This is a genomic window from Stenotrophomonas maltophilia group sp. Smal17 (assembly GCF_030237045.1).
GTDB classification, from domain to species: domain Bacteria; phylum Pseudomonadota; class Gammaproteobacteria; order Xanthomonadales; family Xanthomonadaceae; genus Stenotrophomonas; species Stenotrophomonas forensis.
In genome coordinates, this window is record NZ_JASJSU010000012.1 from 1 (window position 1) to 57,068 (window position 57,068).

General features: G+C 66.4%; 50 protein-coding genes, 1 tRNA gene and 1 pseudogene (1 of these 52 running past the window's edge). 27 read left to right on the forward strand and 25 right to left on the reverse strand.

From position 1 onward, the window contains the following. From QRO93_RS05425 to QRO93_RS05465, 9 genes are all read left to right on the forward strand, one after another. Positions 1-2,553, forward strand: a 2,553-nt coding sequence (locus tag QRO93_RS05425; protein WP_285303990.1) for a TonB-dependent receptor, incomplete at its 5' end; no start/stop codon positions are given. 87 nt (positions 2,554-2,640) lie between these two features. Then, entirely contained in the window at positions 2,641-3,222 is a 582-nt protein-coding gene (msuE, locus tag QRO93_RS05430) for an FMN reductase (protein WP_180878179.1), read from the forward strand. Between the two features lie 156 nt (positions 3,223-3,378). Further along, a complete protein-coding gene (locus tag QRO93_RS05435; protein WP_049457245.1) occupies positions 3,379-3,741 on the forward strand; it encodes a DUF3088 family protein in 363 nt (120 codons plus the stop codon). A 14-nt stretch (positions 3,742-3,755) separates the two neighbouring features. Beyond that, entirely contained in the window at positions 3,756-4,733 is a 978-nt protein-coding gene (locus tag QRO93_RS05440; RefSeq protein WP_180878178.1) for an LLM class flavin-dependent oxidoreductase, read from the forward strand. 18 nt (positions 4,734-4,751) lie between these two features. After that, a complete protein-coding gene (locus QRO93_RS05445; RefSeq protein ID WP_180878177.1) occupies positions 4,752-6,095 on the forward strand; it encodes an LLM class flavin-dependent oxidoreductase in 1,344 nt (447 codons plus the stop codon). Positions 6,096-6,099: 4 nt separating this feature from the next. Further along, positions 6,100-7,320, forward strand: coding sequence for a M20 aminoacylase family protein (locus QRO93_RS05450; RefSeq protein ID WP_180878176.1), 1,221 nt, complete (start codon positions 6,100-6,102; stop codon positions 7,318-7,320). Continuing rightward, complete coding sequence (locus QRO93_RS05455) at positions 7,317-7,868, forward strand: GNAT family N-acetyltransferase (protein WP_180878175.1); 552 nt, start codon at positions 7,317-7,319, stop codon at positions 7,866-7,868. Before QRO93_RS05450 ends, QRO93_RS05455 begins: the two co-directional genes overlap by 4 nt. Continuing rightward, a complete protein-coding gene (locus QRO93_RS05460) occupies positions 7,865-9,616 on the forward strand; it encodes an amino acid ABC transporter permease/ATP-binding protein (protein WP_180878174.1) in 1,752 nt (583 codons plus the stop codon). The genes QRO93_RS05455 and QRO93_RS05460 overlap by 4 nt, the downstream gene beginning before the upstream one ends. A 16-nt stretch (positions 9,617-9,632) precedes the next feature. Next, entirely contained in the window at positions 9,633-10,607 is a 975-nt protein-coding gene (locus QRO93_RS05465) for an ABC transporter substrate-binding protein (protein WP_180878173.1), read from the forward strand. Between the two features lie 88 nt (positions 10,608-10,695). Here the strand turns inward: QRO93_RS05465 and QRO93_RS05470 are convergent, their stop codons facing one another. Further along, positions 10,696-13,812: a discoidin domain-containing protein gene (locus tag QRO93_RS05470; protein WP_180878172.1), complete on the reverse strand. Its 3,117-nt coding sequence runs from the start codon at positions 13,810-13,812 to the stop codon at positions 10,696-10,698. A gap of 221 nt (positions 13,813-14,033) precedes the next feature. Between QRO93_RS05470 and QRO93_RS05475 the strand changes: the two genes are divergently transcribed. Next, positions 14,034-14,276 (forward strand): hypothetical protein, encoded by a 243-nt coding sequence (locus QRO93_RS05475; RefSeq protein ID WP_006435629.1) that lies wholly within the window; start codon positions 14,034-14,036, stop codon positions 14,274-14,276. A gap of 33 nt (positions 14,277-14,309) precedes the next feature. Continuing rightward, on the forward strand, positions 14,310-14,807 hold the full coding sequence (locus tag QRO93_RS05480) for an AlpA family transcriptional regulator (RefSeq protein WP_180878171.1): 498 nt from the start codon (positions 14,310-14,312) through the stop codon (positions 14,805-14,807). A gap of 94 nt (positions 14,808-14,901) precedes the next feature. Here QRO93_RS05480 and QRO93_RS05485 read toward each other — a convergent pair whose 3' ends face one another. The 4 genes from QRO93_RS05485 to QRO93_RS05500 form a co-directional block, all read right to left on the reverse strand. Continuing rightward, positions 14,902-15,795: an SDR family oxidoreductase gene (locus tag QRO93_RS05485; RefSeq protein WP_180878170.1), complete on the reverse strand. Its 894-nt coding sequence runs from the start codon at positions 15,793-15,795 to the stop codon at positions 14,902-14,904. Positions 15,796-15,818: 23 nt separating this feature from the next. Next, positions 15,819-16,316 carry a DUF1097 domain-containing protein gene (locus QRO93_RS05490; RefSeq protein WP_049457237.1) on the reverse strand — a complete coding sequence of 166 codons (498 nt, stop codon included), beginning with the start codon at positions 16,314-16,316 and terminating at the stop codon, positions 15,819-15,821. 16 nt (positions 16,317-16,332) lie between these two features. After that, positions 16,333-17,076, reverse strand: a complete 744-nt coding sequence (locus tag QRO93_RS05495) for an SDR family oxidoreductase (protein ID WP_053449557.1) — start codon at positions 17,074-17,076, stop codon at positions 16,333-16,335. Between the two features lie 223 nt (positions 17,077-17,299). After that, on the reverse strand, positions 17,300-18,376 hold the full coding sequence (locus QRO93_RS05500; RefSeq protein WP_164086034.1) for an MBL fold metallo-hydrolase: 1,077 nt from the start codon (positions 18,374-18,376) through the stop codon (positions 17,300-17,302). Positions 18,377-18,480: 104 nt separating this feature from the next. Here QRO93_RS05500 and QRO93_RS05505 point away from each other — a divergent pair, with 104 nt between their 5' ends. Continuing rightward, positions 18,481-19,092 (forward strand): TetR/AcrR family transcriptional regulator, encoded by a 612-nt coding sequence (locus tag QRO93_RS05505; protein WP_053449559.1) that lies wholly within the window; start codon positions 18,481-18,483, stop codon positions 19,090-19,092. Here QRO93_RS05505 and QRO93_RS05510 read toward each other — a convergent pair. From QRO93_RS05510 to QRO93_RS05525, 4 genes are all read right to left on the reverse strand, one after another. Next, on the reverse strand, positions 19,089-21,035 hold the full coding sequence (locus QRO93_RS05510; protein ID WP_180878169.1) for an EAL domain-containing protein: 1,947 nt from the start codon (positions 21,033-21,035) through the stop codon (positions 19,089-19,091). The two genes, QRO93_RS05505 and QRO93_RS05510, sit on opposite strands and share 4 nt — an antisense overlap. A 96-nt stretch (positions 21,036-21,131) precedes the next feature. After that, positions 21,132-21,848 (reverse strand): SDR family oxidoreductase, encoded by a 717-nt coding sequence (locus tag QRO93_RS05515; protein ID WP_164086033.1) that lies wholly within the window; start codon positions 21,846-21,848, stop codon positions 21,132-21,134. A gap of 29 nt (positions 21,849-21,877) precedes the next feature. Next, complete coding sequence (locus tag QRO93_RS05520; protein ID WP_164086032.1) at positions 21,878-22,606, reverse strand: GNAT family N-acetyltransferase; 729 nt, start codon at positions 22,604-22,606, stop codon at positions 21,878-21,880. A 14-nt stretch (positions 22,607-22,620) separates the two neighbouring features. Next, the gene (locus QRO93_RS05525) at positions 22,621-22,797 is read right to left on the reverse strand and encodes a hypothetical protein (RefSeq protein ID WP_239510792.1); all 177 of its coding nucleotides are present in this window, start codon (positions 22,795-22,797) and stop codon (positions 22,621-22,623) included. A 128-nt stretch (positions 22,798-22,925) separates the two neighbouring features. On the opposite strand from QRO93_RS05525, the gene QRO93_RS05530 reads away from it, so the two are divergent. The 4 genes from QRO93_RS05530 to QRO93_RS05545 all read left to right on the forward strand — a co-directional run bounded on the left by QRO93_RS05530 (position 22,926) and on the right by QRO93_RS05545 (position 26,551). Next, complete coding sequence (locus QRO93_RS05530; RefSeq protein ID WP_164086031.1) at positions 22,926-23,729, forward strand: APH(3')-II family aminoglycoside O-phosphotransferase; 804 nt, start codon at positions 22,926-22,928, stop codon at positions 23,727-23,729. A gap of 97 nt (positions 23,730-23,826) precedes the next feature. Then, positions 23,827-24,417 carry a TetR/AcrR family transcriptional regulator gene (locus QRO93_RS05535; protein ID WP_180878168.1) on the forward strand — a complete coding sequence of 197 codons (591 nt, stop codon included), beginning with the start codon at positions 23,827-23,829 and terminating at the stop codon, positions 24,415-24,417. Continuing rightward, a complete protein-coding gene (locus QRO93_RS05540; protein ID WP_180878167.1) occupies positions 24,414-25,448 on the forward strand; it encodes a DUF418 domain-containing protein in 1,035 nt (344 codons plus the stop codon). The genes QRO93_RS05535 and QRO93_RS05540 overlap by 4 nt, the downstream gene beginning before the upstream one ends. 98 nt (positions 25,449-25,546) lie before the next feature. Then, positions 25,547-26,551: an aminoglycoside phosphotransferase family protein gene (locus QRO93_RS05545; RefSeq protein WP_180878166.1), complete on the forward strand. Its 1,005-nt coding sequence runs from the start codon at positions 25,547-25,549 to the stop codon at positions 26,549-26,551. A 76-nt stretch (positions 26,552-26,627) separates the two neighbouring features. Here QRO93_RS05545 and QRO93_RS05550 read toward each other — a convergent pair whose 3' ends face one another. From QRO93_RS05550 to QRO93_RS05580, 7 genes are all read right to left on the reverse strand, one after another. Then, positions 26,628-27,515, reverse strand: a complete 888-nt coding sequence (locus QRO93_RS05550; protein ID WP_053449565.1) for a DMT family transporter — start codon at positions 27,513-27,515, stop codon at positions 26,628-26,630. Between the two features lie 32 nt (positions 27,516-27,547). Beyond that, positions 27,548-28,609, reverse strand: coding sequence for a UDP-N-acetylmuramate dehydrogenase (gene murB / locus QRO93_RS05555; RefSeq protein WP_180878165.1), 1,062 nt, complete (start codon positions 28,607-28,609; stop codon positions 27,548-27,550). Between the two features lie 8 nt (positions 28,610-28,617). After that, on the reverse strand, positions 28,618-29,673 hold the full coding sequence (locus QRO93_RS05560; protein WP_180878164.1) for a quinone-dependent dihydroorotate dehydrogenase: 1,056 nt from the start codon (positions 29,671-29,673) through the stop codon (positions 28,618-28,620). A gap of 8 nt (positions 29,674-29,681) precedes the next feature. Beyond that, complete coding sequence (locus tag QRO93_RS05565) at positions 29,682-30,452, reverse strand: class I SAM-dependent methyltransferase (RefSeq protein WP_180878163.1); 771 nt, start codon at positions 30,450-30,452, stop codon at positions 29,682-29,684. A gap of 5 nt (positions 30,453-30,457) precedes the next feature. Continuing rightward, complete coding sequence (locus QRO93_RS05570) at positions 30,458-30,742, reverse strand: DUF4190 domain-containing protein (RefSeq protein WP_006435840.1); 285 nt, start codon at positions 30,740-30,742, stop codon at positions 30,458-30,460. A 203-nt stretch (positions 30,743-30,945) separates the two neighbouring features. Continuing rightward, positions 30,946-31,749, reverse strand: a complete 804-nt coding sequence (locus QRO93_RS05575; protein WP_180878162.1) for an SDR family NAD(P)-dependent oxidoreductase — start codon at positions 31,747-31,749, stop codon at positions 30,946-30,948. After that, positions 31,749-33,281: an aldehyde dehydrogenase family protein gene (locus tag QRO93_RS05580; protein WP_180878161.1), complete on the reverse strand. Its 1,533-nt coding sequence runs from the start codon at positions 33,279-33,281 to the stop codon at positions 31,749-31,751. The genes QRO93_RS05575 and QRO93_RS05580 overlap by 1 nt, the downstream gene beginning before the upstream one ends. A 183-nt stretch (positions 33,282-33,464) precedes the next feature. On the opposite strand from QRO93_RS05580, the gene QRO93_RS05585 reads away from it, so the two are divergent. After that, positions 33,465-33,541 (forward strand) — tRNA-Arg (locus QRO93_RS05585). Positions 33,542-33,634: 93 nt separating this feature from the next. On the opposite strand, the gene QRO93_RS05590 is transcribed toward QRO93_RS05585, so the two are convergent. Further along, a complete protein-coding gene (locus tag QRO93_RS05590; protein ID WP_285303993.1) occupies positions 33,635-33,874 on the reverse strand; it encodes a tyrosine-type recombinase/integrase in 240 nt (79 codons plus the stop codon). Positions 33,875-33,966: 92 nt separating this feature from the next. Here QRO93_RS05590 and QRO93_RS05595 point away from each other — a divergent pair, with 92 nt between their 5' ends. After that, positions 33,967-34,194, forward strand: coding sequence for a hypothetical protein (locus tag QRO93_RS05595; RefSeq protein ID WP_180878160.1), 228 nt, complete (start codon positions 33,967-33,969; stop codon positions 34,192-34,194). Between the two features lie 103 nt (positions 34,195-34,297). Continuing rightward, a complete protein-coding gene (locus QRO93_RS05600) occupies positions 34,298-34,459 on the forward strand; it encodes a hypothetical protein (RefSeq protein ID WP_180878159.1) in 162 nt (53 codons plus the stop codon). A 717-nt stretch (positions 34,460-35,176) separates the two neighbouring features. Here the strand turns inward: QRO93_RS05600 and QRO93_RS05605 are convergent. Next, positions 35,177-36,085, reverse strand: coding sequence for a sel1 repeat family protein (locus QRO93_RS05605; protein WP_180878158.1), 909 nt, complete (start codon positions 36,083-36,085; stop codon positions 35,177-35,179). Between the two features lie 297 nt (positions 36,086-36,382). Between QRO93_RS05605 and QRO93_RS21610 the strand changes: the two are divergent. Further along, a pseudogene (locus tag QRO93_RS21610) lies at positions 36,383-36,689 on the forward strand (hypothetical protein); the annotation flags it as partial. Between the two features lie 74 nt (positions 36,690-36,763). On the opposite strand, the gene QRO93_RS05610 reads toward QRO93_RS21610, so the two are convergent. Then, entirely contained in the window at positions 36,764-37,129 is a 366-nt protein-coding gene (locus QRO93_RS05610) for a DUF6713 family protein (RefSeq protein WP_180878157.1), read from the reverse strand. A 596-nt stretch (positions 37,130-37,725) separates the two neighbouring features. Here QRO93_RS05610 and QRO93_RS05615 point away from each other — a divergent pair. Further along, entirely contained in the window at positions 37,726-38,241 is a 516-nt protein-coding gene (locus tag QRO93_RS05615; protein WP_180878156.1) for a hypothetical protein, read from the forward strand. Positions 38,242-38,350: 109 nt separating this feature from the next. Here the strand turns inward: QRO93_RS05615 and QRO93_RS05620 are convergent, their stop codons facing one another. The 3 genes from QRO93_RS05620 to QRO93_RS05630 all read right to left on the reverse strand — a co-directional run bounded on the left by QRO93_RS05620 (position 38,351) and on the right by QRO93_RS05630 (position 41,389). Further along, positions 38,351-38,851, reverse strand: a complete 501-nt coding sequence (locus tag QRO93_RS05620) for a hypothetical protein (protein WP_180878155.1) — start codon at positions 38,849-38,851, stop codon at positions 38,351-38,353. A 401-nt stretch (positions 38,852-39,252) separates the two neighbouring features. Then, positions 39,253-40,281 (reverse strand): acyltransferase, encoded by a 1,029-nt coding sequence (locus tag QRO93_RS05625; protein WP_180878154.1) that lies wholly within the window; start codon positions 40,279-40,281, stop codon positions 39,253-39,255. Positions 40,282-40,498: 217 nt separating this feature from the next. Next, entirely contained in the window at positions 40,499-41,389 is an 891-nt protein-coding gene (locus QRO93_RS05630; RefSeq protein ID WP_180878153.1) for a dihydrodipicolinate synthase family protein, read from the reverse strand. 163 nt (positions 41,390-41,552) lie between these two features. On the opposite strand from QRO93_RS05630, the gene QRO93_RS05635 reads away from it, so the two are divergent. Further along, the gene (locus QRO93_RS05635) at positions 41,553-42,017 is read left to right on the forward strand and encodes a GNAT family N-acetyltransferase (RefSeq protein ID WP_180878152.1); all 465 of its coding nucleotides are present in this window, start codon (positions 41,553-41,555) and stop codon (positions 42,015-42,017) included. Between the two features lie 97 nt (positions 42,018-42,114). Then, a complete protein-coding gene (locus QRO93_RS05640; RefSeq protein WP_180878151.1) occupies positions 42,115-43,008 on the forward strand; it encodes an AraC family transcriptional regulator in 894 nt (297 codons plus the stop codon). Here QRO93_RS05640 and QRO93_RS05645 read toward each other — a convergent pair. After that, the gene (locus QRO93_RS05645; protein ID WP_180878150.1) at positions 42,956-43,786 is read right to left on the reverse strand and encodes a universal stress protein; all 831 of its coding nucleotides are present in this window, start codon (positions 43,784-43,786) and stop codon (positions 42,956-42,958) included. The genes QRO93_RS05640 and QRO93_RS05645 overlap by 53 nt on opposite strands. Before the next feature lie 167 nt (positions 43,787-43,953). Here QRO93_RS05645 and QRO93_RS05650 point away from each other — a divergent pair, with 167 nt between their 5' ends. From QRO93_RS05650 to QRO93_RS05660, 3 genes are all read left to right on the forward strand, one after another. Next, positions 43,954-44,517, forward strand: a complete 564-nt coding sequence (locus QRO93_RS05650) for a TetR/AcrR family transcriptional regulator (RefSeq protein WP_180878149.1) — start codon at positions 43,954-43,956, stop codon at positions 44,515-44,517. A gap of 453 nt (positions 44,518-44,970) precedes the next feature. Beyond that, positions 44,971-51,030 (forward strand): CshA/CshB family fibrillar adhesin-related protein, encoded by a 6,060-nt coding sequence (locus QRO93_RS05655; RefSeq protein ID WP_258010833.1) that lies wholly within the window; start codon positions 44,971-44,973, stop codon positions 51,028-51,030. Further along, complete coding sequence (locus QRO93_RS05660) at positions 51,027-54,716, forward strand: hypothetical protein (protein WP_180878148.1); 3,690 nt, start codon at positions 51,027-51,029, stop codon at positions 54,714-54,716. Before QRO93_RS05655 ends, QRO93_RS05660 begins: the two co-directional genes overlap by 4 nt. Before the next feature lie 66 nt (positions 54,717-54,782). On the opposite strand, the gene QRO93_RS05665 is transcribed toward QRO93_RS05660, so the two are convergent. Both QRO93_RS05665 and QRO93_RS05670 read right to left on the reverse strand, forming a co-directional pair. Further along, positions 54,783-55,142 carry a response regulator gene (locus QRO93_RS05665; RefSeq protein WP_053449578.1) on the reverse strand — a complete coding sequence of 120 codons (360 nt, stop codon included), beginning with the start codon at positions 55,140-55,142 and terminating at the stop codon, positions 54,783-54,785. Next, a complete protein-coding gene (locus tag QRO93_RS05670) occupies positions 55,132-56,295 on the reverse strand; it encodes a nitrogen regulation protein NR(II) (RefSeq protein ID WP_164087095.1) in 1,164 nt (387 codons plus the stop codon). The genes QRO93_RS05665 and QRO93_RS05670 overlap by 11 nt, the downstream gene beginning before the upstream one ends. Positions 56,296-56,446: 151 nt before the next feature. On the opposite strand from QRO93_RS05670, the gene QRO93_RS05675 reads away from it, so the two are divergent. Beyond that, positions 56,447-57,068: the 5' portion of a response regulator gene (locus QRO93_RS05675; RefSeq protein WP_180878147.1), read on the forward strand. The gene runs 2,492 nt beyond the window's last position; only the first 622 of its 3,114 coding nucleotides appear in the window; its start codon is at positions 56,447-56,449; the stop codon falls past the right edge of the window.

Sequence of the window (57,068 nt, forward strand, 5' to 3'; positions counted from 1 at the left end):
CTGAGCACGCTTGCTGTCCTGATCGCCGCGGCCCTGGCGGTCTCGCCCAGCCACGCCGCTGAAGCCGATGCCGAGCCCGCCACCACCGCAGCGACCGCCAATGTGGCCGCGTCCACGCTGGATGCCGTGGTGGTGACCGGTTCGCGTACCAGCACGCGCACGGTGAAGAACAGTTCCACGCCGATCGATGTGATCTCCGCCGAAGACCTCACCGCCACCGGCCAGGGCAACCTGCTGGAAGCGTTGCAGCGTGCGCTGCCGTCGCTGAGCCAGATCGGTGGTTACCAGAGCGATCAGGAGAGCCTGATCCGCGGCTACCAGCTGCGCAACCTGTCGCCGGGCTACACGCTGGTGCTGGTGAATGGAAAACGCCGCAATGCCAGTGCCTATGTGAGCGGGGCCAACGGTGGTGGGTTTCCCGGGCATGCCTGGGCCGATCTGGCGTTGATTCCGGTATCGGCCATCGACCATGTGGAAGTGCTGCGTGATGGCGCCTCGGCAATCTACGGCTCGGACGCGATCACCGGTGTGGTCAACGTGATCCTGAAATCGCAGGCGCACGGTGGCGATCTGTCGGTGGAAAGCGGGCAGAGCATCGATGGCGATGGCTCGCGTACCAGCGTGCGTGCCAACGTGGGCCTGCCGTGGGGCGCCGATGGCTTCGTCAACCTGTCCGGCGAGAGCACGCGCCAGCATCATGCAATCCGTACCCGCCGCTACATTGATGGCTACCTGAGCTACCCGGCGGTAGACGCGAACGGCAACCTGGTGGCACTGCGCCCCAATAACCGGCTGCCGGCGGGAGCCTCGCCGAACCCGGCCGAGGCGGGCCGCAATGCCGAGGCCAACACCATCCTCAGTTCGCCGTCGTATGCGTTGAAGGCGTTCGCGGTGAATGTGGGCCATGGCCTGGGCGAGCATGCGCAGTTCTATGCCAACGCGACCGCCAGCGACCGCACCGCGCAGGCGATCCAGAATTTCCGCCTGCCCGCGACCATCTTCACCACCTACAAGGCGCCGGGCGTGCTGGGCGTGTTTCCGGACGGCTTCCTGCCGGTGCTGGAAACCAAGGAGAAGCAGTACACCGGTACGGCGGGCGTGAAAGGCCAGCTCGCAGGCTGGGACTACGACGCCAGCCTGACCAGCAACCGCAGCACCGTGCGCACCTACACGCGCAACTCGGTGAACTACTCACTGCCGTACCCGGGCTCGCCCACCGATTTCTATGACGGCAAGCTGGACTACCAGCAGGGCATCGCCAATCTCGATCTGCGCCGTGGCTTCGAGGTGGCGGCGTTCGCATCGCCGCTGGAAGTGAGTGCGGGCGCCGAGTACCAGCACGAGCAGTACGAGCGTGGGGCTGGGCAGTGGGAGTCGTATACCGGCTTCGGTGCCGCCGCGTTCGTCGGCTATTCCACGGCCGATGCGGTGAAGGCCACGCGCAACAGCAAGGCGGTGTATGTGGGCGCGGCGACCAACATCACTTCGCGCTGGTACCTGGATGCGGCCGCGCGCTGGGAAGACCATTCGGATTTCGGCAGTGTCTCGACCGGGCGCCTGACCACGCGCTTTGATTTCACCGATGCACTGGGCCTGCGCGCGACGGTCAGCAACGGCTTCCATGCCCCCAGCCTGGGCGCGCAGTTCTACCAGGCCACCGGCAGCTGCCCGTGCGGCACCACGCTGGTGGCGCAGGTGTCCTCGCCGGCAGCGATCGCGCTGGGCGCAACGCCGCTGAAGCCGGAGAAGGCCACCAACTACAGCCTGGGCGTGACCTGGGACCCGAGCCCGGCGTTCCATCTGGCAGTGGATGCGTACCAGATCGACATCCGCGGCCAGCTCGGCCAGTCCAGCCAGATCGGCTACAACGCGCAGGACCCGGCGCGGGTGACCGACAACAGCGGCACGGTGCTGAGCGCGGCGCAGAAGAACACCATCGATGCGCTGCTGGGCTCGGCCGGCATCAGCATCCTGCCCGGTGATGCGTTCTACGCCAGTTACTTCACCAACGTGGGCAACACCCGCACGCGCGGCGTCGAGCTGACCCTGGAAGCCAACCAGGAAACGGCGTGGGGCAAGCTGCGCTGGAGCTATGCGGCCAACGTCGGCCGCACCACCATCCAGAAGGTCAGCGACATTCCGGCGGCACTGCAGGGTCTGCCGAACATCAACCTGCTGACCAGGACCAGCGAGTACGCGCTGCGCTTCCGCACGCCCAGCTACACGCAGGTGGCAGGGCTGGGCTGGCAGAACGGGCGTTGGCGCTCGAACGTGGACTTCACCTACTACGGCCCGATCAAGCGGCTGAACAACGGCGTGGAATACAAGCAGCCGCCGGTGCTGGTGACCAACCTGTCCGGTGGCGTGGAGCTGGGGGCGGGCTGGAGCGCGGCGATGGGCATCAACAACGTGTTCGACAAGCGCACCCGCAAGGTGCCCGAGTACGCGCGCAGCGCCACCGATGTGGCCAGCATCGAGACCACGTGGGATAGCGGCGATGTGCTGGGCAATGTCGGCGCGTATTGGTACGGGCGGATCAATTACCGGTTCTGAGGTTCAGGCCAACGGCAGTCGAGCATGGCTCGACTCTACAACGGCGAAAGCAGCCGGGCAGGGCTCGGCTCTACATGGGAGCGTTTCATGTCTTCTGCATTGAAGGTGGTTGCCTTGGTCGGGTCGCCGACCAGTTCCGCGACGTCGCGTACGTTGCTGCTGGTGCGGCACCTGCTGGAATCGCTGCAGCAGCGGGTGCACGCCAACGTGGACCTGGTGGAGCTGGCGCCGATCGCGCGTTCGCTAGGCCAGGCGCTGTCGCGCGCCGAGGCGCAGCCGGAAGTGGAACAGGCACTGCAGGCGATCGAGGGCGCCGAACTGCTGGTGGTGGCCGCGCCGGTGTATCGCGGCTCGTATCCCGGCCTGTTCAAGCACCTGGTGGATTTCATCGAACTGGAGGCATTGGTGGATACGCCGGTACTACTGGCGGCAACCGGTGGCAGCGAGCGCCATGCACTGGTGATCGACCACCAGCTGCGGCCGTTGTTCAGCTTCCTGCAGGCGCACACGCTGCCGATCGGGGTGTATGCCACGCCGGCCGACTTCGACGCTGAGCGCATCCACAGCGCCGCCTTGCAGGCCCGCATTGCACTGGCGGCTGAGCGTGCGGTCGGGCATCTGGCCACGCAGGCTCGCGTGCTGCCGGTGCCGCTTCGGCGCATTGCCTGATGCCATAACCGCCGGCGCTTTGCTTATGGCCAAGGCGCATCTGCGTGGCCGGATCTGACCGCCGATTGTCGCCTGGCATCGCTGTTGCCGGCGCTGGCTTCTCTAGCATCGAAATCGAATCGGCATTGCATTGCCGGCCCTGATGAGGACGACTCCGTGAGTCTGCACGCAACCGACAAACCCATCCTGTTCCTGCTCGACCGTGAGTTCGAGGACGGCCAGATTCCCGGGCAGCGCTTCTTCTGCCGGCACAGCCTGTTGCTGGAAGGTGCGCTGTCGAGCATCGACGGCCTGGACGCGCAATTGGACGTGCGCCGCATCGGCTTCGCGCGGCCGCGCCGCGAGGTGATCGCCGAGATCGGTGAACAGGATCAGTCGTTGCCGAAGCTGGTATTGCCGCAGGGCGTGCGCAGTGAGCTTGCCAGCGGTGCGCACCAGGACCGCCAGTACATCTCCGGTGCCGAACCGATCCTGGCGGCGCTGAACGGGTTGCTTGGCATTCCCGTGGCCCACCCCTGAGCGAGGACGCGACGATGAGCTACCTGATCAGCGTGTTGGACAAGAGCCCGGTGGCCGAAGGTGCGTCGCCCGAGCAGGCGCTTCGCTACAGCCTGCAGCTGGCGCAGCGCGCCGAGCAGCTGGGTTACCACCGCTACTGGTTTGCCGAGCACCATGCCGCACCCACGCTGGCCAGCCCTGCTCCGGAAGTGCTGGCGGCGTGGGTACTGGCGCAGACCCGGCGCATCCGCATCGGCAGTGGTGGCGTGATGCTGCGCCATTACGCACCGTACAAGGTGGCCGAGAACTTCAACCTGCTGTCGGCGCTGGCGCCGGGGCGGGTGGATCTGGGCGTGGGCAAGGCGCCCGGTGGGTTGCCCGCGTCGACCGCCGCGCTGGCGGCAGGACGACCGGCCTTCGCCGATTTCGACCAGCAGCTGCGCGATCTGGAAGGCTATCTGTCCGGCGCCGAGGCTGATGCACTGGCCCGGCCGCTTCCGCAGCAGGCACCCGAACGCTTCCTGCTGGGGGCCAGCCCGCAGAGTGCGAAGCAGGCGGCCGAACTCGGGTGGCGTTTTGTCTACGCCGCGCACTTCGACGGTGATCCAAAGCATATCGAGGCGGCCTTTGAGGCTTACCGAAGTGCGTCGACGCAACCACCGCTGCTGGCCACGGTGGCTTTCGCTGCGCCGACCACCGAGGCTGCCACGCGCCATATCGGTGCGCTACGGGTCTACAAGCTGCACCTCGGTCCCGGGCAGACGGTGAATCTGCCCAGTCCGGAAGCCGCCGCTGAGTACGCGCGCCAGGTAGGCGTGGCCGACTTCCGCATCGAAGAAACCCGCCCGAGCGTGCTGTCCGGCGATGCGCAGCATGTGCGAGACGAACTGGACGCGCTGCACCGGCGTTTCGGCGTGGGCGAGTTCATCCTCGACGCGCCGGTGGCCGACCTCGACGCACGCCTGACTTCCCTTGAGCTGCTGTCGCCCGCGCCACGCGCGGCGGTAGCCTGACCTGCAGGAGCGATTCCCATGAGCACGACCCCGCGCCACATTCCGTTCGGCATCATGCTGCAGGGCCCCGGCAGCCACATGCATGCCTGGAAGCATCCGTCCAATCCGGCCGACGCCAGCGTCAACCTGCAGTTCTACATCGACATCGCGCGTACCGCCGAGGACAACGGCATCGCCTTCGGCTTCGTCGCCGACGGGCTGTACATCAACGAGAAGTCGATCCCGCACTTCCTCAACCGCTTCGAGCCGATCTCGCTGCTGTCGGCGCTGGCCACGGCAACGAAGAAGATCGGGCTTGCCGGCACACTGTCGACCTCCTACAGCGATCCGTTCACCGTGGCGCGCCAGTTTGCTTCGCTGGACCTGCTCAGCGGCGGTCGCGCCGGCTGGAATGTGGTGACCTCGCCGCTGGAAGGTTCGGGGCGCAACTACGGGCGGCCACACCCCGAACATGCGCTGCGCTACCAGATTGCCGACGAGTACCTGGAGGTGGTGCAGGGGCTGTGGGATTCGTGGGATGACGGTGCCTTCGTGCGCGAGCGCGACACTGGCACGTTCTTCGCGCCGGACACGTTCCGTCGGCTCGACCACAAGGGCCGCTTCTTCCAGGTGGAAGGGCCGCTCAACATCCAGCGTTCGCCGCAGGGCCAGCCGGTGATCTTCCAGGCTGGCTCGTCCGATGATGGCATCGCGCTGGCCGGCAAGTATGCCGATGCGGTGTTCACCCATTCGCCGTCGCTGGAAGAAACCCGGGCATTCACCCAGAAGGTGAAAAATTCGGCGATCGCCCACGGCCGCAGCGGCAATGACGTGAAGATCTTCCCGGGCATCGGCCCGATCGTCGGCCATACTGCCGAGGAGGCCGAAGCCAAGTACCAGGCGATTGCCGCGCTGGCCACGCTTGAGGACGCGCTGGCTTATCTCGGCCGCTTCTTCGACCACCATGATTTCAGCCAGTACGACCCGGATGCGCCGTTCCCGGAACTGGGCGGGATCGGCAGCAATTCGTTCCGTTCCACCACCGACCGCATCAAGCAGGACGCGCGCGAAAAGGGCCTGAGCCTGCGCCAGGTGGCATTGGAAGCCGTGAGCCCGCGGCCAAACTTCATCGGCACGCCGGAGCATGTGGCCGATGAACTGATCCGCTGGTTCGATGCCGGTGCCAGTGACGGCTTCATTCTCGGTTTCGCTGCACAGCGCGAAGGCCTGGACGATTTCGTGACCCAGGTGCTGCCGATCCTGCAGGCGCGCGGCTATCACCAGCGCGAGCTGGAGGGGCAGACCCTACGTGAACATCTGGGCCTGCCATACAAGGCCAGCCGCCATACAAGCGATACCGAACCGGCGCGGAAGGCAGGGTAGGGCGATGAGCGGAGAAAACGCGGTAGCGCCGGGGCATGCCCGGCGGAGTTCCCCAACGACTGGCGTACTGCCTGAAATCGCGGCACGCGCCGACGCGGCCATCGCGATCCGCCACGACCTGCACCGGCACCCGGAGCTGGCCTTCGAGGAACACCGCACCAGTGCCCGCGTAGCCGAGCTGCTGCAGCAGTGGGGCTATGAGGTCACCACCGGCCTGGGCGGCACCGGCGTGGTCGGCACGCTGCAGCGCGGGCAGGGCAGCCGTCGCCTCGGCCTGCGCGCCGACATCGATGCACTGCCGATCCACGAGGATTCCGGACTGGCCTATGCCAGCCAGACCGACGGCCTGATGCATGCCTGCGGCCACGATGGCCACACCGCCATCCTGCTGTCGGCCGCGCATTACCTGGCTCACCATGGCCGTATCGACGGCACCCTGCAGCTGGTATTCCAGCCGGCCGAGGAAACCGGCTCGGGCGCGTCGAAGATGATTGCCGACGGCCTGTTCGAGCGCTTCCCGGTGGATGCAATCTATGGGCTGCACAACTGGCCGGGCGTACCCGTGGGCCACTTCGGCTTCGTCGACGGTCCGGCGATGGCGTCGGTGGACTGGGCGCGGCTGAAGGTGATCGGCAAGGGCGGCCATGGTGCCGAGCCGCAGGGCAGTGTCGATCCGATCCTGGTGGCGGCGCACATCATCACCGCGCTGCAGAGCGTGGTATCGCGCAATGTCGATCCACGGCAGATGGGCGTGGTCACGGTCGGCTCGATCCATGGCGGGCAGGCCGCCAATGTGATTCCGGACGTGGTCGAACTGACGTTGACCGTACGCGCCTATCTGCCCGAGGTGCGCGACACCCTGCGCCGCCGGACCATCGAGATTGCCGAGCAGACCGCCGCCGCCTTCGGTGCGCGGGCCGAGATTGCGTTCCCGCGTGGCTTCCCCAGCGTGATCAACCATCCGCAGCAGACCGCCTATATCCGTGGCGTGGCGGAAGCGGGCTTCGGCGCCGAACAGGTGGTGCCCGGCTTCGCGCCGCGCACGGCCAGCGAGGACTTCGCCTTCCTGCTGCAGGCGCGCCCCGGAAGTTTCGTGTTCGTCGGCAACGGCGACAGCGCACCGCTGCACAGCCCGCGCTATGTGTTCAACGACGCCGCCATCGCGCCGGCCGCCAGCCTGTGGGCGCGGTTGGCCGAAGACTACCTGGTGAAGGACGTGGCATGAGCAGCAACGAACGCTTCTTCTATACCTCGGTGGATGATCCGCTGGCGCGGCCCCTGTTCGATGGCCTGGAACAGGAGTACGACAGCCGCTATGCGGATGTTCGCCGACGCATCGGCGGCAGTGCCCGCGAGGAGCTGCAGCGCTACCCCGCGCAGGCATTCGCCGCACCGATAGGCGCGTTCGTACTGTTGCTGCGCGACGGCGTTGCGATCTCCGGGGGGGCCTTCATGCCGCACCGCGATCCAGACACCGCCGAATTCAAGCGGATCTGGACGCTGCCGGGATTACGCCGCCAGGGCATCGCGCGGCGCGTGCTGCAGGAACTGGAAGAGCAGGCCGCGCGCCAGGGTTATCGGCGGGTGTTCCTGACCACCGGCTTCCGCCAGCCCGAAGCGGTCGGGCTGTACCTCAGCCACGGCTACACCGCGCTGTTCGACCTGCAGGCGGATCCGGAAACCATCGCGCATCTGCCGTTCGAGAAATATCTGCAGGCGCCTGCGTCGCGGGTCGCGCAGACGCAGGCTGTGCTGCATGGAGCCCACGCATGAGCACGCCGTCGACTGCACTGGATGGAATCGCCGCACGCCCCGCACAGGCACCGGCACCCGCGCTGAAGATCGTGCCGGCCCGGCATCCACTGCAGGTGTTCGGAACGGTGCTGGCGCTGGCGTTGATCCTGATTGCCCTGCAATCGGTGCTGGGCAATCCGCGCTGGGGCTGGGGCACTTTCGCTGAGTGGTTCTTCGCGCGCCCGGTGCTGGAAGGCCTGGGCCGTACGCTGCTGCTGACCGCACTGGGTACCGGCCTTGGCTTCGCGCTGGGCACCCTGCTTGCGCTGGCGCGCGTCTCCGGCTCGCCACTGCTGTCGGCGGTGTCGTGGGGCTACGTCTGGCTGTTCCGCTCGATCCCGCTGCTGGTGCTGTTGTTGCTGCTGAACAACCTGGGCTACCTGTACAGCACCATCGAACTGGGTGTGCCGTTCACCGGCATCAGCCTGTTCTCGTACCCGACCACCCAGCTGATCGGTGTGTTCACGGCGGCGGTGCTGGGCCTTACGTTGAACCAGGCCGCATTCTCGGCCGAAGTGATCCGCGGTGGCATCCTGTCGGTGGACCATGGCCAGTACGAGGCGGCAGCCGCACTTGGCCTGCCGCGTGGCCGCCAAGTGCGCCGCATCATCCTGCCGCAGGCGATGCGCTCGATCCTGCCGGCGGCGTTCAACGATGTGATCGGCCTGGCCAAGAGCACCTCGGTGGTCTACGTGCTGGCGCTGCCGGAGCTGTTCTACACCGTGCAGGTGATCTACCGGCGCAACCTGGAAGTGGTGCCGTTGCTGATGGTGGCCACGGTCTGGTACCTGGTGATCCTGACAGTGCTGTCGCTGCTGCAGCGACGGGTGGAGCAGCGCTTTGCGCGCGGCCAACTGCAGCGCGAGCGCTCGGTATCACGTGTCTCGTCGCCGACGCGTGCACAGCACGATGGCACGCCGCGTGCCATCAACCGCCCGCGCATCGCAGCACAGGTCGAGGCGGGCGAGGGCGCGGCGGTGTCGCTGCATGGCGTCGGCAAGGTATTCGGCGGCCAGCCGGTGCTGGATGACGTGAACCTGGACCTGCGCGCGGGCAGCGTGACCGTGCTGATCGGCCCGTCCGGCGCTGGCAAGTCCACGCTGCTGCGGCTGATCAACCACCTGGAACGCGCCGACAGTGGTTACGTGACTGTCGGCGGCCAGCTGATCGGCTACCGCCGTGACGGTGACACCCTGTACGAGCTGCCGGAGCGCGAGATCCGCCGCCGCCGCGCCGAGGTGGGCATGGTGTTCCAGGGCTTCAACCTGTTCCCGCACCTGACCGCGCTGGAGAACATCATCGAGGCGCCCATCGCCGTGCGCGGCGTGTCGCGTGCCGAGGCCGAACAGCAGGCACGCACGCTGCTGGAGCGGGTGGGCCTGGCCGACAAGGCCGATGCCTTCCCGCGCCAACTGTCGGGCGGCCAGCAGCAGCGCGTGGCGATTGCCCGCGCGCTGGCCCTGCAACCGAAAGTGCTGCTGTTCGACGAGCCGACCTCGGCGCTGGACCCGGAACTGGTGGCCGAGGTGCTCAGCGTGATCGAGGAACTGGCCCGCTCCGGCACCACGCTGGTGATCGTCACCCATGAGTTGAGCTTCGCCCGTCGCGTGGCCGACCACGTGGTGATGATGGACCAGGGGCGGGTGATCGAGCAGGGCACGCCCGACGCCCTGCTCCAGCGCCCGCGCCAGCAACGCACCGCCGATTTCCTGGCCAAGACTCCGTAACCCTGAAAGGAACGCCATGAGCCCTGCAGCACCGCGTCGGCCTTCGCGCAGCACCCTGTTGATCGTGGGCGTGCTGGTCATCGGCATCGCTGGCATCGTCTATTCGCGCGTGCGCCAGGCACCAGATGCTGGCAATGTGGCCGCGGCCAGCCTGGCCGGCGCGAACACCGCCGTGCTGAAAGGCACGCTCGATCCGAAGGCGCAGGCGTTGATTCCCGCTGGCTACCGCTTCGTCACGCCCGGCACGTTCACCGTGGCCACCCACCCGGGGCAGCTGCCACTGGCCGACTATGGTGCCGACAGCAAGGAGGTGGTCGGCATCGAGCCGGACATCGCGCGGCTGATTGCCGATGCATTGGGCCTGAAGCTGGTGATCGTGCCGGTGGCCTGGGCTGACTGGCCGCTGGGGCTGGAATCGGGCAAGTACGATGCGGTGCTGTCGAACGTGACGGTCACCGAGGAGCGCAAGAAGAAGTTCGATTTCTCCAGTTACCGCTACGACCTGCTGGGCATCTATACGCGCAGCGATGGGCCGATCCGGAAGATCGAAAAGCCTGCCGATGTGGCCGGGTTGAAGGTGGTGGTCGGTGCTGCCACCAACCAGGACCAGATCCTGCGGCAGTGGGACCAGCAGAACATCGCCGCCGGGCTGAAGCCGGTGGAATACCAGTACTTCGATGATGCGGTGGTGGGGCGGCTTGCGGTGATCACCGGCCGTGCCGACGTCTCGTTCGAACCCAATGCCACCGGCGCCTATTCGGCGCGCGACGGCAAGGTGCGGCGCGTGGGCCTGTTCCCCGGTGGCTGGCCAAATGCTGCGGCGATCTCGGTGACCACGCGCAAGGGCAGCGGCCTTGCCGACGCAGTGACGCAGGCGCTGAACACCCAGATCGGCAGCGGCACGTATGCGCAGGCGCTGGCGCGCTGGAACGTGGCCGAGGAAGCGGTGCCGCAGTCGCAGACGAACCCGCCGGGGTTGCCTGCACTCTGACGCCGGGCGTGGCCCGGCGCGGCCCTGTAGCGTCGAGCCTGCTCTACTGGGGTAGGGGGCGGCGAAGTGCAGTCGAGCAAGCTCGACTCTACCAACGCGCTTCCAGCGTCCGGAACGGCTTCGCCAGGCGCACGCCCTCGGCATCGAAGTCGGCAACTGGCCGCCCATCCACACGCACCAATTTCGGTATCGTGCGCTCCGGCCACCAGACCTTCACCGCCGTGCCGTTGCGCAGTCCGTCGCCCAGCGTGACCACCAGCGCGCCGTCGCGCTGCCGCGCCTGCATCTGCAAAGTGCCATACGCAGTGGGCAGCCGTTCCACCGCCAACCCATCGCCGGCCACCCATGACGGCGGAGTGCCAGGCAGCAATGACAGCGCGTCATCGTCTTCGCGCATCAGCATGCCGAACAGCGTGCGGCCGTACTCGGCGCCAATCCAGGTGTGTGGCATGTCACCCAGATAGCGCGGGAAACGCAGCCGCGAATGCACGACCTCGGCCAGCACCTGCCATTCCAGCGGGCGCCGGTCATGCAGCAGTCCCTGCAGCAGTTCGTCGGCGGCCTCGGGCTGGCCCAGGTGCACGTAGCTCAGTACATTGCGGATCTCATAGGGCGTGTAGGCATACAGCGCACCGGGCTGGTTGCGCTTGCGCACGTCCTCCAGATAGCGGGCGAAGGTGGTCCGCAATGCATCGGCAGGCAACACGCTCTGCGCGCCGGTCGGGTCCAGGGCGATCGATACGCCCGTGGGATCGCCATCGCCCAGATCCGCCGAGGACGGGATGAAGTCGATGCCCTTCCACGCCATCGTCGCCCGGATCGAGGCGTGCAGCGCGTCGTACAGGGCCTTGTACTGCTGGCGCGCCCACATCGCGGTTTCGTGATCGCCCAGTGCGTCGGCCAGCCACGCGCCATCGTGCCAGCCCTTCAGGCCCCAGTAGTCATCCCAGTAGCTGTGGGTGGGCGAGGGGTAGCCCTCATGACTGATCGATGGCGCAAGGATGCCCGCGAAGCGTTCCGGCGCCGGCTGGCCGGCCATGTAACCCGCTACCAGCGTGCGCTCGCGTAGTTCCTGCAGGAAGCGCAGCGCCGCTTTCACTTTCGGCAGGTACGCACGCACCGACTCTGGCCCGCCATCGAGCCGGGCGACATCGGCAACCAGCGCCACGTATTGACCCTGGCTGTCGTACTCGATGTCCGAACCAAAACCGGTGTTGACGCTGCCATCGTCGTTGAGGATCGGCGAAACCAGCCCGTTGGCGTGCACGCCGTGCTCGCTGTACCACGCCAGGTAGTCGCGCGCGACCTTGGCTTCGCCCATGCGCAGCAGCACCGCCGACGTGGCCATGCCGTCGCGGATGAAGGAACGGTTGTAGTTGCGTGGCCCCGGTTGCATGGCCGGCCCGGTCTGGTTGATCAGCATGTAGGCGGCCTGCGCGCGCAGCATGTCGACCAGCGAGGGATCGGGCAGGCGCAGCCCCACCTGGCCCAGCCGTGCCTGCCAATCCGCCGAGGCCTGCGCGGCCAGCGCATCGAACGCAGGATCGGCCCCGTGTGGTAGCGAGGACAGATCGAGCGGCGGAGCGTCCGGCAGCGCGCCGTTGGCATCGGCGGCGGCGGTCCCCAACGGGAAGGCGACCACAACGGCATCGCTGGCCCCGGGCGGCAGCGAAACACGATAGCTGAGGGCCGCGGCGGCAAGCCCCTGGTCATCCCGTGCCTGTTGCGTACTGGGCAGCGTGCCGGCGGCGATGGCGGCAGTGATTTCCGTTGCACCTTCCGCACCGAAGGGCGCGGCGCCCGACGCCGTCACCGGGGTGAGTGAATGCAGCAGGGTGCGGCCATTGACGCGCACCGCCTGACGTTCGACGGACACATCGCGGATGGGCGACAGGCCACCGTTCTGCCACGGCGGGTTCATCTGCATCGGGCGTACAACCAGGGTCAGCGTGCCGTTGATCGTGGTCGTGCCGCTGTTGTGCAGCCGGTGGCGAAGCAGGGTGACCGGCTGCCCGTCGCGCTCGATGGCGAAGGCCTCGCTGCGCAGCTCCAGTCCGGGCTGCGGCGCCCAGGTGGCCGACGGCATCGGCTTCCAGCCATCGCGCAGGGCATGCTGCACCGTCTGCCCCGCCGCACCTGCAGCGTTCCCGTCGGCATTGCGCCAGATCGGCTGCACCAGCGGTGCACCCTTGAAGGCTTCGAGGTTGCCGTACTCGTCGAAGATGGATTTCTGCCGGCCCGCGTGCACGCCCACAGCGGTCCAGTAGGTCTGCTGCATCTGCAGCGAGGCGGGGAACAAGGCACGTTGCGCACCGCTGGCGGCAATCTGGTAACGCTTCATCGGCGTCATCACCGCCTTCGGGCCCAGCAGGCGGATGCGGGCGATCTTCGGAGCGTCGCCGTGCACCGTCAACCGTAGTGCGTGGATGTCGAGCGGCGCGCTGGCGGCGAGCCAGCTCTGCTGCCGGGTCGCGGCCTGCGCATCCTTTGCCAGCTCGTGCCAGCGCCCTTTGCCATCCTGGGCCTGCAAGACTGCGGCACCGTGCGCGCTGGCCCAGTCCACCGCCAGCCCGGTGCTCGGCTGCGGGCGTGGCAAGGTGATGTCGAGCGTATGGACACCGCCCTTGCCAGCGGGAATGGCTACCGCACTGCCGCCTTGCCACAGCACTGCGGACTGCGTGGCATCGAGTCCCACCACACGCGCGCTGAGCGACGTGTCGAGCGGTTCCATTTCGAAGATCGACACGCCCCAGTCGGAGGTGCGCTGCGGACTGGCCAGGCGCAGGTAGCGGGCCTGGCGTGGCGCGAAGTACAGCGTTTCGACGCCGCCGAGTGAATCGCCCATGGTGTAGGCGGTCTGCCACTGCGCCCCGTCCAGCGAGGTCTGCAACGTGTAGCCCTCGGGATTGGAGACATCCCAGGTCAGGCGCACGCCAGCGAGCGTGGCCGGCGCGCCGAGGTCGATCTGGAACCAGTGGCCGGGACTGAACGCGCCGCCGGTCACCGTGCTCGGATCGTTGTCGATCAGGTGGCTGATGGCCATGGCCGGGACCTGCTGCGATGAAGCACTTGCCCGCCACTGGTCGCGGGCCGGCAGGTTCTGGGCCTGCGCGGAAAATGCCAGCCCGACAAACAGCAGGGCTGCGGTGGGACGGAAAGAGGAGGGCAGCTTCAGGACCGTGGAGCGTTCAACGCGAAATGCCATTACAGACAACCTCGCAGGTTCGGCCGGGATCGGGCGAGCGCTACGCTAGCAAGGGTTGTAATCGTTTACATGACGCGCTGCGGTAGGCGATGCAGCGAGCGCTGACGGATGTGGCTCTGGACGCGTGGCCAGGATCGCCTAGGGTCATTGCTCAAGGTTGAGTGTCCGGGTTGTCATTTGACAACCCGGGCCTGTCATGTGCAGACTGGGGAGAACAAGGAATGTCTCGTGCTCGTCATCCCGACAAGGACATCGAATCGGTGCTGCGGTTCGCGGAAGCTCGAGGCTGGAGTCTCCGTGTAGGTGGGAGCCACGCGTGGGGCCGGATGTATTGCCCTTACAACGACACCGACTGCCGATGCGGAGAATTCTGTGTCGTGAGCATCTGGAGCACGCCGCGCAGTCCTGGCAACCATGCGCGCGCCTTGCGCCGCGTGGTCGAGAACTGCAGTCGTGAGCAATGAAATCAGGCTTCGATGGAAGCGAGGTGGCAGATGATGGAATTCAATTTCACCCTGAAGTACCGCTTGCCCGAACGTTGCGATGACGTCGGAGAGCTTGAGCGGCGGCTGGTAGAGGCGGGGTGTGACGACGCGCTTCTGGGCAGTGGCTTGCCGGGAAGGATGGCGCTGGCCTTCTGCCGTGACGCCGACAGCGCGGTGGTCGCGCTGTGCTCGGCCGTGGATGACGTGCAGCGGGCCGTGCCGGGTGCCGAACTGGTGGAGGTGAGCCCGGATCTGGTGGGGCTTACGGATGTGGCAGATCTGCTCGGGATGTCGCGACAGAACATGCGGAAGCTGATGCTGGCCAACCCGCAGTCGTTTCCGTCCCCGGTGCATGACGGCTCAACCTCCATCTGGCACCTGGCCGACATTCTGGGTTGGTTGCGCGCGCGTGGCAGCGAGAAGGTCACCACGGAAATGGCCGAACTGGCCGCGGCCGCATTGCAGTTGAATCTGGCCCGGGAAAGGCGCAGGTTGCAGCCGAAGGCTTAGTGCCAGGCTGCCGGATCAGCGCTGTCACCCGCGCGCTGGGGTCCTGCAGAAAGGGCGCCCGAAGGCGCCCCGCAGGTGCATTGATTTTCCCGGCTCAGCCTCGTGGCGAGAGCAGGTCTGCAAGACCGATGGAGGCGTACATTTCGCGTCGCATGCGATCGGCAACGGCATTGACCACTTCGGCGCCGTCCTGTGAGGGGTCTACATGTACCCGGAACGGCCGATGTCCGTGTGGCAGGCCCACCACCCGCACGATCTGCCGCGCGACCTCCTCGGGATCGGCATCTGCAGGCTCCAACCCTGCCAGGCCCTTCAGTGCCTGGTCGGCGACACCGGCGTAGGGACCGTTCTCATAGTCGGCCGCGATGGCGGTATCGGCGGGTGTGCCCGAATGCAGGAAATGGTTGGTGCCCTTGGTGAATGCACCCGGCACCATGATGGTGGTCTCGATGCCCCACCGCGACAGTTCGGTTGAATAGGACACGGCCAGTGCATCCATTGCGGCCTTGGCGGCGAAGTAGGGCGCAAGGAACGGAGGAGTGCCACCGCGTGTGGAGGACGAGCCGATCCAGACGAGCAGGCCGTTGCCACGGCGGCGCAGGTGCGGAAGCGCGGCGCGGTTCACCCGCTGTGTGCCCAGCACATTGACGTCGTACTGCTGCATCAGCTGTTCCGGGGTGAATGCTTCAGCCGGTCCGAACACCATGTGCCCGGCGTTATGCACGATGACGTCGAGCGCGCCTGCGTCGGCCAGCACCTGTTCGACCGCCGCCTGGCTGGACGCGTCCGACTGTACGTCCAGTTCGACGCTACGAAGGTCGGCGTGATGCGCGTCTGCCCACTGTGCGATGTCGGCCACGCGGGTTGCATTGCGCCCGCGTGTTTCGCGCATCGAGGCGTAGACGACGTGGCCGGCAAGGGCCAGTGCCTTGGCGGTCATCAGGCCGAAGCCGGAGGATGCGCCGGTGATGAGGATAGTGTGTGACATGGGAGCTCCGGAAGAAGAAAGGGTCATGGCCGGGCGCGGGCCAACAGGCGCTGCGGCACGGTGTGCGCGGTCCAGGCGGCCAGTGAACCGAGGGCGCTGGCCGCGGCCAGTTCGGAGAGATGGGCCAGCGAGGGCTCAAGGTGGGCCGCGAACCAGCTGACCAGTCCGAGGAAGTACCCCAGCAGGTTGTTCAATACCGGCAGGCCACGCAGGGCGACCACGCACAGCGCTACGACCAGTACAACGACGGGCACGGCCAGCGAGGGACCCAGTGAAGGAGAGAGCAGGCCCACTGCAAGTGTTGCCAATGCGCCGATGCCCAGCCCGAACCAGACGCAGGCCAGGTTTTCGATCGTGGAGCGCGTGCCCTGCAGTCGCGTGAAAAAGGCAATCCAACCGATGAACATCGTCCACACCGGCCAGCCGGCATGCAGCGCCCCGGCTGCGGCGAAGGCCGCGGTGAGCGCCGCAGTCACCGTGACAAGGGCGTAGGCACTGCGGGAAACGGGGATCGGATTCATGGCGTCTCTCCGTGGTTCAGACCGCGCCGCCGTTGGCACGCAGAACCTGACCGTTTATCCACCCGCCGTCGGCACCGGCCAGAAAGGCCACAGCCGCGGCGATGTCATCCGGGGTGCCGAGGCGTTCAAGCGGGCTCATCTTTGCAAGCCGGTCGATCAGTTCGGCTGACTTGCCTTCCAGGAACAGGCTCGTTGCCGTCGGCCCCGGTGCGACGGCGTTCACGGTGATGCCGCGGCCGCGCAGTTCCTTGCTGAGGATGGCGCTCATGGTTTCCACCGCCGCCTTGCTTGCGGCATAGACGCCGTAGCGCTCGAGCTTGAATCCGACCACGCTGGTGGACAGGGTGACGATGCGGCCGCCATCGCGAACCCGTCGTGCGCTCTCGCGCAGCACATTGAATGCGCCCTTCAGGTTGATGGCGATGAGGCGGTCGAACAGGGTGTCTTCGCTCTCGGCCAGCGAAGCGAGTTCCAGTACCCCGGCACTGTTCACGACCACATCGACACCGCCGAAGCGTGCCTCGATCGCATCGAACAGGGACTGCACGGACTGCGGGTTGGCGACATCGGCCTGAAGCGCGATGGCCTGGCCCCCCTTGGCCATCAACTCGGTGGCCAGTGCTTCGGCTTCTTGGTGGCGACCGGCGTAGTTGATGGCCACCGCAAAGCCATCGGCGGCCAGGCGGCGGGAGATGGCGGCGCCAATGCCGCGCGAGCCGCCGGTGACAAGGGCAACGGGGGTTGAGGAAGCGATGTTCATGTTCAGATCCAGGAAGGCGCACCCACATGGCGCACGGTCATCCTGGACGTGATTGCGGGGCGGATAATCCCCCTTGATCCGGCAATATCATCCGGGCAGCCGAACAATCAGGTCGCCGACCCGCTGCAGGTCCCCGTCCAGGCCGCCAGGGGCGGCTGTGCCTGCTGCAACACCCGCGCGAGGCGGGTGCGGCAGAGGGTTCCAGGCAGGGCGCGATCGCTGGCTACAACTGCACCTGCTCCCACCAGCGCGTGCCGGCGTTCGGCGCCTGCATGTCCAGCGCTTCGCCCATCATCGGCGTGGCGACCGGCACGCTGTTTGCCTTCGCCAGGGCGGTGATGCGCTCGAACGGTTGCTGCCAGGCATGCAGGGCCAGGTCGAAGGTTCCGTTGTGGATGGGCAGCAGCCACTTGCCGCGCAGGTCCAGGTGCGCCTGCAGGGTCTGCTCCGGTTGCATGTGCACGAACGCCCAGCGCGGGTCATACGCGCCGGTTTCGATCATGGTGAGGTCGAACGGGCCGTACTTCTCGCCGATGGCCTTGAAGCCATCGAAGTAGCCGGTGTCGCCACTGAAGAAGATGCGGAAGTCACCATCCTGGATCACCCACGACGCCCACAGGCTGCGATCGCTGTCGCCCAGCCCACGGCCGGAAAAGTGCTGGCCCGGGGTGGCGGTCAGGCGCAGGCCGCTGGCTTCGGTCGACTGCCACCAGTCCAGCTGTTCCACCTTGGCGGGATCCACGCCCCAGGCGATGAGCTGGTCGCCCACCCCCAGCGGCGCAATGAAACGCGCGGTCTTGCCGGCCAGCTGCATCACCGCGGCGTGGTCGAGATGGTCGTAGTGGTTGTGCGAGAGGATCACGCCGGCGATCGGCGGCAGTTCGTCGATGCTGATCGGGGGTGCGTGGAAGCGCGCCGGGCCCATCCACTGCACCGGGGAGGCGCGTTCGGAGAACACCGGGTCGGTCAGCCAGTACTGGCCGCGCAGCTTCAGCAGGATCGTCGAGTGACCCAGCCGGAACAGGCTGCGGTCGGGCGCGGCGTCGAGGCGGGCGCGGTCCAGCGGCAGCACCGGAATGGGGTGCGCCGGCACCGTGCCCTTGGGCTTGTTGAACAGGAACGTCCACCAGATCTCCGCGCCGTCGCGCAGGCCCATTGCCGGCCGCGGCAGGGCGTTGCGGAACTTGCCGTCGCGGTACTGCGGCGAATCGGGGAAGTCGGGGAGGGACCAGGACTTGCAGAAGGTGTAGGCGGTCACGGCGAGGATTCCAAGCAAAAGGACAAGGAGCAGGCGCTTCATGGGTGACGTCCGCTGGGTACACTGCACAGTGTAGTTTCGTGTTTTTCAAAAGTACACTGGCTGGTGTAAAATGTGCGCATCCGTTCAGCTGACTGGTCCCTGCCATGCCACGTGCCCCGCAACGCCTGACCGACCGCAAACGCGACGCCATCGTGCGCGCGGCGGTGGAGGAGTTCCGTGCATCGGGGTACGAGGCCACCAGCATGGACCGCATCGCCGAAGCGGCCGGGGTCTCCAAACGCACCGTCTACAACCACTTCCCCAGCAAGGAAGCGTTGTTCTCGATGATCCTGGAGGAGCTGTGGGAGCGCAGCGTGGCCAGCGACACGCTGCCGTACCGCGCCGACCAGCCGCTGCCGGCACAGCTGCTGCAGCTTGTGGGGCAGAAGCTGGAGCTGCTCAGCGACGCCAACTTCATCGATCTGGCGCGGGTGGCGATGGCCGAGATCATCCATTCGCCGGAGCGCGCGCAGGCGATCGTCTGCCGCATGGGCGAGAAGGAAAGCGGCGAGAGTGCATGGATCCGCGCGGCGATTGCCGATGGACGACTGCGCGCGGTCGATCCGGAATTTGCCGGGCACCAGCTGCACGGCCTGGTGAAGAGCTTTGCGTTCTGGCCGCAGGTAACGATGGGGCAGGCACCGTTGAACGCCGAGGAGCGCGCGCGCGTGGCCGAGTCGGCGGTGGCGATGTTCCTGGGCTACTACGCGATCTAGCTGGCGGCGAAACGACGGAATTCGTCCGCCGGTAGCGCTGCCGAATACAGATAGCCCTGGCCGACATCCACGCCCAGTGCGCGCAGTTGCTGTTCCTGTGCCAGGGTCTCGGTGCCTTCGGCTACCACGATCGCGCCGCAGCGATGCGCGACTTCGACGATGAAGCGCACGATCGACTGTGACTTGGCATCGGACAACGTGGCGATCAACGCCTGCTCGATCTTGACCTCGGCGATGGCCAGCTGCGAGAGCAAAATCAGGGTCGAGTAGCCCGCACCGAAATCGTCCAATGACAGGGTCACCCCGGCCGCCAGCAATTGCGCGATATTGGCATCGACCACATCGCGTTCGACGATCTCGGTCCACTCGACGATTTCCAGCCGCAGCATCGTCCCGGGCACATCATGCAGCTGCAGCAGTTCCTGCAGGCGCAGGCCGAAACCGGGCAGGCGCAGCGACTCGGCGGAGACATTGACCGCCACGGTCAGCTGCAGGCCGTCACCCCGGCACTGCTGCAGGAAGTGGATGGCCGACTGCAGCGTGGCCCATTCCAGGTCGGCCAGGCGGCCCTGCCGGCGCAGCAGCGAGATCACCCGCATCGGCGTGATCATCCGGCCCTCGCCGTCGCGCATGCGCAACAACGCTTCGGCACCGACCAGGCGCCGGTCCTGCAGGCGATGCTTGGGCTGGTAGCACAACGGCGCGTCGCCGTGGCGGAGCCAGCGTTCCAGTGCACTTTCGATCAGCACGTCGATCTCGCTGTCACGCTGGACCGGATCGTCGAAGAACACGACGCCCGACTCGATCGCGCTCAACGCCAGGGTGATCGCGCGGAAGGGCAGGTGCCCGTCGTCGGCGTCTCCGGGCGGCTTCAGTTCGACCACCGCGCAGCGGACCAGCGGCCGGAAGCCTGGCCACTCCTCGCTGATGCGCTCGGCCAGCCCGGACGCCAGTTCGGTGATGCGGGGCTGCGTGCGCAGTTCCGGCAACGACAGGCCCTGGACCAGGATCGCCAGCGCGGCATCACCGAACTGGTAGATCTCCAGCCTGTCCGCAGGCAGTGATGGCAGCAGGCGGTGCACATCGTCGCCGCTGTCGCGCCGCCACAGTCCGTTATCCTGCAGCGGCCCATAACGCAGCCGCAGGTCACGCAGGTTGCCCATCTCGGCGACGATCAGGCAGGCATGACCGATGCCGTCGTTGTCGCGCCAATAGTGCTGCAGGCGTTCGCCGAGCGCGCGCATGTTGGGCAGGCCGCTGATCGGGTCGATGCGCAGCCAGGCCTGCTCGCGCTGGCGCTGGGCATCGATCTGCGCATCGTTGTAGACCAGTGCGAATACGGCGCCCAGCATCAACAGCGACACGGGCAGTGCCAGCAGGCGCTGGATCGCCAGTTCTGTTACCGGCAGCTGATCGGCGCCGATGATCGCCACGCCGAGGGCCAGGCCCAGCGCGGTCACGCCGATGCGCACGCCCCAGGCCTGCAGGATCATGGGCAGCGAGAGTTCGTTGAGCATGCGCGGGTGCAGGCGCCTGCGCAGCCAGATGCCGGCCAGCATCTGCAGCAGGGATTCAAGGGCCGCGGGCAGGAAGAACTGGGTGCCGGAGAACTGGTAGCGGGCCAGCAGGCTGGCGGCCAGGCAGGCCAGCCCACCGCGCCAGCCACCGAGCAGGCCGCTGACCAGCAGGATGTCGAAGCCGAGGTGGAGCTTGACCACGCCCTGGGTATAGCGGGCCACGAACCAGGAGTTGAACAGGTAGATCAGGCCCAGCGCCACGCCCACATACAGGCGGCGCCCTTCGATGGCATGGCCGGCGCGGCGGGTGGCGATCAGCAGCACGCCGATCATGCCGATGACGGCGGTGGCCTGCAGCAGGTACAGCGGCAGGCTGGGCAGGGCACTGTCCAGGACCTGGGCCGTAACCCGTGAAAGCGCATCCATAGCAGGTTCCCGCCTGTGACCGACGGCCAGTGAGGAGCAGGGTAAACCACGGCCGCGCGCGCGGCCACTGACGCCTCCCGCCGCTGGCCGCCGTGGTCAGTAGCGCGGGTCGGCGATGGCGGGCAGCACCAGTTCGCGCACGAAGCCTGAGGGCGACAGCTGCAGCAGTGCACGCACCATGGTCACCACGTCGTGTACGGGTACCAGCCCGCCTTCGCCGCGCGCTGCGGCGTCAGCCACCGGTACCGACAGTGCATCGTCGGTATTGAGATAGCCCAGCTGCAGGCTGGTGACCGCCAGGCGACGCTCGCGGAAGCCTTCGCGCAGCGCATCGGCGATGCCGTTGAGCGCGAACTTCGAAGCGCCGAAGGCCACTTCCGGGCGGCCGCTGCGCGGCAGTGCCGAGGTCGAACCGGTCAGCACCAGCTGTGGCCGTGCTGCATTCAATACACGGGGCAACAGGCGCTGCAGCAGCATCAGGGTGGCGGTGATGTTGACGTCGACCAGCTGCGCGAGCGCGGCATCGCTTTCATCGAGAAACGCGTACTCGTCGCTGAAGGCCTTGTCTTCCCAGATGCCCAGGTTGTGGATCAGCACATCGATATCGGCCGGTGCCTGCGCTGCGATATGGTCGGCCGCTGCGGTGGGCCGGGACAGGTCTGCTTCGATCCATTGCAGGGTGACGTCGTCAGGGCAGGCGATGCCGCGCGGGCGGGTGCGCGAGACACCAATCACAGTGTCACCCGGGGCACAGAGGCCTTCCACGAACGCGCGTCCCAGGCCTCTGCTAGCGCCGATGATCATCAATTTCATGTTGCTTCCTTGGTTGTGCAGTGGCGGCATCAGTGGGCCGCCAGGATGAGGTCCCAGTCGCCGAACGCGCGCAGGCCGCTGCGTTCGGCAGTGGTGATGGAGGCCGTGTTGTCGAGCTGGCATCGGTACTGCGGCTGCAACCCGGAGGCCTGGGCGGATATGGCCATCGTCTGCACGAGCCGGCGTGCATGACCGCGCCCACGGGCTTCGGGCAGTGTCAGCACGCCCATGTCGGCGAGTGCCGGATCCAGGCTCCACGGGTACAGGCTGCCGGCCGCGACCAGCTGCTCGCCGTCGAAGGCACCGAACACCTGCCAGTGGTCGAGCTCGACCCAGGCCGCATCGAGATCCTCCTTGCTGGCGCTGGCCTGGAACGCACTGAACACAGCAGTGTCGGCTGGAGCGAGGCGGCGGATGTGGGGCGGTGCAGGGTGCTCGGCCAGTGCCGCAAGTTCTGCAGCAGGGAAATAGAAGAGGCGGTCGGCGCCATGCGTGCGCTGGCCGACGTCGATCAGCCGCTGCCGCAGCTGTGCGAGTGTCCAATGCGCGCGTGCGTACAGTTGCAGGCGTTCCGCCAGGACTGGGCGCAGCACCGCGCGCGCAGGACCAGCAAACGGTTGCAGCAGCATGCCGTCCTCACCCTCGTCTAAATCATCGCTGCAGGCCAGGTACAGCAGGGGATCGTCCTGCAGCATGCGCTCACCCGCGCAGATGCGCCGCCAGCTGGCATCGATCATCGGGGCAAACGCATCATCCATGACAGTGGTCTCGCTCAGTGCCGGGGCAGATCCACCTGCAGGCCGGACGCCTTCCATTCGGGGTAGCCGGCGGGGAGCTGCTGCGCCGCCAGTCCGGCCTCGTCCAGCATCGCCAGCGCATCGTTGGACAGCACGCAGCAGGGCCCGTGGCAGTCGGCGACAATGTGGACGGCGCGTGGCCGTTCGTCCATCCATGCATGCCGTTCCGTAATGGGAATGTTCAGCGCGCCAGGCACAGCTCCATCATTGGTGCTGTTGACGGGGGGCATGCCGGATGAGCGAGAATCCGTGCAGTCATCGGCAACAGGCGTTCCCCGGCATGGAAGCAACCCACGCGCGCATGGATGGCATGCCCCTGCCTCACGCCTGGCAGGAAGCGCTGGCCGACGCGCGCATTGAACGGCAGTCGATCGGTGTATCGCGTGCGGACGTTGCCCGCGTGCATCGTCCAGGGCAGGCCGATGCCTTCCTGAAATCGGAAGTGATCGACGCCTTCAGTGAGCTGGGCGACGAGATAGCGCGCCTGCGCTGGCTGCAGGTGCAGGGCCAGCCGGCGCCGACGGTGATCGCTACCGCCGAGGAGGCGGGGCGGCGCTGGCTGCTGATGAGTGCGTTGCCCGGCCACGATCTGGCCTCGTCGCCGGCGCTCGCGCCCCAGCACCTGGTGGAGCTGCTGGCCGATGCGCTGCGGGGCCTGCATGCCCTGCCGGTGGCGACTTGTCCGTTCGACCAGCGGCTGGCCTCGCGCCTGCAGGCCGCACAGGCACGTGTCGAGGCGGGCCTGGTCGACGCCGATGACTTCGATGACGAACGCCTGGGGCAGAGCGCGCAGCAGGTGTTCGCCGAACTGCGCGCCACCCGGCCTGATCACGAGGATCTGGTGGTCTGCCATGGCGACGCCTGCCTGCCAAACCTGTTGGCAGCCGAGGGCCGCTTCAGCGGTTTCATCGATTGTGGCCGGCTGGGCGTGGCCGATCGCTATCAGGATCTGGCGCTGGCCGCGCGCAGCCTGGTCCACAACTTCGGCGACACCCGTTGGGTCGCGCCGCTGTTCCGCCGCTATGGCGTTGAGGCCGACGAACGGCGGCTGGCGTTCTATCGTCTGCTCGACGAGTTCTTCTGAAGCCGCGCAGGGCGGCGTGGGGCGGGGCTGAACGCTGCCCTGCCGGCGGACCTCTTTATTCTTTAAAATGGACGAACGTTCGTTCGCTATTTGCGCCATGAGCCGAATCGACCGCAATGGGCAGCGCGTGACCCTGATCCTGCAGGCGGCCCTGCAGTGCTTCCTCGCCAAGGGGTTCCACCAGACCAGCATGCGCGACATCGCGCAGGCGGCCGGTGTCAGCCTGGGCAATCTCTACAACCACTTCCCGGGCAAGGAGGCGATCATCCTTGCGGTGGCCGTGGCCGAAAGCGAGGAACTGGCTCCGATGCTGCAGCGGCTGGCGGCGGCCGACGGCGAGCGCGCGCAGGTGCTGGCATTCCTGCAGGACTTCCACGCGTTGTGCCGGCAACCGGAGTGGGCAACGCTCGCGGTCGAGGTGCTGGCCGAGAGCGCACGCAACCCTGCCGTCGCCGAGGCCTTCGCGGCCAACCGCAGGCAGCTTCAACAGGTGTTGGGCGATGCGCTGCAGGGCATTGCGCGGCGCGAGCGGCGGCGCCCTGCGCTGGCCCCGGCATTGCAGGCGCAGGTGTTGCTGGATGCCATCGAAAGCGATGCGCTGCGCCAGGGCCTGGGTGAAGCCGGCAGCGTGGAGGAAGCTGCGCTGGACCTCGAACTGCTGGCACGGCTGCTGGGATCACGTGCATGAGCGCCGATGACCGGCGCCTGCACGGCCTGGATCTGGCACGCTACCTCGCGCTGGCCGGCATGGTGCTGGTCAATTTCCGCCTGGCGATGGCCGTGCCCGCAGAGGGTACGGGTGGGTTGGCAGGCTTCTTCCACCTGCTGGAAGGCAAGGCCTCGGCCACCTTCGTTACGCTGGCCGGGCTGGGCCTGGTGCTGGCCACGCAGCGGCAGGGATGGTGGTCGGCCAGCGTGCAGACCTGGCGGCGCGCACTGTTCCTGCTGTTGCTGGGGCTGCTCAATCTGACACTGTTCCCGGCCGATATCCTGCATTACTACGCGGTGTACTTCGCACTGGCGGTGCTGTGGCTGCGTGCGTCGCCATGGCTGTTGCTGGCCAGCATCGCCGGCCTGGCCGCCGGTTCGTTCTGGGCGCTGCTGCAGTGGGACTACAGCGAAGGCTGGAACTGGCAGACACTGGAGTATGCCGGCCTGTGGCAGTGGCCCGGCATGGCGCGCAACCTGTTGTTCAACGGCTTCCATCCGTTGCTGCCGTGGCTGTGCTTCTTCCTGCTGGGCATGCTGCTGGCGCGCCTGCCGTTGTCGCAGCCTCGGGTGCAGCGCGCACTGCTGGTGCTGGGCCTGCTGCTGATCGGCGCCGGGCATGGCGTGCAGCAACTGGCGCAGGGAACGCCCTGGCAGCCGTGGCTGGGAACACAGCCGATGCCGCCGGGGCCGGCCTATGTGCTGACGGGCGCAGGAGCGGCCTGCAGTGTCATCGCAGCCTGCCTGTGGCTGGCGCGTCTACGCCCGGGCGAGTGGTTGGCACCGTTCACTGCGGCCGGGCGAATGACCCTGACCCTGTACGTCGGGCATATCCTGCTGGGCATGGGCACGCTGGAAAGCCTGGGCCTGCTGGATGGCCGTGCCTCGCTCGCCTCGGTGCTGCTGTGGGCGCTGCTGTTCCTGCTGCTGGCGACCGGCGCGGCGTGGCTGTGGTCATGGCAGTTCGCGCGCGGTCCCCTGGAAGCGCTGATGCGGCGCGTCGCCGGCTAGTCCATTGCTCGCGACGCACAAGGGTGTGACGGACATGTCTGTGTCGCAGCCAACGCATCTGCGATAGTAGCGGCAGGTAATACTTTCCGTTTGCATCCATGTCATTCGCTTCGGCGCAGCATCTCGGCGAAGTCCTGCAGCAATCCTATGGCATCACCGCTACCGCAGTGGTGCCACGCCCGGTGGGCGCCGATGCCAGCGCCAGCGTGTACCGCGTGGATGCGCGGCGCGGGCAATGGTGGTTGAAGTGCCGCACCTACCAGGTCGATCCAGCGGTGTGGGACAGCCTGCACTGGTTGCGCGGCACGTTGGGTATCGATGAAATCGTCGCGCCCTGGCCGGCGTTGACGGGGGGCGCGTCGGTGCAGCGCTGGGGCTTGCAGTTCACCTTGTTCCCCTACATCGAAGGGCAGTCCGGCTTCGAGGCGGCGCTGAGCCGCACGCAGTGGCAGCGGCTGGGCGACGTGCTGCAGCGCCTGCACGCGGCGCAGCTGCCGCCGGCGCTGCAGCAGGCATTGCCCACCGTGCGGCTGGAAACCGCCGCACTGGAAACGGTGGGGCAGTGGCTGGTGGGGGAAGGGCTGGCGGTGGCGCAGGATGGACTGGGCCGCGCATTCGCTTCGGTCTGGGATCAGCAGCATGCGCGCATCGCGGCGCTGCATGCGAACGCGCTGGAGCTGCATGCTGCATTGAAGGATGCACCGGTCGATCTGCACCTGTGCCACACCGACCTGCATGCCGGCAATCTACTGATGGGGAACGATGGCGGCCTGCATCTGATCGATTGGGATGGCCTGTCGCTGGCGCCACGCGAGCGCGACCTGATGTTCATCGGTGGCGCCGTGGGTGGGCGTTGGGGTCGCGAGAATCCGCTGGATTTCGCAGCAGGCTATGGCAACGACCTGGGAGATCCGCGCTGGATCGCGTGGTACCGGCACTGGCGCATCCTGCAGGACCTGATCGAGTTCCAGCAGGTCCTGCTGGGCAGTGATGGCGAGGAGCGTTCGCCGCAGTTGCGCCGGCAATCACTGCATTACCTGGGCGAGCAGTTTGCTCCGGGTAATGTGTTCGATGCGGCGGAGCGGGCGTATCGGGCGCTGTAAACGCACGTCACCCGTCATTGATGAGGCTTCGCGCTGCGCGCGATGAGTCGAGCATGGCTCGACTCTACAGGGGGACCTACTCGGCCGGTTTGGCTGCGGCGGAGGCGGCGGCACTGGCGGCGCGGCGTGACAGCACGGCTTCGCGGTGGGCGATGTAGGCGTTGGCGGCAAGGATGATGCCGGCGCCGGTGATCGTCCAGCGGTCCACGCTTTCGTTGAACAGCAGCCAGCCAAACAGCGTCACCAGCGGCAGCTGCAGGAAGCTGATCGGGGTCAGTGCCGAGACTTCGCCCAGGCGCAACGCGCGTGTCCACAACAGCTGGCCGATGGTGCCCAGCACGCCGGTGGCCAGCAGCCACAGCCAGGCAGTGCCGGTTGGCCAGACCCAGACGAACAGGGCCGGGACCAGCGACAGCGGCACCCAGAACACGTAGGTGTAGAGCACCACGGTGTCGGCGCTGTCGACGCGGGTGAGCTGCTTGATCTGGATCGCCACCAGCGAACTGAGCAGGGCGGCGGCCACCGCTACCAGGCTGCCGGCGGTGAAGCCAGCGGTACCCGGTCGCACGATCACCAGCACGCCGATGAAGCCGACCACCACCGCTGCCCAGCGACGCACGCGCACGGTTTCGCCCAACCACAGTACCGCCGCAATCGTGACGAACAGCGGGGTGGAGTAGGACAGGGAGACCGCCTGCGCCAGCGGCAGATGGCCCAGCGCCCAGAAGGCGCACAGCATCGAGCCCAGGCCGATCGCGCTGCGCAGGAAATAACGCGGCAACTGCTGGGTTTTCAGCGGCGCGTGGCCCGGGCGCAGCAGCATCGGCAACAGTGCGAGCAGGCCGAAGGCGTTGCGGAAGAACGCCACTTCCTGGGTTGGCACGTAGCGGGTGGCATAGCGGATCGCCACTGCCATCAGGCCGAACGCCATCGTGCTGCCGAGCATCAGCAGCGCCGCCCGCATCGGGGTGGCGCCTGGGGAGAGGGTGGGGGTGTTCACCACTGCGCGCCGAGCAGGCGGGGCTCCGGTTCGATCGGCACGCCGAACTTCTCCAGCACCGAGGCCGAGATGCGGCGTGCCAATGCCAGCAGTTCAGCGCCAGTGGCGTTGCCGTGGTTGACCAGTACCAGTGCGTGGCTGGGCGCCACCCCGGCATCGCCCTCGCGGAAACCCTTCCAGCCACAGGATTCGATCATCCAGGCGGCCGAGACCTTGCGCTTGCCTTCCTGGTCGGACGGGAACACCGGCAGATCCGGGAAATGCTGCAGCAGTACGTCGACCTGTTCCAGCGGCAACACCGGATTCTTGAAGAAGCTGCCAGCGTTGCCGAGCACGTCGGGGTCGGGCAGCTTGCGGCGGCGGATCGCGATCACTGCATTGGCCACGTCCACCGCGCCGGGCAGTTCCACGCCCTGCGCCTGCAGTTCCTCGCGGATGCCGGCGTAGTCCATGCGCAGGTCATGCAGCAGCGGCAGTTTCAGTTCGATGGCGGTGATCAGGTAGCGGTCCATCTGCTGCTTGAACACGCTGTCGCGGTATCCGAAGCCGCACTGTTCGTTGTCCAGCCGCACCCAGGCCTGCTCGTGGCAGTCCCAGGCTTCGACGGCCTGGATGAATTCGCCGATCTGTGCGCCATAGGCACCGATGTTCTGGATCGGCGCGGCACCGGCGGTGCCGGGAATCAGCGCCAGGTTTTCCAGCCCGGACAGGCCCTCCTGCAGCGACCACATCACCAGGCCATGCCAGGGCACGCCCGCACCGGCACGGATCACCGCATGGTCGGCGCGGTGTTCGAGGAAGCTGATATCACGGTTGCCGAACACCAGCACGGTGCCGGGCAGGTCCTCGGCGATCAGCACGTTGCTGCCGCTGCCCAGCACCAGCAGCGGGCCGTTGCCCACCTCGGGCAGTGCCAGCACGTCCGGCAACAGTGTGGGGTCGTGCAGTTCCAGCAGCTGTGCGGCGCTGGCCTGCACGTGGAAAGTGTTCAGCGCCTGCAGCGGTGCATTGCGGGTGAGTGTCCAGCGCAGCGGTGCGGTGCCGTCGGTGGTGTCCATGGGCGCGCTCACAGCGGCGCCACCGCGCCACGGCTGGGCGCTTCGCGGCGGCGACGGATCGCCTCCACGCACTCGGAGACCAGGGCAGGGCCACGGAAGATCAGGCCGCTGTAGCACTGCACCAGCGCGGCACCGGCGGCCATCTTGGCCACTGCATCGGCACCGGACAGGATGCCGCCGACACCGACCAGCGGCACCGATTCGGGCAGGCGCGCGCGCAGGCGGCGCAGCACCAGCGTGGACTGCTCCAGCACCGGTGCGCCGGACAGGCCGCCGGCTTCGTTGGCCAACGGGTCGCCGGCCACCTTGCTGTGGTCGACGGTGGTGTTGGTGGCGATCACGCCGTCCACCTTCAGTTCGCCCAGCACGCGCGCAGCGGCATCGATGTCACGCTCGCTCAGGTCCGGCGCCACCTTCACCAGCATCGGCACGCGGCGGCCGTGCTGTGCGGCCAGTGCCTCCTGGCGGTCGCGCAGCTGGCTGACCAGCTGGCGCAGCGCGGTTTCCTCCTGCAGTTCACGCAGGCCGGCGGTGTTGGGCGAGGAGATGTTGACGGTGATGTAGTCCGCCAACGGGTACACCTTGTCCAGGCAGGCGATGTAGTCATCCACGGCCTGTTCGTTGGGGGTGTCCTTGTTCTTGCCGATGTTGATGCCGAGCAGGCCACGGCGGTTGCGCGCGCGCTCGACGTTGCGCACCAGCGCATCCACGCCCGCATTGTTGAAGCCCATGCGGTTGATGATCGCGTTGTGTTCCGGCAGGCGGAACAGGCGCGGCTGTGGATTGCCGGCCTGCGGGCGCGGGGTGATGGTGCCGATCTCGACGAAGCCGAAGCCGAGTGCGAACAGCGCATCGATGTGCTCGCCGTTCTTGTCCAGGCCGGCGGCCAGGCCGACCGGATTGGGGAAGGTCAGCCCGAACACGGTGCTCGGCAGCGGCGCGATGCGGGCGGCCAGCAGCGGCGTGGTGCCGGTGCGATAGGCCAGGTCCAGTGCGGACAGGCCGAGGCCGTGGGCGCGCTCGGCGTCGAGCGAGAACAGGAAGGGGCGGGCAAGCGAATACATGCGTCGGTTCAGTCCAGCGTGCCGAGGAAGGCTCGGGTTTGATATTCAAAAGCGACCTGGCCGTCGACCGCGTGGGCGGCGAACAGGTCCTGCAGGGCATCGATCATCGGCGCGTGGCGCGGATGACCAGGTTGCGGTGCGTAGGAAGAAGACAACAGGCGACCGCGCAGGGCGTCCAGGTCCAGGTACTGCACGTTCGGCAGCTGCACCATGCCGCGCAGCCCACTACCGAACCAGGCCTGCATGGTGGCGTCGTCCTGGTAGCGTTCGGCCACCGCGCTGTAGTCGGTGCCGTAGTCCAGCAGCAGCTGCTCGTAGCCGACCAGGAACGGGCTGGCGTCGAGCAGGCGCGAGTTCCAGTAGATCAGTGCCTGGCCGCCAGGGCGCAGGATGCGCTGCCACTCGGCGCGCACTGCCACGGTGTCGAACCAGTGGAAGGCCTGCGCGACGCTCACCAGATCGATGCTGGCATCATCCAGGCCGGTTGCTTCGGCGCGGCCGTCGACCGCACGGAACTGCGGATACTGCGGTGCCAGCCATGCTTCGGCGGCGCCGCGCATGGCCGCATTCGGCTCAACGGCCACCACCGGATGGCCGGTGGCCAGGAACAGGCGGCTGGAAATGCCGGTGCCGGCGCCGATGTCGGCCACCTGCGCCTGATGGCTGACGCCCATCGGGTCGTGCAGCCATTGCAGCAGCGCGGGCGGGTAATCGGGCCGGTAGCGGACGTAGTCGGCGACGCGGCTGCTGAAGCGTTCAGTGCTGTCGGAGGCGGTCATGGCGGTCAGTTCGATACAGCGGCGAGCCAGGCCAGGCCGCCGAAGAACAGGATGAAGACCAGGATCGCGGCGATCACCGCACCGACCATCACCCAGCCCAGCACCAGGCCGGTGACGGCCAGGCCGTCACCTTCAAGTTCAAGCGGGCGGCGGCGGATTTCGGCGCGGGCCATGTGGCCGGTGACGATGGCGACGATGCTGGCCACGAAGGGCAGGACGGTCCAGCTGGCGATGCCCATGACCAGGCTGACCACGGCCAGGGCGCTTGTCTGTCGGGGTGCCACGCTCATCGGGGTCCTCCTTGGCAGTGTGCACATGATAGTGCCTCTGCCCGGGCAATCCCATGCCCGGTGAATCCAAGGGCGCCAACCAAGGTTGGCCGCTACGGCAGAAGTCGACCTTGGTCGACGAAAGGCATTCCAGCCAGGTAGGCGTCGACCTTGGTCGACGAAAGGCATGCCAACCAAGGTTGGCAGCTACCGGGATGCCGGTGTCAGCCCATCAGCACCTGGCCGCCATCCACGTTGAGCACGCTGCCGGTGATCCAGCGCGCCAGCGGCGAGCACAGGAACAGCGCGGCATCGGCGATCTCGCGCGGATGGCCGAAGCGGCCGAACGGAATCTTCGCCAGGGTGCCGTGGTACAGCGCGGGATCTTCGCTGCGGCGGCGGTCCCACAGGCCGTCGTCGAACTCGATCGAGCCGGGCGCGATGGCATTGACCCGGATCCGGTCCTTGGCCAGCGCCAACGCCTGCGAGGTGGTGTAGTGCGAGAGCGCAGCCTTGGCCGCAGCATAGGGCGCGCCACCGGGGCGCGGCTGCTGCGCGGCAATCGAAGACAGATTGAGGATGCAGGCGTCGTCGGACATGCGCAGCCACGGCAAGGCCAGCCGCGAGGCCCGCACCGCCGCCATCAGGTCGACCTGCAGGCTGGCCGCCCATCCGTCCTCGTCGTCGGCCATGCCGTAGCCGGTGGCATTGTTGACCAGCACGTCGATGCCACCGAGTGCGTCGGCGGCGGCCTGCAGCCAGCCCTGGATCTGACCGATGTCGGCCAGGTCGGCGGCGAACGTGTGCAGTGAGACGCCCTGTGCGGTTGCATCGGCGCGCAGCGCGTCCAGGCCGGACTGGCCGCGGGCGCAGACCGAAACCTGCGCACCGGCGCCGGCAAACGCCAGCGCCATTTCACGACCGATGCCCTTGCTGCCGCCAGCGATCAGCACGCGGCGGCCGCTGTAATCAAGGATCGGAGCCCCGCTGGGGATCCGATCCGGTGCCGTGGGTGCGGCGTTGTCCATCACAGGTCGAACTTGATGCCCTGGGCCAGCGGCAGCGAATCCGAATAGTTGATGGTGTTGGTCTGGCGGCGCATGTAGACCTTCCAGGCATCCGAGCCGGACTCGCGGCCACCGCCGGTGTCCTTCTCGCCACCGAAGGCGCCACCGATTTCCGCACCGGACGTGCCGATGTTGATGTTGGCGATGCCGCAGTCGCTGCCGGCGGCCGACAGGAACTTCTCGGCGGTCTTCAGGTTGGTGGTGAAGATCGAGGACGACAGGCCCTGCGGCACGCCGTTCTGCATGTCGATGGCTTCGTCGAGGCTGTCGTACGGCATCACGTACAGGATCGGCGCGAAGGTCTCATGCTGGACCACGGCGTCGCTGTTCTTCAGGCCGGAGACAATCGCCGGCAGGACGAAGTTGCCGGCGCGGTCGATGCGGGTGCCACCGGTTTCGATGGTGCCGCCGGCGGCCTTGGCCTGGGCGATGGCATCGAGGAACTGCTGCACGGCGCCGTCACTGTTCAACGGGCCCATCAGGTTGGCGGCGTCGGTCGGGTCGCCGATCTTCCCTTCCACCTGCTTGTAGGCCTTCACCAGCGTGGCCAGTACGTCGGCGTAGATCGAGCGGTGCACGATCAGGCGGCGGGTAGTGGTGCAGCGCTGGCCGGCGGTACCGACCGCACCGAACACGATGCCCGGCACGGCCAGCTTCAGGTCGGCGGTTTCGTCCAGGATGATGGCGTTGTTGCCGCCCAGCTCCAGCAGGCAGCGGCCAAGGCGGCGCGCCACCTTCTCGTTGACCGTGCGGCCGACCTGGGTCGAGCCGGTGAAGCTGATCAGCGGCACGCGACGGTCATCGACCATCTTTTCCGACAGCGCGGTACCGGCATCGTTGATCAGGAAGAAGATGTCCGGGAAGCCGGCCTCGCGCAGCGCTTCGTTGCAGATCTTCAGCGAGGCGATGGCGGTCAGCGGGGTCTTGTTGGACGGCTTCCAGATGCACACGTCGCCACAGATGGCGGCCAGGAACGAATTCCAGCTCCACACCGCGACCGGGAAGTTGAAGGCCGAAATGATGCCGACCAGGCCCAGCGGGTGGTACTGCTCGTACATGCGGTGGCCGGGGCGCTCGGAATGCATGGTGTAGCCGTACAGCATGCGGCTCTGGCCGACGGCGAAATCGGCAATGTCGATCATCTCCTGCACTTCGCCATCGCCTTCCGGCTTGCTCTTGCCCATTTCCAGGGCCACCAGCGAACCGAGGGCATCCTTGTGCTTGCGCAGCGCTTCGCCGCACAGGCGCACGGCTTCGCCGCGGCGCGGCGCCGGGGTGGTGCGCCAGATCTTGAAGGCTTCCTGGGCACGGGCGACGACGGTGTCGTACTCGGCCTCGGTGGTGGCGCGGACCTGCGCGATCGGCTCGCCGGTGGTCGGGTTGACCGGGGTGATCAGCTCACCGCTGGTCGCGCTCGACCACTCCCCGTTGCCCAGGTACGTGCCAGCGTTGATCGCGTCCAGGCCAAGGGACTTGAGCAGCTCGGAAGACATGCAGACTCCTGTGTTTCGTTACGTTGTTTGGTGCCATCGCGGGCAGGTGGGGGACGCGATGAACTGAATCGCCGATGGTAGCAGAGCGGCCCATGCGGCCATGGTGCAACGCGCCAGCGCAGCTGGGTGGAACATGAATGCTTGGAGGGCAGGGCGTGTTGCCTGTAAACTTCCCGGCTGCATGGCCCCGTAGCTCAGCTGGATAGAGCGTCCCCCTCCTAAGGGGAAGGTCGCCCGTTCGAATCGGGCCGGGGTCACCAGAATCAATAGCTTAGGCGGGCTCAGTGGTGAGCAATTCCCACTGTTTCCCGCATATCCACAGGATTTGGTCCCAGTGGTCCCAATGGTCCCGCTCAGTACTTGAGCTTCGCGACTGCGCCATCGTCGCCTTCAGGCGTTAGGTGGGCGTAGAACTTCTCAGTCGTGGCGTAATCAGCGTGCCCGGCCAGAATCTGCACCCTTCGCAACGGAACCCCGGCGATCACCATGTGGGCGCAGAAGGTGTGCCGTAGCCGGTGGAGGCTGCCACCGATTCCCGCACGCTTGGCATCCGAGGTGAACCAATCGGAGAGCGTGTCCCTGTGCACGGCCACCAGCGGATCGGGTAGGCGGCGAAGCGCCCAGCCGCCACTCGTGGGCGTTGCGTGTACGACTACACTGCCGGCAGATCTCAGGGAGCGAATCCATGGCTAGGGTCGACAAAGGCACCACCAAGATCGGCTTCATCAACCGGAACAAGCAGGAGAACATCCGCGCCACCGGCCTCCCTGGCACGGACCACGGGCAGTCCATCTATGTCCTGCACTGCAAGCCCTGCGGGGAGACCTATGGCGCGAATGGTAGCGACATACACCTGCGCAAATGCCCAGCCTGCCAGGGCGGGCGGCCGGGCCTGGACTTCGAAGCACCCTAGGGTCATTCCGACCCCACAGAGTGGTGTCGCCCGATGGCGCCGGCCGGGCAGCGCGGTCAGCCCATCGCTGTCCGTGATGAGGCCCGTCACCACTACGCCTGCAATGAAGGTCAATACGGACACGATGGCCCACCCTTCCGTGGCATACACCAGCACGGGAAGGATCAATGGCATTGGCTTTGACGGCGCGCGTTTGATCGTCGGAACCCTGACCGCAACGAACATGATTCAGGTCAGCGCGGACATGGGCCAGGCCGCCGCATGAGGCACACGCGGCACTGCTGGCGCGCTGGCACCTGGCGCAGAGTCTGTATCAGTACAAGGCGATCTGGAAGGCGGCGACCTCGCCCGCAGCGGTGGTTACAGCGCCGCTGGGGGGATGGTGGGGCCACGTAGCCGCCGGCGGGCGGTGGATGGGTAGCCGCCCGCTGGGGCTCGGTCGGGAGGGCTTTCGGACGCTAGAGCTCTTGTGAGCCCTTAGGGAGTTTCGGGAGCGGTGAGTCAGGGCCGGCTGTCACTGTGCCGGTTTGTCCTCCGCCACAACTGCCATAGCAACCACTGCCTGGATTGGCGCCGCCCGGATTCCCGACGCCTTGACCGCTTCCATGGCCAGTTCCTGAGCCGGTGCCATTAGCATTTCCGCTAGGATTCAAAGGAGTAGTACTGGCTTGGGCTTCATACTTGACTCCCATGTATCCATCTCCGCCCAACGTAACTTCATAGCCAACACAAGCAGTTCCGTTACACATTGTTATGACGTCACCGGGGGCTATCGACAGAGACTCAAGAGCAACAAGTCTGTTGAAACTTGCTATGGCGAGAGTAAGCTCATTTGAGGTGTGTGGGTCGATTCTCGGATAGCCCAGTGCGCAGTTATTACAGGGATAAGTCCCGATGTTTCTAGTTCCTCGCACTTGGGCATGCACGTAAACCGCTACTCCTAGCAGAAAGACCAACAGGAATGCTGCCGTAAGCCTGATTTTCATCTCTTGCTCCTCTGTGCCAGCGTAGCGGCCAGTTGATTGGCCTTCCTTAGATCAGTCGGAGTCATGGACTGTGCCATGAGGTCCAGCATCTGCTCGTTTCCACCGATGGGAGTCAGCTCTCCAGCAGCCTTTTTGTAGGCGTAGGCAAGGATCGGGTCCTTCGGCGTAATGATGCCGCGCTGATACGCAGTTCCCAGAGTGAAGAGCCCATCCGGGTTGCCGGTGTCGGCTACACTTTTGATATAGCGATATGAGTCGTCATTGAACTGCTTAACTTTTTCGGCCGATGCTGCTTGTTCCTGCTGATCTCCAACGATGATATCCATGTAGTTGTAGTAGACCAGCCGCGCGTAGGAGTCGCCCCCTTGCGCAGCCTCCTTCAGCCATCGGGACGTTTCCTTTAGTGCATCGCCTGGGATGCCCTCACATTGCTTGAGCTTCTCTTCGGTGAAAGCGAGGGTACTCATTTTTTGATCGGCCAAGTATTGCTCTCGTGTCTTCCCACTGGCTTTGAGAATTTCTGGAGAGACTTGACTATCGGAGTAGTCAAGTTGCCTGTCTGACTGCATTGCAACGCGGCACTCGTTGAGTAACAAGAACAGCTGTCGTTTTGCTTCCAGATCTCCAGCTTCTGCTCTATTGCGGAGCGCCGGATACAGATCTTTCACGGGAGCATCTGGTAGGCGCTGTGCAGATTGGAGATTGGTATCGATTGCTGTTGGCTTTGGAGAGATACCTCGAAGCTCTGCAGTAGCGGCGGGTGCTTCATTCTTCGGTGTACCGCTCACCTGTTGAACATCATCATTCTTATCTGAGCATGAGGTGACCATGCAGGCGATGAGTGCGAACTTTGACAGGCGCAAGCACTGATAGACAAAGCTGTACTTTAGGGATGGATTTGGCATCGGGTTCTCCATTACGCGCCAGTCGGTAGATGAGCAAGCATGCTATCTCGACGGTCGCAACATTCAATCGGTTGCTGCAATAGGTAAAGGATCACTCCTCTTGTAGGTAATTTCCTACAGCAAGCAAACTTTGCTGCGCCGGCATAGAGTCGAGTCAGGCTCGACTCTCCGATTCGGGCAGATGGGCGATCTCGTCAAATCGCCGATGCAGGCCTTAACGGTTCCTTCGCCAAACGATTCAGGCAGAGCGCTGCTGCGTTCGCAGGATCTGCGACCGCCGGTCGTATCCTTCCGGCCATGCTTCCCTCGCACGGCTACCAAGGCTTCCGCACCGCCCCGACCCCCTCTGGCTGGGTCCAGATCGGTGAGCGCTGGGCGCTCTGGTACAACGGGCGCGAGACGGCTAGCGTCACGCTCGACGGCGGGCCCGGGGTCAGGCTATGGATGGAAGGCAGGGGACGTCAAGGAAGTGCGGGCCGCCAACGTCCGGCAGGTAAAGCGTTACGGCGAGCGCTGGTGCGCGGCCAGGCTCTATCCAGATCTGCCCCTTCGTGAGGCCATGGCCCGCTTGACCGACAGCACGCCGATCCAACCGCCCCCGCCACGAAGCCCGGGGCGAAGGATCCGATGAATGATGTGGGTGGGGGCAGGGGCAGGGGGCGCCAAGCTAGGCCGCGGCTACTGACCAGTGGCCGGTTTCTGGCTGCTTAGCAGCAGGCCGACGCCGGCAATGAGGCATGCGGCTAGAGCTGCGATGGACAGAGGGAGATGGAATTCCTCACGGCCAGCAGCGGCAAATGCGAAGTGGATTGCTGCTGTGCCGGCACCTACTATCCCGCACAGGCGGGCATAAGCTCGCGCGGACGGCTTGGCCAGCGCGACTTGGCGATACCCGTGCAGCAGGGCGCCGACAGCGACTAGGTTGAAGACAAGGAAACCTTGGATGCCACCGGGGACGCGGAACATGTCCCATTCGTGCCAGAACGCGGCGTCAATCTGGTGCAGGATCAATGCCACGAGTGTTGCCAGATACCACCGTTCCATGGAGCTTTCCGTCCGAGGGTTCGCGAAGTCTAACGGCCGGTTTCAGTTGCCGAGCAGGGAGGCGTTTGATCGAGGCGGGGAGAGCTGCAGTGCATCAAGGACGCGCGAGAGCCCACCAAGCCGCCAGCTACGAAACCCCGCCCGAAGGACCGCTTGGGCGCAGCGTGGTCGCAGTTGATCCGCAAGTCATTGAATTAGAAGAGCATGCAATCCCCCTCCTAAAGGTCGCCCGTTCGAATCGGGCCGGGGTCACCAGAATCAAAGAGTTGCAGTGGTTCGACAGTCCGGTGCTGTTCTTGTTCGATCGCCGGGACTGGAACCCGGGCTCTGGTCAGGTCAACGCCCGCAGCTATGGCCGCACGGTGCGCGTTCCGGAAGGCAGAAGCATGTCGACACCTGTTTCAACCCGGGCCCGACCGTCCTGGCCGCGCTCTATTGAATCTTCGAAGACGAGCGGCACCCATCTACGAGCATCGGCTCGCGACCTGATTGCGAGCGAGGTTTAAGGGCCTTCGGCTGGATACGTGAGACGAATTGGCGTGATTCGCGCCTGTCCATCGAGTATTTGAATGTCTCCTGGAATGGGAGATGCTGCGATGAGCCCCAAGGGCAAGGGTGGTGGTTCGGCCAGCCAGCACAGCACAGTGGCAACGCTATACGATGAAACGTTCACGCATAAGAATACTGTGTCTGGTGCTGATGAACTGATAGATGCGGCCGCTCTTTTCAAAGGGCTGAATCTCAATTATGGAAATGCCAAAGGCGCAGAAGTTTCCAGCCAGTGCAAGAGTCACGCGGAAATGAAGCTGCTTGCGTGCTGGTGGACGGGGCTGAAGAGCTCGAAGAATTTTGGTAGCTCAGTTGGAATCGAATTGAATGAATTCCCATGCTCCTGCTGCCATACGGTGCTCAAGGTTCTGACGATAAAAGCCGAAAAGGAGAGCGGTCCAAGGTTCAACTTGATCTGCGTCCGCATGCCCGCTGGAACCTCGACGGCCTACATGGGGGATCATGCAGGTGATGCTGGTGCCATGAACATCAATCCACCGGTCACCATTCGCTATCAAAACGGAGCAGCGACCTACCACCGTCATGCGGCGCCGCCAGCTTAGTGCTGGGTAAGGCTGCGCTGCAGAGGACATGGCGAGGGACCTTGGGGAGATGCAAAGTGGTGTCCCCGCTCACGCGGGGACGATCCTGCCTGTAGTAGTCAGGTGCGGATCACTTGGTCGGCGTCGAAGCATCCAGCTCACGTTGAACGGCATCCCTGCGGATGTCGTCTATGGCGTGCTGCTGCGCTCCAAGCATTGCTCGGCAGCGCTCACCTTCTGCACGGGCAAAGTCGATATCGCCGTGTTCGGCCATGGCTGCAGCTCTTGTCGCGGCGGCAGAACGTCGAGGGGCAACCATGGGCAACCACGCGCTGTACCTGGCCGGTTTGGTTGCGGTCAATGCGTATGCCTGTGCATGCAGCCACAGCGCCGCGGCCTGCGCTCCGTTGCCCATGTTCCTGAACTGCTCTGCGGATGCGGAGCGCCCGGCCTTCATTTCCCAGGTCGACATGAAATCCCACCATCCTGCGCAGTCCGCGAAGGTGTCAGCCGCTTCTGTTGCCTCCGCAATCGCCGCAGTGACCTCCTCACTTGCCGGAGCTTTCGGTGCAGCCGGGTTCCCCGGCTCGGCGGCCATGCCGAGGATCAGCAGAAATCCACTCAGTTCCATACAGCCCTCCGTAGCGTGAGCCAGGAATGCCCGGCTTCGGCAGAATTATTGGTCTCAGGGTATGTCCTGTAAACTGGCCTGCGAATGTCGGCCTTCGCCCGGTCGGCATTGGTACTGTGAGGTCGCGCCGTCGACCGCAATTCTCACCGCTTCGGATAACTGCCGTTCCAAAATGGCACGGGATCTGCAGGTGAAACTGCAAATAAAACAAAAAGGGCATCCCCCCTCTTGCCGTCTAGGGCAATCATTCCCTGGTCGCCCGCCCGAATCGGGTCGGAGCTGCCATGAATCAAGGGTTTGGAAGTTGCTAGAACAACGTCATTTCCCACGACCTCCCGCATATCCAGAGAATTGGACCATTCGCCGGCAGAATGGACCTCGTTTACCTGCGCGCCAGCGCGCTATCGGATGCCTGCATCGCGGCCGAGCGTGCCAGCCTGGTCAACCCGCGCAGTTTCTGCGGTGTGAGCCCGGCCTGATCGGCTGATACGTTCGACCGTGTAGTAGGACGCCGCCGCGCAGAGGACTGCCGCCCCGGATCCGATGAGCATGCTGCTCCAGCCCGAAATATCCTGCCCGCGCAGCCAATACATGATTGGGAAGTGCCAGAGGTAGATGCCATAGGACAGCTTTCCGACCCATACCAGTGGGGTCCAGCAAAGGGCACGCACGTGGTGGGCCCCCAGGACAAGCAATGCCGCGCCGATCTCTGCCATGGCCATCCATGATGTGAGGGCCGCCATTTCCTTCACGTGAGCCTGGGTCACGGCGATCCCAAGCAGCAGCGCACCCATTGGAGCGGCTGCCTTGGGTAGGGACGGGTTCCACAGGCCAGCTGCGGCGCCGAGCAGGATCCCTGACAGCCGGGTGTCGAACCGGTAGTAGGGCTGATACCAGGCGTCGTCGTTCAGCGCCACGTGCCAACGCCAGAGTGTGGCTGCGATTGCCAGGAGGAAAACGGCGGGTGCCCACCAGTGCCTTGGCAGCCGGAACACCACCATCAGCACCATCGGCCACACCAGGTAGAAGTGTTCCTCAACGGACAGGCTCCAGGTGTGCTGCAGGTACCACGGCACCCGCCAGAGGGCGAAGCCATAGTCGGAGAGATAGAGCCCGGCAACAGCTGCGTCACGCAGGTGGTTGGCATGTTCCGGGAACACCCATGGCGCCGCGGCCAGGTAAACGGCCAGCAGTAGTAGAAGGGCTGGGTAGAGCCGGCGCAGGCGACGCGCGTAGAAGGCGCCAATGCGCAGCGATCCTGTTGCTGCGTGCTGCTCGGCGAGGATGCGCGTGATCAAGTAGCCGGACAGGACGAAGAAGACGTCCACGCCGAAGAAGCCGCCAAATCCACCGAACAACCGCGCATGGAAGGCCAGCACCAGCATTACAGCGACAGCCCGCAGGCCGTCCAGCGCAGGGTTGTATCGCATGGACTCCCCTCCATGGCATCGACGCTTATTGTGCCACTGGCCGCTACCCGGGTCCCTGCTATGGCTGGAAGATGACCGTTGGTTCTGATCCGGTCACGCGCGCCCCGCAGGATGATCGTACTGAGCCATGCAAGCCTGTTCTCAAGAGCGATGTCGCCCCTTCCAATCGGGCCGGCGTGACCTCCTGCACGGCTGCTTTCGCGCCCGATCTCTGCGTCTAGCGCAGCCCCAGGCCTTCCAGTACTTCGGCCACCTGCGCCCGGTCATTGCCCTGCAGCCCAAGCAGCGGCCGCGGCAGGCAGTCGTCACTACACAGGCCCATCAGCGCGGCAGCGCATGCCATCACGCGGATGCCGCCGAAGCGATCGTACAGCGCCCAGAGCGGTGCCAACCGCGCGGATGCCGCCTCAGCGGCGGGCATGTCACCGCTGCGCGCAGCGTGGGTGATCCGCAGCGCTGCCTCGGGGAACAGGCCAGCGATCACCGAGTACCAGCCATCACAGCCCGCGGCCAGTCCGCGCACGGCGGCGGCGTCACCACTGATCCCCAGCGTGACGTGTGCAGGGATGTGGGCGCGCAACGCTGCGACCCTTGCCGCGGCTTCGACCGGATTGTCGGAGAGGCGGGGGATCTTGACCGAGCCGATGTTGGGCAGCGCGGCGATCCGCCCATGCAGTTCATCGGAGAACTGGAAGCGGGTGGTGCCGGGATTGTCGTAGACGCAGATCGGGGTGCGCACTGCCATGCTCACCGATTCGAAGAGTGTGTAGACCTCATGTTCCTTCAACGGCTGGTAGGACACCGGTGCCAGCAGCAGGCCGGCAGCGCCGGCATCTTCGGCATCCCTGGCCAGTTCCAGCACGTCGCGGGTGCGCAGGGCGCCGACGCCGACGATCACCGGTACGCCGCCGGCACGGGCGAGGGCCTGGCGCAGCACGCGCTTGCGCTCGGCTTTCTCCAGATAGGCATAGCTGCCGGTGGAGCCAAGAATGCCCATCGAGTCCACCCCGGACGCGGCCAGGCGCTCGACCAGTGCGGCAAAAGCGCGTGTGTCGATGTCATCTCCACTGAGCGGAGTAAGCGGAAACGCGCTGAGGCCTCTGAACATGGGATACCCGGGAGTGAGAAAGAGACAGGCTGCCGTCGGGCGGCAGGCGTGTGGACGCCCGGAATTGTTTATTGTCCTAGGACAAAATTCAAGAGCTGTGCTGCGGTGTGACGGCGCGTCCTGGAGCACGCACAATGGACATCCACGTCATGCACGTATCGCCATGCCCATGCAGCTGCAGCCGGTCCAGCCTTCGCACTACGCGCGCATCGCCCGTTGGCTCGATTCGGCCGCAGCCACGCAGCGCTGGGCCGGCCCGGGTGTCGCATTCCCTGTGCCGGCCGGAGCGTTCGCGCAGGTGCTTGGGCTGGGCACTCGCCCGGGGCGGGTGCTGCTGGACGGGCAGGGCGACTGCGTAGGCTTCGGCCAGTACTGGTTGAGCGAACCCGGCACCGCCCATCTGGGCCGGATCATCGTTTCGCCCCAGGCACGGGGGCGCGGGCTGGGGCGCGTGCTGATGCAGCTGATGATCGCCGAGGCCCTGCAATCTCCGGGCGTACAGCGCCTGACCCTGCGGGTCTATCGGGACAATCCCGCGGCGGTGGCGCTGTATCGCGACCTCGGATTCCGGCCCGTGGACGATGCCTCGACGCCCGACTTGCTGTTCATGCAGCGCGGTGGCGGATGACGGGCGCCGCGTGACGGGCCTTGATGCCTTCGGTACTTTTCACAACAGATGGGCTGGGCCCGGTATGCTCGGCTCCGGAATCCAGCCGGATCCGCTCATGGACCGCATACCCCAGCTTCTGGATCAGGACGAATCCACGCGCCTGGAGGTCAGCACGCTGGCCGAGGGCCAGGGCGTCCCGCTGTCGTTCGGGCACGCCTGTCTCGCGGTGCTGGTCTGCGTGTCGGGGCGTGCGCGCTTCGCCCTTGACTTCCGTGAGGTGGCGGTGCAGCGGCACGACGTGCTGGTGCTGGCCGAGGACACGCTGGCGTTGTTGCGGCAGCGCTCGCGCGGCTTCCTGGCGGTGGTCTGCCTGATGCCGAAGGCGCTGGCGTCCGAAGTGGCCTATGTACTGCCCAACGCGCTGTTCAAGTTTCTGCAGCAGCAGCCCCATTGCACGCCGTCACCGCTGGAGGTGCCGTTGCTGCAGGGCTGGCTGCAGCAGCTGATGGATGCACACCACACCGGCGGCCGGTATCGGCATGTGATGCTGCGCGCTCTGCTGCAGACCTTCTTTCTCAAATTCGCCACGCTGCTGCCGGCGAAGGGCGCGCCCACAGCGCAGATCAGCCGGCGTGAGCGCCTGGCCTGGAACTTCTGGGAGCTGGTCGGCCAGCGCAGCACGCGCCAGCGTGACGTGCAGTCCTACGCCGAGGCGCTGTGCATCACCCCGTTCTATCTGTCACAGCTGACCCGCGAGTGCTTCGGCCAATCGCCGAAGGCGCTGATCGACCGCCAGGCGGTGCTGGAGATCAAGGCATGGCTGAGCTACAGCGAACTGCCGATCGGACGCATTGCCGAGCGCCTGTGCTTCGAGGATGCGTCCTACCTGTGCCGCTATTTCCGGCGGCATACCGGGCAATCGTTGACCGCCTACCGCCGCGCGGGGCAGGGCCTCGCTAGTGGGATACGAACAGCGGTGCCGGAACTTCGGCCAGCAGGTTCTCGGTGACTCCGCCGAGCACGCGTTCCACCACCCGGCTGCGGCTGTAGGGGCCCAGCACCAGCAGGTCCGCTTCGGCATCGAGGACATGCTGTCGGATGGTTGCGGCAACGCCGCCCTGTGTGGAATTGACCGCCTGGATCTCGACCTCGACCCCATGCCGGGCCAGGTGCTGGGCCATTTCGGCGCCCGGTGCGGCCTCCGCCTTGGGGGTGTCGACCATCAGCAGGTGCACGGCCTGCGCGCGGGCGAGCAGGGGAAGCGCATCGGCCACCGCGCGGCGTGCCTGCTTGCTGGCATTCCAGGCGACCACGATGCGCTGGCCAACCTGTTCGCCGCGCCAGTGCGGCGGCACCAGCAGCATCGGCACGCCGGTCTGGCGCAGCGTGCCGAGCGGGTGCCAGCCGCTGGGCGCACCCGGCGTGTGTGGATAGCCGGCGACGATCAGGTCGCAGTACAGCGAGTGCAGGGACAGATCAGCGCCGCCCAGATAGTCCGAAACGATGCGCAGCTCGGTGCTGATCCGCAGCGGCTCGGCGGCCGCGCGCAGGTTCTGCATCAGCTGCGCGGTGCAGGCGGCATCGGCACGTGCTTCATGGTCGAGTGCAGCGGCAATGCCGGCACCCCGGGCGAAGCCGCTGGCGATGTCGGTGGGGTGCTGGGCGGTGGAGACCGCGATCAGGTGGGACTGCTGGACCTGCGCCAGCCGGGCGGCGATGTTCAGGACCCGGTGCCCGGTGTCGCTGGCATCGAACAGCACGGCAATGTCGCGTAGCGGATGCAGCATGGCGTTGTCTCCTTCGATGCCTGTGACGCGATCCCTGCGTGCACCGACCCGGGTGCACCGGACGCACTGCAGTTGTAGCTCAATCGTGATTCTGATGAATCATCTTTGATTCAGTTCATTAATTGATGATTCATGCTAGCGTGAGGCATCCCGAATCCGGTACTTCCATGCGTCCTGCCGCACGTTCCCGCCGCGACCTGCACCATGCCCTCGCAGCCACGCTGGTCAGCCACCCGCGCTGCACGCTCAGCGAACTGGCCAGCGGTGCCGGTATCAGCCGGGCGACGCTGTACCGGTTCGCGCCCACCCGCGAAGCGATCGACGAGGCATTGTTTGCGGCGGGGTTTGAACGGCTGGAGGCGGCGGCCACCTGGTTCGACGCGGATGCCGACGCGATGCAGGTGCTGGAACGCGTGACCGAGGTGTTGCTGGCCGATTGGGAGCTGGTGACGCTGCTGTTCGCGCGCATGATGGAAGAGCAGCAGCGCCAGGGCGATCTGCATCTGCTGCCCGGGCGCTGGGCGCCGATTGGCGAGCGTTTCGAGGCTTTTTTCCTGCGCGGCCAGAAATCCGGCGTGTTCAATCTCGGATTCACCGCCGTGTGGCTGGCCGACTTCTACTGGACCTGCTTCTACGGCACCACCTGGTCACTGGCGCGCGGCCGGTTGGCGCCGGCGATGGCAGCGTCGACGCTGCTGGCGTCCTTCCTGCGAGGCGCGAAGCAGCCCTGAGGCCCTATACCGCTGCCGAATCTGCGTGGTGTTTTGCCGGAAAGTAGGCGGCGGCTGCCGGAATCGTGCCCGGCCCGAAGCTGTGTGCCCGCTATAACTGGACGCGTGGAGCTGACGCCAGACTCTGCAAATGTGAATGTGATCTTCATCACATAATTGTTTGCAATATGTTATGGTCGTCACAGTTATATGTGCCTGACCAACCGGGGACAAGGGACGAAGCAGATCGCCACGGACCCGGCGGAACACGCAGTCATGTGTGCCGCCGCACCGGGGAATTCGTTGCTGGTCACCCACTGACCTTCGGCCCGGCAAGGGTCGACGACGGGGAAATCAACCATGTGGCAGTCGACGACGTCGCGCGAAAGCGCGGGCGGTGGATGCGTTCATCCCAAAAAACGTGCCCGGGCAGGGCGATCCAGCGGATGGCTGAGGGCCGGCCTGCTGGCCCTGTTGTCGCTGACGATGCCGTCGCTGGCCTGGGCCGCCGCCTACGCCACCGGCGGTAGCAGCCCGTACCGCAACACCGTGCTGTGGCTGACCTGGGGCGGCGGTGCCAATGGCGTGAACAACGTCGCACTCAATGATGGCGCGATGTCGTCCATCGACATGCCGGTCGCGGCCGGGGTGAACCTGCGCGTTGATTGCCGTTTGAACACGGCCGAGACCAATGTGCTGCGCAGCTATCGCCCCGGCAACTTCGGTGGTGACAGCCTTGACGACCTGTACAACATCGGCGGTACCGGCACGGCCAACCAGCTGATCGCCGGTATCGCACGTGCCAGCGGCACCTCCAGCTTCAGCATCACCTGCACCTCGACCTTGGGCGGCGCCCCGTACCGCCTGCGCGGCGTGGTGATGGCCGACGCCGAGTCGATCAACAACAGCGGCGAGTTCGTCGAGGCCAGCGCGCAGGGCACCTGGAACGTGGTCGAGGTCCGCAAGAACCTGGCCAACGCCACGCCGTACCTGGTCAACAAATCGACCAGCGGTGCCAACCAGGTCATCCGTTTCGGCCCCGGCAACGACGACAACACGGCAGCGGTCACCTTCCTCAGTTTCGACAACGCCGCACACGCGCCGGGCAACCTGGCGGTGAACATGGGCTTCTCGATGCGCGGCGGCGGCACCACCGCGATCGCGATCGGCCTGCTGGTGCCCTACGCCGACTTCGGCGACGCGCCGCAGAGCTATGGCGACGCCATGCACGTGGTGGACGATCTGCAGTTCCGTTCCGACGGCATCCCGCAGGGCGCCAGCAACTTCAACATCAACACCGCAGGCTACACGCCCGGTGGCCTGGCGGCGCCGTTGACCGACTTCCTCGGCAGCCTCGGCCCGGATACCGAGCAGCGCAGCAGCTACAGCCTGGATGCGCTGGGCGATGACAACTTCCCGCAGGTGGGAAGCCGCGAAGAGGATGCCTGGCCGACCAGCTACCGCCTGACGGTGATGCAGGCCGGTACCCAGATCAATCAACCGGTCGCCTGCGTGGGCAATGGCAGCGTGGCCGGCTGGATCGACTTCAACCGCAATGGCGTGTTCGATGCCAACGAGCGCAGCGGTATTGCGGCCTGTAGTGGTGGCCAGGCGAACCTGACCTGGACCGTGCCCGCCCAGGTACTGGCGGGTACCAGTTACGTGCGCCTGCGCTACTCCACCAACGCGGTCCAGATCCAGAACCCGACCGGCGTGGCCGACGACGGCGAGGTTGAGGACCACCGGATCACCATCACCGCGCCGTCGCTGAAGGTGGTGAAGAGCAACAATGCCACCGGCGGCATCTGGAATTATGGCCAGGCCGGCACTGAGTACACGCTGACGGTGAGCAACACCAGCGATGTGCCGACCGGCAATCCGCCGAATGTGGCGGCGGGCACGATCACCGTGCGTGACCAGCTGCCGGCCGGCATCGCGCCGAACTGGAGCGGCACGCATGTCAGTGGCAACTGGAGCTGCACCGCCAGCGGCCAGGACGTCACCTGCACCAGCACGCAGGTCCTTGCAGCGGCAGGCAGCGCTGGGTCCAGTTCGGTGTTCACCCTGCCGGTGACCGTCACTGCAGCGGCGACCGGCGTGTTGACCAATCACGCCAGTGTCGGCGGTGGCTACGACCCCTTCAACAGCGGCAATGCGCCCGCACCGGGCGCCAGCTGCACCGATGCCGACCACTGCACGCGCAGCGACGTGACCGTGCCGGTGACCCGCGTGGGCTATGCCAAGCGCTCCAACACGGCCGGCCCGGTCGCGGTGGGCACGACGGTGAGCTACACCGTCGATGTCACCGTGGCCGATGGCAACACCCGCGACCTGTTGACGCTGACCGATACCCTGGGCACCGGCCTGGATTTCGCCAGTGTCAGCAACGCCGGTGCATTTACCTGCAACGCAGCCAATCCTCTGGTGTGCACGCTGCCGGCCGGCACCGTGCCCGGCACCTACAGCCTGAGCTACACGGCCACCGTCAATGCGCAGGCCAGCGGCCAGGTGGTCAACACCGTGGTCGGCACTGGCACCGATAACCCCACCTGCAGCAGCAACTGCACCACCACTACGCCCGTGGCCGCGCCGAGGATCTCGGTGTCCAAGGCCAGTAGCACCGCCGGCCCGGTCGCGATCGGTGATGCGGTGGCCTATACCGTGACGGTCGTGGTGGCCGACGCGCGCACCCGCGCGGTGACCACGCTGACCGACACGCTGGGTACCGGTTTGGATTTCGGTGGCATCACCAACGCAGGCGCTTTCAGCTGCGCACCGGGCAATCCCCTGGTCTGCACGCTGCCGGCGGGCACCGTTCCGGGCAGCTATGCGTTCTCCTATACCGGCATCGTCAATGCACAGGCCAGCGGCCAGGTGCGCAACGCGGTGGTGCCCAGCGGCACCGACAATCCGTCCTGCGTGGGCAGCTGCGATACCACCACGCCGATGGCCAGCGCGCTGGTGGTGTATGCCAAGCAGGCGTCCACCGGTGGTCCGGTGCGGATCGGCGACGTCATCGACTACACGCTGAGTGCGACCGTCACGCGTGCGCGCACCACCGGCGTGGTCACCCTGACCGATACCCTGGGCAGTGGCCTGGACTTCGGCGGCGTCAGCAGCGCCGGCATCTTCACCTGCAATGGCACCCAGCCACTGGTGTGCACGTTGCCGGCCGGCACCGTGCCGGGCACTTACAGCCTGACCTACCGCGCCACCGTCAACGCGCAGGCCAGCGTCAGTGTCCGCAATGCCGTGCTTGGCAGCGGCACCGACAATCCGTCGTGCAGTGCCAACTGTGACACCACCACCCCGGTGGCGGCACCCGGCGTGAGCTATGCCAAGTCGGTGAGCGGCACCGGCCCGGTCTCGGTGGGCGATCGCCTGACCTATACGCTGACCACGGTGGTGACCAACTCGCGCACCACCGATGTGGTGACCCTGACCGACACCCTGGGTACGGGCCTGGACTTTGGCGCTGTGACCAGTGCGGGCGCCTACAGCTGCAACGCGGCCAATCCGCTGGTCTGCACCCTGCCTGCGGGGACCGTGCCGGGCAGCTACAGCCTGTCCTACACCGCGGTGGTGAACGCGCAGGCCAGCGGCCAGGTCACCAATGCCGTGCTGGGTAGCGGCGGCGACAATCCGTCCTGTACCGCCAACTGCGATACCACCACGCCGGTCACCGGCAGTGAGATCGACTATCGCAAGACTTCGGCAGCGGCGGGTCCGGTCAAGGTCGGTGACAGCATCGCCTACACGTTGACCGCCGTCGTCAGCCACTCGCGCACCACGGCGGTGTTCACCCTGACCGATACGATGGGCCCCGGCCTGGACTTCGGCGCGGTGACCGCCAGCCAGGGCTTCAGCTGCAATGCCGCCAATCCGCTGGTGTGCACGCTGCCGGCCGGGACCGCGCCGGGCACGTATACGGTGGACTACACCGCGAAGGTGAACGCGCAGGCCAAGGGCAGCGTGAGCAACGCGGTGCTGGGGGGGGGTACCGGTACCACTACGTGTACCAGCAACTGCAGCACCACCACCCCGGTGCTGGCAGCGGTGGTGACCTACCGCAAGCAGTCCTCCACCGTCGCGCCGGTTGGCGTCGGCGATGCGGTCGACTACAGCGTTGAAGTGACCGTCGCGAACTCGCAGACCACCGATACGCTGGTGCTGACCGACACGCTGGGCGTGGGCCTGGACCTGCAGTCGGTCACCCAGCCGGGACCGTTCACCTGCAACGCCAGCAATCCGCTGGTCTGCTCGCTGCCGGCCGGCACCGCGCCGGGCACCTACACGCTGGGTTATCGCGCGCTGGTCAATGCACAGGCCAATGGCAGTGTGCGCAATGCAGTACTGGGCACCGGCGGTGACACGCCCACCTGCAGCGGCGACTGCAGCACCGAGCACGCGCTTGCAGAACCGCGCGTCGTGCTGGAGAAGCAGGCCGGCCCGGCCAGTGGCACCGAGGTGCGTCCTGGCGACAGGCTGCGCTATACCCTGGTCGCCACGGTCGAGCGCGCGTCCCTGCGCAAGCCGCTGCAGCTGGTGGACACGCCCGATGCCGGACTGAGCATCGAGAGCCTGCCGGCCGGATGCGTGCAGCAGGGAACGGACATCGTGTGCACGCTGCCGGCGGGAACCTCGGTTGGCCGCCACGAATGGGTCTACCAGGCGATCGTCAATCAGGAAGCGCGTACCGAAGTGCTGAACCGCCTGCGCGGGCAGTACCCGGATGGCTCGCCGCCGCCCGAGTGCACGACCTGCGAGACGCGCCACAAGGTGGTGTCCGATTTCGCGCTGCGCATCACCAAGACCGCGAGCCCGCGCCGGGTGAAGGTGGGCGATCTGGTGCGCTACCAGCTGGTGGTCGAGAACGTCGGCAGCAGCCACTGGCGCGATGGCGTGGTGGTCGATACGCCGCCGCCGGGTTTCAGCTACGTGGACGGTTCGATGCGCGTGGCCGACGATGACGGTGCGTTCTCGCTGGCCAGCAGCCAGTCGCCGCTGCGCATCGGCGCGGTGGATATCGCGGTCGGCCGCAGCGCCACCATCACCTACCTGCTGCGCGTCGGCGCTGGCGTACGCAGTGGCAATCACGTGAACCAGGCCGTGGCGACGGCCGATGATGGCAGCCCGCTGTCGAACATCGCCACCGCCGAAGTGGCGATGGATGCCGACCCGCTGCTGGAAGACAGCCTGGTGTTCGGTACCGTGTTCGATGACCGCGATGGTGACGGCTGGCAGGACAGTGCCGAACTGACCGGTGTGCGCGTGCAGGGTGGCTTCGCGCCCTCGGCCTATGTGGCCGGCTCGACCACGCTGGATCGCGGCGATGGCCCGCAACCGCTGGCCGATGCCAGCGCACCGCTGCTGCACGGCGTGCAGATCGGCACGGTGCACGGCCGCGCGTCGACGTCCGACAGCGCCGAGGCACATCAGGTGGTGGTGCGGCAGCGCTTGCGCGAACTGGCTTTCACCGATGACTTCGTGCTGGAAAGCGCGCAGGGTCACCGCCTGCGAATGGACGCACAGGGCGGCACGGACGTGCAGCGCGGTGGGGAGGCCGGCAAGGGCCTGACCGCCGCCGAGCCGACCGTGCGCCGCGAGATCGCGCGCGTTTCCGAGGGCTATGAAGTGGCCTACGTGATCGGCAACGAGGGCATCCAGGAGCAGGGCATCCCGGGTGTGCGCCTGGCCACGGTGGAGGGCCTGCTGGTGGAGACCGATCCGTTCGGCCGCTATCACCTGGCCGACGTCCATGGCGGTGATGCGCGCCTGGGCCGCAACTTCATCATCAAGCTGGACCCGGCCACGGTGCCGGCCGGTGCGGAGCTGACGACCGAAAATCCGCTGCTGCGACGGGTGACCCAGGGCGTGCCGACGCGCTTCAGCTTCGGCGTGCGCCTGCCGCCGTCGCCACAGGCGCCGGCCGAGCGCATGGAGCTGGCTCTGGGCGAAGTGCTGTTTGCCCCGGGCAGCAGTGAACTGCGTGCCGACTACCGCCCGGTGCTGGTGAAGATGGCCGAGGTGGTGAACCGCTACCAGGGCGGTGATGTGGTGATCGCGGCCAATGGCGAAAGCCAGGCGCTGGCCTTCGCCCGTGCCGCGGTGGTGCGCGATGCGCTGCAGGCCGAAGTGGCCGAAGGCGCGCGCGCTGGCCTGACCGTGCAGCTGCGCACCGATGTGCAGGACCCGCATTCGCTGCTGGCCGGTGTCGATGCGAATGGCGCGTTGCTGGGCAACGTCCTGTTCGACACTGACAAGGCCACCGTGCGTGAGGAGTTCAAGCCGTTGCTGGCGGCGATCGCCGCGCGCCTGGAGAAGATGGGCGGTGGCCAGGTCAGCCTGGTCGGGCACACCGATGTGCGCGGCAGCCATGCCTACAACCAGGCACTGGGCCTGCGCCGTGCCAGCGCCGTGTTCGAGGCGCTGCGCAGCCAGCTCAGCCCCGCCGTGCAGCAGCGCCTGCGCGTCCGCAACGAGGAGAGCGCCGCTACCCGTGCGGCCGCCCGCCAACAGGAGGCCCGCCGATGAGCGCGCATCACTCTGCCGCCCGTCGTGCGGCCCGCCTGCCACGTGCCGCGCTGTACCAGGCGCTGCTGCTGGGCCTGGCCGCTACCGCCCAGGCCGCCCCGCCCACCGCCGAGCCGGCGCCGATCCGGTGTGACGGCACCCAGTGCAATGCCGAGGGCGAACTGTTGTTCAGCCTGCGCTCGCGCAGCTACGACGAGCCGGTGACCGAGGGAACGTCCACGCGTTCCAGCTCGCAGGCGTTGCAGCCGGATCGCCGGGTCAGCGTGGCCATCGATGAGCCGGGCAAGGCCACCGTGCGTGGCGAGTTCATGATCCGCCTGCCGGAAGGTGGCGCGATCTGGGCCACCGAAGACCCCGCGATGGGCCAGCCGGAACTGTCGGTGTCAGCGCCGGGCATGGTGGCCTTCGACGAGGGGCGCATCGTACGTCCGGTCGAGTTCTACGTGCGCGGCAACTACACCGCCTTCATCCAGCGCCTGGAAGTCAGTGTCTACCGCGGCAGCGACTCCGACCGGGTCGCGCCGCTGGCGACGTTTGAACTGCCGGTGGCCGCCGTTGCACAGGGCACCTGGGATGGCACCCTGCCGGCATCGACACCGCTGCGTCGCGGTGACCGCCTGGTCTACGTGCTGCGTGCCTTCGACGCCGAGGGCAATGTCGATGAAACCACCGCGCAGTCGATGCAGCTGGTCACTCCGGCGGAGTTCGAGCGGGGCAACCAGCAGCTGCGCGATGCGCTGGAAGATCGCCGCGGCACCGCTGTCGATGCCAATCAGGCGGCATCACTGTCGCTGCTGCAGCAGGTGTTCGACAGCAACGGCCTGCGCCAGCAGAACATTCCGGTATACGGCTCGCGGGTGCGCCTGCGTGGCCGCGACCTGCCGCTGGGTGCCTCGTTGAAGATCAACGGCGACAGCTATCCACTGGACCAGGATCGCAAGTTCGCCGCCGAGTACCTGATGCCGATCGGCCACCACGCCTTCGATGTGCGTGTCGAGCGGCCGGATGCACCGGCCATCGCGCGTACGCTGCAGGTCGATGTCAGTGGCCAGTACCTGTTCGGTGTCGGCCTGGCCGACATCACCGTGTACCAGAACAAGGCCAGCGGGGCAGGGCAGGACCTGGCACGCGGCGAGCGCAACGACGATGTTCTCAGCGATGGCCGCCTGGCCTTCTACCTGAAGGCCAAGACCCGTGGCCGCTACCTGCTGACCGCGCAGGCCGATACCCAGAATCGCCCGCTGGACGAGCTGTTCACCGGCTTTACCACCGCCGACCCGCGCGACCTGTTCCGCAGCCTCGATCCGGACCTGTATTACCCGACCTACGGCGATGATTCGCTGACCCAGCGCGACGTCGACAGCATGGGGCGCTTCTACCTGCGCATGGACTGGGACAAGAACCAGGCGTTGTGGGGCAACTACAACACCGGGCTGACCGGCACCGAGTACGCGCAGTACGTGCGTTCGCTGTACGGTGCGGCGTTGTCGTGGCGCTCGCGCGGTGCCAACGCCTGGGGCGACGCGCGCAGCGAGCTGCGCCTGTTCGGCTCGCAGGCCGAGACCGCGCCCGGCCACAGCGAGTTCATCGGTACCGGTGGCAGCCTGTACTACCTGCGGCACGCCAGCATCCTCAGTGGCTCGGACCAGGTGGTGCTGGAAATCCGTGACCGCACCACCGGGCGCGTGGAGCAGCGTGTACCGATGGTGCGCGGTGCCGACTACGAGATCGACGCCCTGCAGGGCCGCATCCTGCTGACCCGCCCATTGGCGCAGGTCAGCCGCGAGAACCTGCGCCGGATCAGCCGTGATGTGCCGCTGGATGGTTACGAACAGCGCCTGATCGTGGATTACGAGTGGGTGCCGACCGGGTTCGACAGCGATGACATCACCGCGGGCGTGCGTGGCAAGCACTGGTTTGGCGATCATGTCGCGGTGGGTGCCACCTATGTGGACGAGCAGCGCGCCGGCCAGGACTATTCGCTGAAGGGCGCGGACCTGACGTTGCAGGCCGGCCGTGGCACCTATCTGAAGGTCGAACACAGTCGCAGCGAGGCGACCAGTGCACCGGTGTTCTTCTCCGACAATGGCGGCCTCAGCTTCAGCCGCCTGAATCCGGAAGGGCCGCGCGAAGGCGAGGCGACTGCTGTCGAGGCACGCGTCAACCTGCGTGAGCTGGGCTGGACCCAGCGCGACTGGAGCGCGGGTGCCTGGTGGCGGCAGGTGGACGGTGGCTATTCGGTCGGGCGCTTCGATACCGGTCAGCGGGTGCGCGAACAGGGCGCCGAGCTGCTCGGTTATGTGACCGACGACTTCAGTCTGTACGCACGCTACAGCGAGGCACGTCGCGGTGCGCAGTCGCTGATCCAGGCACAGGCCACCGCCGAATGGCGGATCGGTGAGAACGACCGCCTGTCGGCCGAGCTGCGCCGGGTGCAGGAGGACCGCGGCAGTGGCAGCAACGTGGCCGGCGTGCTGGCTGCAGCACGCTACACCCACCGCATCGGCACGTCGCTGGATGTCTACGGTGGCGGCCAGCTGACCGTGGACGACGACCATGGCCGCTATGCCGACAACGATGCGGTGGTGGCCGGCGGCACCTGGACCTTCGCCAACCTGTCCACTGTCGGTGCAGAGGTGAGCGATGGCGACCGTGGCACGGCCGCGCAGGTCAATGCCGAGTACCGGCTGACCCCACAGCACAGCTTCTATGGTGCATTCACCCAGTCGACCGACCGCAGCGAGTACGACCCGCTGTTCAGCCCCAACGCGCAGGATGGCTGGACGCTGGGCCAGCGCTGGCGGTTGTCCGACCAGGTCAATGTGTTCAACGAAAGCCAGTTCCTCAAATCCGGGCAGGAGTCCGGGTTGGCGCACACCTTCGGCATGGATTTCTATCCGGCGGTGGGCTGGAATGCCGGCTTCACGCTGAGCAATGGCAAGCTCGACGCCAGCACCGGGCAGGTCGATCGCAAGGCGGTGAGCCTGTCCGGCGGGCGGACCTCGCCGGGCACCGAATGGCAGAGCAAGCTGGAGTGGCGCCGTGACACGGGCGCGGAGCGGCGCACGCAGTGGGTCAGCACCAACCGGCTGAGCCATCGCCTCAACGACAGCTGGCGGATCGCGGCGCGCTTCAACTACGCCGACACCGATGATGCGATCAATCCGGTGGCGGGCGCGCGCTTCATCGAGGGCAACCTCGGCTTCGCCTATCGCCCGTGGGACAACGATCGCTGGGCGCTGTTCGGCCGTTACAGCTACCTGTATGACCTGTCGACGATGGGGCAGGTCAACGGTGTCGACTACGACCAGCGCACCCAGGTGCTGTCACTTGAGGGCGTGTATCGCATCGACCAGCGCTGGGAAGTGGCGGCGAAGGCGGCCCGCCGCGAAGGCGAAGTGCGCTATGGGCGCGGTACCGGTCCGTGGTTCGACTCGGCCACCAACTTCGCCTCCGGCCAGCTGCGTTACGACCTGTACTACCAGTGGCATGGGCTGCTGGAGTACCGCCTGCTGGACGTGCGCGACGGCGGTACCCGCCAGGGTTGGCTGGCCGGTGTCGACCGCGATATCGGGCGTAATTTCCGCGTCGGCGTGGGCTACAACTTCACCGATTTCAGCGACGACCTGACCAGGTTCGACTACACCCATCGCGGGTGGTACCTGAACCTGGTGGGGCGTTACTGAGCACCGCTGCCGAGCATGGACTCGGCGCTACAGGAACGGATGCGCCGGGCCAAGCCCGGCGGATTCTCAATCCTGCTTCAGCAGCTGCACCAGCTGGCGCAGGCGGTAGGGCTTGGGCAGGAACTCGACCTTCTCCGGCAGCGGCGGAAGCTGCGAGCGCGCGTAGCCGGATGAGAGGATCATCCGTGCCTGCGGCTGTTCGCGCGCCACGTGCTCGCTCAGCTCGATACCGGACATGCCGTTGGGCATGCTGACGTCGCTGAACACCACATCGAAGCGCGCTTCGCCCTTGAGCAGCTCCGCGGCCTCGTGGCCATCGGCGGTGGTGGCCACCTCGATGCCGAAGTCGCGCAGGGCCAGGCCGATCATCTCGCGAAGATCGGTCTGGTCCTCCACCATCAGTACGCGGATCGGGTCATCGGTCATCGGGTGCTTCCTCTGTTGCGGGGAGCAGCAGGCTGACCGTGGTGCCAACACCGGGGGTGGTGGACACGTCGACGAAGCCGCCGCTCTGGGTAGTGAATCCGAACACCTGGCTCAGGCCCAGGCCGCTGCCCTTGCCGATGTCCTTGGTGGTGAAAAACGGTTCGGTCGCCCGCTCGGCGATGTCGGCGGCCATGCCGTGGCCTTCATCGCAGACGCTGAGGGTGACATAACCGCGTTGCAGCGTGGTGTCCGCATCCGGGTCGAGGCGGTGTTCCAGTGCCGTGCCGATCAGGATGCGGCCGCCATCGACGGTGGCCTCCACGGCATTGGCCACCAGGTTGGCCAGCGCGGTCTGCAGCTGCAGCGCATCGGTGCTTACCGGCGGCAGGCCCGGAGTGAGGCGCGCGTCCAGGGTCACCGTGGGCGGGCAGGCACGCTGCAGATCCGGCAACCACTGCCGCACCAGCGCGTTCATGTCCAATGGCTCGCGGATCAGGGTCTGGCCGGTGCTGAAGGCCAGCAGCTGGCGGGTCAGCAGGGCGCCGCGGTCGGTCGCGGCCTGGGCGGCATCGAGCAGTTCGGCGGCGCGCAGGTCGTCACCGCTTACGCGCAGTGACAGCAGGTCCAGCGCGTTGCCGATGGTGGTCAGCAGGTTGTTGAACTCGTGCGACAGGCCACGGCTGAGCCGGCCGACCGTCTCGAACTGCTGTGTGTTGCGCAGTGCACGCTGGGCATCGCGCAGCAGGCGCTGTGCCTGCCATTGCTCGGTGATGTCGCGGGTGATCTTGACGAACCCGAGCAGTTCGCCGCCCTCGATGACCGGTTCGATGACCACGCTGGCGCGGAACGAAGAGCCGTCATGGCGCACCCGCCAGCCCTCGCTGGCGACATGGCCGTGCTGCGCCGCGAGGCGAAGCAGGCGTTGCGGCTCACCGGCATCGCGCTCGGCCGGCAGGTAGAAACGACCGAAATGCGTTCCCACCACTTCGTTGGCTGAATAGCCCTTGATGCGTTCGGCGCCCGGGTTCCAGCTGCAGACGATGCCTTCGGGATCAAGCAGGTACAGCGCATGATCGCGCACGCTGTCAATCAGCAGTCGCAGTTGTCGGGAAGGGTCCGTCAGTACGGACGTCGTAGAGGCTGCAGCGTCCACGTGGAAATAAGTGTTACCCCTGTGAGGGACGTGAAGCTAGGCATTGAAGTGTGAAGGATGCGTGCAGGTGCGGCACGTGCCAAAGGTCCTGTGCGGCTGAATGCGACACGGAGTACCATCACCCACCCTTTGCCCTCTGGAGCCGACCTGCATGCGTCCTGGTGCGACCACGCGTGACCGCTGGATCTGGATGACCTCCGCTGTACTGCTGGCAGCCACCATCGCCCTTGAGCTGGTGGTGCCGCTGGGCTATGCGGTTTGGCTGGCCTATTTCCTCGCGGTAGGCGTGACGGTGTTCCAGCGCAGCGCACGGGTGCCGTTCATCGTCGCCGCGGTCGCCTGCGTGCTGCTGGTGATCGGCTTCAACGTGGCGCCGGCCAGCAACAATTCGTCGTTCTCGTTCGTCAATCGCAGCATCGGCGGTTGCGCGTTCCTGATGATCGCGTTGATCGTCTCCCGCGCCATCGAAGCGCGGCGCCAGGCCATGCGCGCGCTGTGGCTGCAGGAAGCAGAAAACGCGGTGGCAATGAGCCTGCGTGGCGACCTGGGGCCTGAGCAGATTGCCGAGGCGGCGGCTACCCAGCTGGGCAGCCAGCTGCAGGCAGACATTGGCGCGGTGTACCGGATCGAAGGTGGGCGCCTGCAGCTGACCGGTGGCATGGCGTTGCCGTCGGGCATGCCGGCGTCGCTGGCATTGCAGGAAGGCGTGGCCGGACAGGTGGCCCGGGATGAACGCATCCGGCATCTGCACGGCGGTGACGCCGCCGTGCTTG

Bases quoted from the DNA above. Each gene is read 5' to 3' on its own strand.
- msuE (WP_180878179.1), top strand. From the start codon at position 2,641: ATGTCTTCTGCATTGAAGGTGGTTGCCTTGGTCGGGTCGCCGACCAGT.
- QRO93_RS05440 (WP_180878178.1), top strand. From the start codon at position 3,756: ATGAGCTACCTGATCAGCGTGTTGGACAAGAGCCCGGTGGCCGAAGGT.
- QRO93_RS05445 (WP_180878177.1), top strand. From the start codon at position 4,752: ATGAGCACGACCCCGCGCCACATTCCGTTCGGCATCATGCTGCAGGGC.
- QRO93_RS05450 (WP_180878176.1), top strand. From the start codon at position 6,100: ATGAGCGGAGAAAACGCGGTAGCGCCGGGGCATGCCCGGCGGAGTTCC.
- QRO93_RS05455 (WP_180878175.1), top strand. From the start codon at position 7,317: ATGAGCAGCAACGAACGCTTCTTCTATACCTCGGTGGATGATCCGCTG.
- QRO93_RS05460 (WP_180878174.1), top strand. From the start codon at position 7,865: ATGAGCACGCCGTCGACTGCACTGGATGGAATCGCCGCACGCCCCGCA.
- QRO93_RS05465 (WP_180878173.1), top strand. From the start codon at position 9,633: ATGAGCCCTGCAGCACCGCGTCGGCCTTCGCGCAGCACCCTGTTGATC.
- QRO93_RS05470 (WP_180878172.1), bottom strand. From the start codon at position 13,812: ATGGCATTTCGCGTTGAACGCTCCACGGTCCTGAAGCTGCCCTCCTCT.
- QRO93_RS05475 (WP_006435629.1), top strand. From the start codon at position 14,034: ATGTCTCGTGCTCGTCATCCCGACAAGGACATCGAATCGGTGCTGCGG.
- QRO93_RS05480 (WP_180878171.1), top strand. From the start codon at position 14,310: ATGGAATTCAATTTCACCCTGAAGTACCGCTTGCCCGAACGTTGCGAT.
- QRO93_RS05485 (WP_180878170.1), bottom strand. From the start codon at position 15,795: ATGTCACACACTATCCTCATCACCGGCGCATCCTCCGGCTTCGGCCTG.
- QRO93_RS05490 (WP_049457237.1), bottom strand. From the start codon at position 16,316: ATGAATCCGATCCCCGTTTCCCGCAGTGCCTACGCCCTTGTCACGGTG.
- QRO93_RS05495 (WP_053449557.1), bottom strand. From the start codon at position 17,076: ATGAACATCGCTTCCTCAACCCCCGTTGCCCTTGTCACCGGCGGCTCG.
- QRO93_RS05500 (WP_164086034.1), bottom strand. From the start codon at position 18,376: ATGAAGCGCCTGCTCCTTGTCCTTTTGCTTGGAATCCTCGCCGTGACC.
- QRO93_RS05505 (WP_053449559.1), top strand. From the start codon at position 18,481: ATGCCACGTGCCCCGCAACGCCTGACCGACCGCAAACGCGACGCCATC.
- QRO93_RS05510 (WP_180878169.1), bottom strand. From the start codon at position 21,035: ATGGATGCGCTTTCACGGGTTACGGCCCAGGTCCTGGACAGTGCCCTG.
- QRO93_RS05515 (WP_164086033.1), bottom strand. From the start codon at position 21,848: ATGAAATTGATGATCATCGGCGCTAGCAGAGGCCTGGGACGCGCGTTC.
- QRO93_RS05520 (WP_164086032.1), bottom strand. From the start codon at position 22,606: ATGGATGATGCGTTTGCCCCGATGATCGATGCCAGCTGGCGGCGCATC.
- QRO93_RS05525 (WP_239510792.1), bottom strand. From the start codon at position 22,797: ATGGACGAACGGCCACGCGCCGTCCACATTGTCGCCGACTGCCACGGG.
- QRO93_RS05530 (WP_164086031.1), top strand. From the start codon at position 22,926: ATGGAAGCAACCCACGCGCGCATGGATGGCATGCCCCTGCCTCACGCC.
- QRO93_RS05535 (WP_180878168.1), top strand. From the start codon at position 23,827: ATGAGCCGAATCGACCGCAATGGGCAGCGCGTGACCCTGATCCTGCAG.
- QRO93_RS05540 (WP_180878167.1), top strand. From the start codon at position 24,414: ATGAGCGCCGATGACCGGCGCCTGCACGGCCTGGATCTGGCACGCTAC.
- QRO93_RS05545 (WP_180878166.1), top strand. From the start codon at position 25,547: ATGTCATTCGCTTCGGCGCAGCATCTCGGCGAAGTCCTGCAGCAATCC.
- QRO93_RS05550 (WP_053449565.1), bottom strand. From the start codon at position 27,515: ATGCGGGCGGCGCTGCTGATGCTCGGCAGCACGATGGCGTTCGGCCTG.
- murB (WP_180878165.1), bottom strand. From the start codon at position 28,609: ATGGACACCACCGACGGCACCGCACCGCTGCGCTGGACACTCACCCGC.
- QRO93_RS05560 (WP_180878164.1), bottom strand. From the start codon at position 29,673: ATGTATTCGCTTGCCCGCCCCTTCCTGTTCTCGCTCGACGCCGAGCGC.
- QRO93_RS05565 (WP_180878163.1), bottom strand. From the start codon at position 30,452: ATGACCGCCTCCGACAGCACTGAACGCTTCAGCAGCCGCGTCGCCGAC.
- QRO93_RS05570 (WP_006435840.1), bottom strand. From the start codon at position 30,742: ATGAGCGTGGCACCCCGACAGACAAGCGCCCTGGCCGTGGTCAGCCTG.
- QRO93_RS05575 (WP_180878162.1), bottom strand. From the start codon at position 31,749: ATGGACAACGCCGCACCCACGGCACCGGATCGGATCCCCAGCGGGGCT.
- QRO93_RS05580 (WP_180878161.1), bottom strand. From the start codon at position 33,281: ATGTCTTCCGAGCTGCTCAAGTCCCTTGGCCTGGACGCGATCAACGCT.
- QRO93_RS05595 (WP_180878160.1), top strand. From the start codon at position 33,967: ATGGCTAGGGTCGACAAAGGCACCACCAAGATCGGCTTCATCAACCGG.
- QRO93_RS05600 (WP_180878159.1), top strand. From the start codon at position 34,298: ATGAAGGTCAATACGGACACGATGGCCCACCCTTCCGTGGCATACACC.
- QRO93_RS05605 (WP_180878158.1), bottom strand. From the start codon at position 36,085: ATGCCAAATCCATCCCTAAAGTACAGCTTTGTCTATCAGTGCTTGCGC.
- QRO93_RS05610 (WP_180878157.1), bottom strand. From the start codon at position 37,129: ATGGAACGGTGGTATCTGGCAACACTCGTGGCATTGATCCTGCACCAG.
- QRO93_RS05615 (WP_180878156.1), top strand. From the start codon at position 37,726: ATGAGCCCCAAGGGCAAGGGTGGTGGTTCGGCCAGCCAGCACAGCACA.
- QRO93_RS05620 (WP_180878155.1), bottom strand. From the start codon at position 38,851: ATGGAACTGAGTGGATTTCTGCTGATCCTCGGCATGGCCGCCGAGCCG.
- QRO93_RS05625 (WP_180878154.1), bottom strand. From the start codon at position 40,281: ATGCGATACAACCCTGCGCTGGACGGCCTGCGGGCTGTCGCTGTAATG.
- QRO93_RS05630 (WP_180878153.1), bottom strand. From the start codon at position 41,389: ATGTTCAGAGGCCTCAGCGCGTTTCCGCTTACTCCGCTCAGTGGAGAT.
- QRO93_RS05635 (WP_180878152.1), top strand. From the start codon at position 41,553: ATGCCCATGCAGCTGCAGCCGGTCCAGCCTTCGCACTACGCGCGCATC.
- QRO93_RS05640 (WP_180878151.1), top strand. From the start codon at position 42,115: ATGGACCGCATACCCCAGCTTCTGGATCAGGACGAATCCACGCGCCTG.
- QRO93_RS05645 (WP_180878150.1), bottom strand. From the start codon at position 43,786: ATGCTGCATCCGCTACGCGACATTGCCGTGCTGTTCGATGCCAGCGAC.
- QRO93_RS05650 (WP_180878149.1), top strand. From the start codon at position 43,954: ATGCGTCCTGCCGCACGTTCCCGCCGCGACCTGCACCATGCCCTCGCA.
- QRO93_RS05660 (WP_180878148.1), top strand. From the start codon at position 51,027: ATGAGCGCGCATCACTCTGCCGCCCGTCGTGCGGCCCGCCTGCCACGT.
- QRO93_RS05665 (WP_053449578.1), bottom strand. From the start codon at position 55,142: ATGACCGATGACCCGATCCGCGTACTGATGGTGGAGGACCAGACCGAT.